The sequence below is a fragment of the Vibrio sp. V23_P3S9T160 genome, from assembly GCF_963886625.1.
Taxonomy (GTDB): domain Bacteria; phylum Pseudomonadota; class Gammaproteobacteria; order Enterobacterales; family Vibrionaceae; genus Vibrio; species Vibrio anguillarum.
In genome coordinates, this window is the sequence record NZ_CAWPDB010000104.1 from 1 (window position 1) to 48682 (window position 48682).

Consider the following 48682-nt stretch of genomic DNA (forward strand, 5'->3'; position numbering starts at 1 on the left):
CTACAACAATCTGTAAAAAAGTTTCATTTTTGAGCGATAGATGAATGAACACACCTCATTTTACGTGCTACTGAGAGTATATCGACTCTCACTTTTACCACCAGCTAGGAGCACTAATTTTATTAAAAATGTGCAGATGTTAACAGTTGAGCAAAAAACAACACCACTCACATACATTAGAAAAACAATTGTAAAACGTTTTCTTCATTGAATTAGTTTTTCTCAGCGATAAAACCCCAATCGCTTTAGTTTTTTTCATTCGTGCTATTCTTTGCTTTCGCTTACATTAACCACGTAATATTTCATCGAAATGATCCATTAGAGATAAATGCCATGCAAACCTTTGAGTTAGCCATTTTCCTGCAGTTTTTCTTAGGCCTTGTAGCCGCTGTGAACCCCGTGGGGATTATGCCAATATTTGTCTCTCTCACTGGTCATATGACGCAAGAAGAGAAACACAAAACGGCGGCTACAGCGAATATTGCTGTGGCAATAATTTTGATTACCGCACTGCTTGCTGGGCAGATGTTACTGGATATGTTTAGTATCTCTTTAGATTCGTTTCGAGTAGCTGGTGGCCTATTGCTGCTGAGCATCGCGTTTTCGATGATGAGCGGTAAATTGGGTGAAGATAAACAAAACAAACAAGAGAAATCTGAATACATTAGCCGTGAACAAATTGGGGTTGTGCCACTCGCTATGCCTTTAATGGCAGGACCGGGTGCCATCAGTTCAACCATAGTGTATGGCTCTCGCTACCCAAGCATGTTCGATACCGTGGGCATTATAATCACTGTGGTGTTATTTAGTTTAAGCTCTTGGCTGCTGTTTCGCTCAGCGCCCTATATTGTCCGCTTCTTAGGTCAAACGGGTATCAACGTGATTACGCGGATCATGGGTTTGATACTCGGCGCACTCGGTATTGAGTTTATTGCCAATGGGCTCAGAAATTTATTTCCTGGCCTTGCATAACCGCGGTTAACATCGTCACTGTTACTACAGACAAAAAGCATAAAAACATAAAAAAAGGGCGCTTTGCATAAAGCGCCCTTTTTGTATTTTTACTCAGGTAGTTTTAAACCGAGATCCATCTTTACTGTTTTTCAGCCAGAATGATCCGCAAAGTACGGCGAAGCGGCTCAGCAGCTCCCCACAATAATTGGTCACCCACCGTAAACGCATTTAAGAAATCATCACCCATAGACATTTTACGCAAACGTCCTACGGGAACTGACAAGGTACCAGTGACTTTGGCAGGGCTCAATTCACGTGCGGTAATATCGCGCTCGTTTGGAATAACTTTCACCCAATCATTGTGCGTAGCGATCATCTCTTCGATTTCATCAAGCGGAACATTTTTCTTCAGCTTGATGGTTAATGCTTGTGAGTGGCAGCGCATTGCGCCAATACGAACACAGGTTCCATCAATCGGGATCGGTGACGATTGAAGTCCCAAAATTTTATTAGCTTCAACGCCCGCTTTCCACTCTTCTTTGCTTTGACCATTGTCGCGTTTGACGTCAATCCAAGGGATTAATGAACCCGCTAGTGGTGCACCAAACTGCTCGGTAGGAAAAGAAGGTGATCGCATGGTTTCAGCCACTTTTCTGTCAATATCAAGAATTGAGCTCGATGGATTAGCCAATTCAGAGCTCACCGCATCGTTAATTACTCCCATTTGCGAGATCAACTCGCGCATATTTTGAGCGCCAGCACCCGAAGCTGCTTGGTAGGTCATTGCGCTCATCCACTCGACCAAACCTTTCTCATAAAGGCCGCCTAATGCCATAAGCATTAAACTGACTGTGCAGTTACCGCCAACAAAGGTATTGGTTCCTGAATGGATGCCGTGCTGAATTTGTGTCAAGTTAACTGGATCTAAAGTGATGATTGATTGTTTATCCATCCGTAAAGTAGATGCGGCATCAATCCAGTAACCTTTCCAGCCCACTTGACGAAGTGCTGGATACACTTTTTCAGTGTAGCTACCACCTTGACAAGTGATAATGGCATCTAATTGTTTGAGGCTATCAATATCGTAAGCATCTTGCAGTAACCCTGTATGATGATTGCCTTTCTTAGAAGGCACCGTTGGGGCAGGAATACCAATTTGAGATGTGCTAAAGAAAACCGGTTCGATCAAGTCAAAGTCATTTTCTTCAACCATACGCTGCATCAGTACAGAACCGACCATACCACGCCACCCCACTAAACCTACTCTCATCGCGCTCACTCTCCATGTATCTAAAATGAAAATTTATTGCTCCATCTATAAGTGGTTCAGCATAAAATCTCAAGACTTTCTTAGTAAAAGTGGTAACTTTTTCTTTCTGCGTAGCCTGTTTTGTAAAAAACACATTCAAGCCTAAAAATCACTCAACCGCACTATGATTCAGCATTCAATAATCAACGAAACGCTAAATAATCACGTTTCTGTTACACAAAAAGCCCACACTACAAAACATTTATAACCATTAAATTTAACGATTATCAACATTTAACATCGAAGATTAACCACTTAAACGACATAAATCACATCCGAGGTGTTTGATGTCGATATATTATGCTAACTATTGTAAAGTGCGATCGAACTCAATAAGGGCACCGTTCTGTCCTTAGATCATAAATCTGACAAGAGGCTCTTTTATGACGCAAGCCCCTCAACGCCTACCTAGCTTAATTCAAGTAATTATTGCTCTAGGCTTGTTTTTGTTACTCGCGTTTTCGTTTACAGCTCAACTCGATCTCCCTATCCAACTAGCCTTATACATTGGCTGGTTCATCATTATTGTGCTCGGTGTTCGTTTAGGTCACCAATATAAAGAATTAGAAAAAGCAGCACTGAATGGTATTTCTAATGGTTTAGGTGCCGTGTTGATACTTTTAGCTGTTGGCGCATTAGTTGGTACTTGGATCTCCGGCGGGATCGTGCCGACCATCATTTACTACGGTCTTCAAGCAATCCATCCTTCTATTTTCCTTCTTGCAACGATGATCATCTGTTCTCTCACCGCTTTAGCAACTGGAACCTCATGGGGTGCAGCTGGTACCGCGGGGATTGCCATGATGGGGATTGGTCAGGGTCTTGGCGTTCCAGCACCAATCACCGCTGGCGCAGTACTTTCAGGTTGTTACTTTGGTGACAAAATGTCGCCATTATCTGATTCCGTTATTCTGGCGTCTTCGATGTCTAACGTTGAAGTGATGGAGCACATTAAAGGTATGCTGCCGATAGCGCTTATCAGCTACGTGATCACGGGTATCATGTTTACCTTATTTGGTTTCCACTATGCGGGTAACGTAGACATGTCTCAAGTACAAAGCGTGATTGAGGCGATGGAACAGCAGTTTTACATTACCCCATACTCTTTTGTGCCAGTGCTGATTGTACTCGGCTTGCTTGCGATGAGAATGCCTTCGTTTCCTGTAATTAGCTTTGGTTCATTGCTGGGCATCATTTGGGCTGTGATGATCCAAGACGTAGACTTCTTGCAAGCTTTCAATACCGCATGGGCACCTTACAATATTGAATCTGGCGTTGGCTTCATTGACTCAATCTTAAACCGAGGCGGCATGTCCTCTATGCTTGGTTCTGTAGCCGTGATTGTCTTTGGTCTCGGGTTTGGTGGATTGCTAGATAAAGTGGGTGTGCTTGAAACCATCGCAAAACTATTTGAGCGCCGCGTGACAAGCGCAGGTTCACTGGCAACCAGTACCATTGGTACTGCATTTATGGGCAACGTTTTTGGCTCAGCTATGTATGTTTCACTCATCCTGACCCCTAAAATCTGTGCCAAAAACTATGACCGTTTAGGCTATCAGCGTAAGAACCTATCACGTAACGCTGAATTTGGTGGCACGCTCACCTCCGGTATGGTGCCATGGAGCGATAATGGCATCTACATGGCGAGCATTCTAGGCGTTACAACGCTCTCATATGCCCCCTTTATGTGGCTAAGCTTTGTCTGTATTTTGGTGACCATTTTTACCTCTTACATGGGTTGGTTTGTTGATAAATGTGAACCTACTGCACCAGCAGACAGTGATGAACAAGCACCGGTTCTCAACCAACAGTCAGCCTAGCAGAGTATTGCAAAAGTCATTGAACTAAAAAACCATTAAAAAAGAGCTCAACTGAGCTCTTTTTTACTACAAGCAGAATCACCATTTAAAGCTGACACGATAGAACTGGCTTATCGTTTTCTTTGATCAAGGTAGTGTTGCGCACTGGCTATAGCGGCCGCTAATTGCGTCGTTAATAACTCCAATTGCTTCTCCGTAGGTCGTTGCTTCTGACTAAGTCGCAACTCTATTTCTGACGCTATCTGCTTGAGAGAACGGCAACCAAGATTGCCCGCGACGCCTTTCAGGCTATGTGCTCTGCGCTGAGCAGCCTCCAAATCAGAATGCACCAATCTTTTCAATTCAGTGGCATCATGCTGATGATCTTGTATAAATACGCTCAACAGCAGAGTGACAGACTCAACATCGCCATTGAGAGTTACGAGCATGGATTCAATATCGATGGCCAAATCATCAGAAAGATCCGATGTTTCCACCTGTGGTTCTTCTGTGGACAAAACACGACTGGGATTCATCTCAGATGACGCATCCTCTTTCGCAGCACTGGGAACTTTATTAACATGAGAACGAGTTAAAACGGATGACCGAAACATCAACCAACCCAGCAATAGCATAACACCACCACTTAACCCCGTGACAAGATAAGCATAGATGTTTAAAAGACGATGGTATTGGTTTTCAACATGGATAAGCTGATTGTAAATAGAGTGATTGGTTAAATTGTCGACCAAACGTGCACCTTGGGCGTATTGATTCAGTAAATCAGACGCTTGTGCTAATGTCTGCTCTAACTCTTTTTTCTGAATGGCTGGTAAAGATTGCCCATCCACATAGAGTTTATCTAATGCTCGATAGATGCCCGGATTTTGCTCAGTGTCACTGAACATCGCTTCAAATACATAAGCGCCTAACACCACATACATTTGCTTGAGTTGTTCTGAATTAGTGGGATTATCGCGCAGCACTTGTAGGCGTTCAACCAAGGGTTGAATATTAAGCTCAATCGACAAATACGATTTGGTCAGTGTGATATAGCGATCAGTCACATGGAGCAATTGCTGAATATCTGGTCGCCATGAAAAATCTCGGTGCTCAACTTCCAGCTGTAGCCTAAGTGAATAGAGTAGCTGCACATTCAGCGCGATATCATTCGCTCGCGTCGAACGATAAGGCTCTTTAAAATAGAGTGAACTTTTAAGTTCTTCAACACTGTAATGTAACTCTTTCACCGCATGCATGGCTTGGTAGCTTAAATGGCTTTGCCAAAACACAAGACCAACGGAGATTAACCAACCAAACAGAATCACTCCATACGATCTCACGCTGAATCGTTTTGATTTCTTTTGCCCAAACACTGTGATTACCAATTTGTATTTGTAATTAATACAAGCATAAACCTAAAGTTTGGACCGTGCTGAGTTGTACATCGGGAGAAAAGACAAAAAAGAGAGCCATATCAAGCTCTCTTAGTGGTAAACGATTAACGCTGACGCGTTAACTGTTCTCTTAAATTCGGTGGCGTGCCTTTGATGGTTAACGTGTCGCTTTCAGGATCATAAAAAATACGCTCTCCCAATAACAAGCTATCAAAGCTCACATTCAAACCACCCCCTGCACCGACAAACTTGGTCAGTTTACGCACGGTAGAACGATCACCAGGAAAGCTCTCTTCCAGTTCATAGCCATGTGCCTGCGTATATTCGAAAAAACCCGTGCCGTCTTGGCTAGCAGGTAATTCACCAGACAACTCACGAATATGAACCTCTTCACCGGCTTTAATTTGCTCATTGCAGTAATCGTAAACCTGCTTCTTGTAACCGATCGCTTCATCTTTTTCTAGCTTAGAATCCGTGCAAAAATCCTGTACCGCTTGCATCAGTACTTGATTTTGCACTTTGGTATCTAACCCGACATCGGCTTGCAGAAAATCAAGAAAGAAATCCGACACTTTTCGACCAACGCGACCTTTGATATAGGCAAGGTAGCGGTTTGAGTTTTTGTCCGTTTCAAAACTTGAGAGGTCAAGACGCGCTGCGATATCCATTTTGTTGATATCAAGATAATCTGTCGCGCTAATGTCGAGCCCCTCTGTTACTTTCAAACTTTGGTTGAGAGGTAAAAGCCCAATAAATAGGTAATCGGTAGCCAATGACTGATATTCGGCCATCACTAAGATCCCTTCATCAGCAAACGGATACTTTGATAATTCATCTTTCAGCCGTTGAGCACTGATTTGTGAAAAATCGTAAAAATCACGCTCACCTTGACGAAGTTCTTGCAACCAAGTTTGAAAATCACTGTCCGACTTAAACGAACCAAAACCTTTGCTCGCTTTCGAATTAAACACGCGATGCAACTCAGCCACTAAATTTTCGGCAGACGTATCATTATCTAAAGATTGAGAGCGGTATTTAACCACCAACTCATCTTGCTCGTTTTTGCTTAATTGGTGCAAAATCACGTTGGAAAGGTGAAGACTCATAGTGAAATTATCATCGTTCTGGTTTCAGTTGTAAGGCATTGTAGGTTATCATAAGCCGCTTTTACTATCATCATTAGAGTCTTTATGCCTATTACATCTAAATACAGCGACGAAAGAATTGAAAATATCCTGACAGAAGTTGCTGCCATCCTCGCTAAACATAGTGCTTCCCCTGAGCTTACTCTCATGATTGCGGGAAACATTGCAACGAATGTCTTAAACCAAAACGTTGCCGCTTCACAGCGTAAGGCGATTGCGGAAAAATTTGCTCAGGCATTGATGTCGTCTTTAGAAACTACTACTCACTAATAGAATGCATAGATAGAAAATCACATGGCAGATAGCGAAAATACATACGGTGAACGCGTATCACGGTTGGTTGGTTGGGGGCATTGGTTTGCTTTCTTCAATATCATTGCAGCAATGCTTATTGGTACTCGATATATCGTACAATCACCATGGCCTGAAACCTTGTTGGGGCAGTTTTATTTAGCTGTGTCTTGGGTCGGCCATTTTGGATTTTTGGTCTTTGCACTCTATCTGCTGGTTTTATTCCCTCTGACATTCATCATTCCGTCGCGCAAACTATTTCGCTTCGTGGCGGTCTGTTTTGCAACGTTAGGACTCACACTCTTATTAATCGATACCCAAGCTTATCAAGCAATCAACCTGCACTTAACACCGATTGTATGGGAACTGCTTTTTAGCGATGAGACCAGCGCTATCACCGCCGACTTACAGCATCTGTTTGTGGTCATGCCGCTCATTTTCCTCTTACAACTTGGGCTTTCGGAGTGGGTTTGGCGTAAGCAGCGAAAACTATCGCATAAACACGTTGGCCGACCCATCGCGGCGGTATTTTTCATTAGTTTTATTACCAGCCACCTTATTTACGTTTGGTCTGATGCGTATTTAGAAACATCAGTGACCAGCCAAAAATCAAACTTCCCGCTCTCCTATCCAATGACGGCAAAATCGTTCATGGAAAAACACGGTCTATTTGATCGTGATGTGTACTTAAAGCGTTTGAAGGATAATGAAGAGAACCTTAACATTGTTCGTTATCCTCTTGAGCCTCTTCAATTTGGCCGCAGAGCAAATAATCTCAATATTTTGCTAGTGAGTGTCAATAATTTAAGAAGTGATGTGCTGACAGCTGAAATCATGCCCAACACTTACCAATTTGCGACAGAAAATTTGAAGTTTAATAATCATTACAGCTCGAGTAATGACATGTTTGGGATCTTTGGCTTATTTTATGGATTGCCAAGCAGTTATGCCAACGCCATTCGTTCACAAGGTACCCCTCCGATACTGATAGATGTATTGAAAAAACAGAATTATCAGTTTGGCCTCTTTAGTGGCGATAATTTTGACGACACCTTATACGAAGAGACGATTTTCCGCACTTTAACGATCTCTAAAGCTCCTTTTGATCAAGAATCGAGCACAGATAACCAAACTATACAACGCTGGCATAAATGGGTATCCGAGCAAACCGAACAACCCTGGTTCAGCTATTTGGAATTGACGACCGTTGACAACTTTAATGACTTTGACCCTCGGTCAAGTAAAGGTAGTGCCAGCGATCGCCTGCGTGCTGGTTACAATAACTCGGTCAATGCAGCCGACCAAGAAATAGGCCTGCTGCTCACTAAGATTGACGAATTACAATTGCAAGACAATACGCTGATTGTGATCACCTCAAATCATGGCGCGGAGTTTAACGAGACAAAAACCAACAGCTGGGGTGCTAACAGCAATTACAGCCGATACCAGTTACAAGTGCCGATGATCATCCATTGGCCTGGAAAAATGGCAGGGGAATACTCACACCGTTCAAGTCACTTAGATTTTTCAGTCACGCTTTTACAGGATCTGTTAGGTGCTTCATCCAACCCTATTGAATTTAGCAGTGGTAGAAACTTGTTTGATGAAAACAAAAGGAAGTGGATTTTAGCCGGTGATGCCCGTGAATTAGCCTTGATTACCGATACCCAAACGACTCTCATTGATAAATTTGGCAACTTCAAGCTGTTTGATGAAAACTATCAACGTCAGAAAGACTCTAGCCCAGCGTTACCAGTACTGATGCAAGGCTTAACTGAATTGCAGAGATTTTACGCCAAAGATAATTAAATCAGGTCGTTAGCAAGATTATCTCTTGACGCTAAAGGGATAAATGATTAGATTACGCCAATCGGACTGTAGCGCAGCTTGGTAGCGCACCGTCATGGGGTGTCGGGGGTCGGAGGTTCAAATCCTCTCAGTCCGACCATACACCTAAAAAAAGAGAGCTTCGGCTCTCTTTTTTGCTTTAGTATCTGATTTTTAGTCTGTTTGAACTAACAGTGGCGCAACTTCGGTTGGATGAATGACAACGGCAATAGATTTTGATGTCGGGGTATCACTAAAGTCGCCTTTACTGCTCAATGGAATGAGTGCATTTGCCTCAGGGAAATAGGCCGCCACATTCCCTTGAGGAATTACATAGGCGACCACCTTGAAGCCGAAAATTTCACGTTTAATACCATCATCCCACAGTGTCTCAATATCGACTCGTTCACCCGCTTTTAATTGCAGCTGCTCAATATCTTTTTCATTCATGAAAATGACATTACGTTCACCAAATACACCTCGGTAACGATCATCCAAACCGTAAACCGTGGTGTTGTACTGATCGTGCGAACGCATCGTCTGCAACACAAAAATCGGTTTCTTGGTCATCTGCTGAGTTTTGAGCGGAACGATAGATTCAGGAAGTGCATTGCTGCTTATCTGCGCTTTTCCTGTGGGCGTTTTCCAATTAAATTCACGCGCTGAATTACCAAGATAAAAACCGCCAGGCCCTTTGAGCCTCTGATTAAAATTGGCAAATCCTGGGATAATCTTTTCAATCAAATCTCGAATGTTATCGTAATTATCAGCCATCGATTGCCAATCGATTGGATTTCCCTCCCCTAAGGTCGCTTTTGCCATTCCTGCGATAATGGCCGGCTCTGAGCGCATCATCTCTCCTGTAACATCAATTCGCCCAGAAGAGGCATGAACCATGGAGAATGAGTCTTCAACGGTAATTTTCTGTGGCCCCTGAGCCTGAATATCAATATCGGTCCGACCTAAACAAGGCAGGATCAACGCATCCTTGCCCGGGTTGACATGGCTCCGATTCAGTTTAGTCGCAATGTTTACGGTCAAATTACAGTTTTTCATTGCTTGCGCGACACGCTCGGTATCGGGCGCAGCGGCAACGAGGTTTCCCCCTAAACCGATAAAGACTCTACTTTCACCCCGTAGCATCGCCTCAATAGCATTAACTACATTATGTCCATGCGCTTTTGGTGGCGTAAAGCCCAGTACTTTTTCAATATTGTCGAGTAGAAATACCGGCGGTTTTTCATTAATTCCAACCGTGCGGTCACCTTGCACATTTGAGTGGCCACGGACAGGACATACCCCAGAACCATCCTTACCAATTTGGCCAAACAGTAATTGTAGATTGACCAACTCTTGTATGGTTGCCACCGAATGCTTATGCTGAGTCACCCCCATCGCCCAAGTTACGATCACGCGTTTAGCGCCTTGATAGATATCTGCCACCAGCTCTAGCTCTTGGTGCGTAAGCCCCGATTGCTCAATAATACTTGGCCACGACGTAGCCTGCACCATGGCTAAGTAAGACTCCATCCCTTCGGTATGCTGGGCAATGAAATCAAGGTCGAATATCGATTCACCGCAGGCCTGTGCTTGCTGATGACGAGCAAGAAGAATTTTCACCAAGCCACGAACCGCCGCCATATCTCCGCCTAATTTAGGAGTGAAATAATGGCTAGTGGTCGGTGTTGAACCATTGCTTAACATTTCAAAAGGATTTTGCGGGTTAGTAAAACGCTCCAATCCTCGCTCTTTTAAATTATTAAATGCAACAACCCGAGCGCCACGCTTATAGGCTGACGCCAGTGTTTCCAACATACGAGGGTGATTCGTTCCTGGGTTTTGTCCAAATAAAAGAATCGCATCGGATTCTTCAAAATCCTCAATAGTCACAGTTCCCTTACCAATGCCAATCGAGCGAACCAAGGCGACGCTCGTAGCTTCATGGCACATGTTTGAGCAATCAGGAAAATTATTGGTACCAAACCGGCGCGCAAACAACTGGTATAGAAATGCAGCTTCATTACTCGCGCGGCCTGATGTATAAAATTCCGCCTGATTTGGACTAGCGAGTTGATTGAGGTGTTGTGCAACCAGTGCAAACGCCTCATCCCAGCTGATTGGCTCATAGTGATCCGTTTGAGCGTTGTAGCGCATTGGTTCCGCTAAACGCCCTTGAGATTCGAGAAAATAGTCACTCTGCTTATTGAGCCAAGTGACCGAATATTGCTTAAAGAAATCCGCCCCAACGCGTCGAGAAGTGGCTTCCCAGTTGACGGCCTTAGCGCCATTTTCGCAAAAACGAAAACGCCCTGGAACATGTTTTTCACCCCAAGCACAGCCCGGACAGTCAAAACCATGGTCTTGGTTGGTTTTTAAAAGATTGGAAATATTTTTGGCAACATTATGACTTTTCAATAGATGATGCGCGGTGCTTTTTAGCGCTCCCCAACCACCAGCCGAACCGGTATATTGTTTAATACTCATATTCTTCTTCTCACTCTTTCACTGACTGCAAACGTGCATGACCATGGTATATATTGAACTGATTTTTTTTGATAAAACCAATCAGTGTCATATCAAACTGACGCGCCATATCGAGCGCTAAACGTGATGGCGCACCAACAGCCACCACCACTGAAATGCCAGCAATGGCCGCTTTTTGCATTAACTCAAAACTCACTCGGCCGCTAAGAATTAATACCCCTTGCGGGTGCCAACGTTGCTCACTCAAAATTCGACCAATCAACTTATCCACTGCATTATGGCGGCCCACATCTTCCGCAACGGCAATCAACTCGCCATTCACGAAGTAACCCGCACCATGCACCGCCCCCGTTTTTGCAAACAGTGGTTGATGAACAAGAAGCAGATTAGGAAGCGCAATAACAACATCAGAAGAGAGCCATTTCGGGCTATCATCAACACGAATTTCTCGCCTCAAACTCAAGGCTCGGATGGATGTCATACCGCAAATGCCACAGCTCGACTGGCTCATATAACGACGGGCCTGATGCTGAATCACATCAGTGTATGGATGATTGAGCGTGACCAACCAGTGATTCTGGCCATGGCGTGATTCGTCGTCAACCAATTCCATATTGAGTATATGGTCATATGAATCGATCACTTGCTGCGTGTAAAGTAAGCCACCGATGAGATGAGCATCGTCACCAGGCGTTCGCATTGTCATGCTCCACTCTTCGATATGCAGCTTGTTAGTAACCGTATCATTCCATTGCAAACTGATTTGTAAAGGCTCTTCAATAGCAAGAATATCGTATTCATTTTGAAACCCTATTTTGGAATCAAAACGTTGGCGATAAATGCGTTCAGTCCCCTCAGGTTGAGCATCATGAGGGTCATTGGTTGTCGTTTCTTCTATCATGGTTCTTTTTATTGGCTGATTTCAATCATCAGCATAGGTGAGTGCAAGATAAACTCCTGCAAACACTCTGTACTTAATGATTGGAAATGGAAGCAGTGCCTTAGACACAGGAAGCTGCAAATTACTCCTCACCTTGCGCAGGGTCAAGAAAGCCATCTTTTGGCTATAGTTCAGGTTTAGTACCATTTCCCTGCCAGTTTTAGCTTGTTACCCGTCATTCGCAGAGGTTCAAGCATTATATGAACATAAAAGCATAAAAAGGAAATAACATTCCATTTATGAAACTCCGGTAGCCTGATACTACAAGAGAGCATCAGGCTCTTGGTAAACCGTTGCTAATACATAACCGATTACCCCGCTTCAATACGACTTTCTGTATAAACATCGTAAGAATTCACCGTTAAGCCAGCAACCAAATAAAAAATGCGCCATAACGAAGTACGCATTAATGTACATTTTTTCTCCAACAAGGCGCTAAGAATCAAGCTATTAGTGGAAAACTATCGTCAATTGCATACAAAACCAGCAAACGATCGGATCAAGACTTTACAAAGTAAAATTGCCTCGCTATTATGCGCACCACACGGAGAGATGGCTGAGTGGTTTAAAGCACCGGTCTTGAAAACCGGCGATGGTTAATAGCTATCCTAGGGTTCAAATCCCTATCTCTCCGCCACTTTTAAGAAAAGCCGCTGTTTTTACAGCGGCTTTTTCGTATCTGATTAACATCATTTTCTCATACTGATTTTTTATTCCACGCACCACTTGCCATTCATTAGATAAGTACCCTCTCCATTCATCACATACCAAAGGTGTATTTTTTAGAAACTGGCATCAAATATGCTTCCCATTATTCAACGGTTATGTCGTAATTAATGGCATGGTTAGAGAGGAGAAGTGTATGAGCCATCTCTATAAGATTGAATCCTACAGTGAAGAAGCGGTCAGCTCGATTGCCCAGTTTATCCGTTCTAAAGGTGGAAGATGCTGTATTGCTGGTTTTGCAGTGATAACAAGCCACCCTTTTCAAGAGCGCGAGGCGTGGTGTTTACTGCCACTTGTCGGCAAAGTGACTGATAATGTAACCGATTGGGATACCAGCCTTTTTTATCGAAAATGTGATAATTAGCTCGTCAGGTCGGTTAACATCTTACCTAATTCACTGGACTCTGCTTACTTAGCGACCGATTCTTTGATGTCATTTTATTGAGCCGAATTACGTTGATAACGCGTGGTTTTGCTGGATTTACGTGTCTTTCGTTTGAATGCAGGGCGCTCGACTTTGGGCAATGAGCGAAGCGACTCTGGCACTGCGCCCGATTTCGCCTGTTCCATGATCTGAATAATGCGCTCTTGCAGCACTTGCATAAAGGGTTGATACGCTTGCCCACGTTCAGCCATCGCTTGCAATTGATGCTCCCAATGGGCGGTCATATCAGGATAAGTTGATTCATTTGGCAGCGCATGAATTAAACCCCTTCCCGCTGGCGAGCTTAGAATCAGTTTACCTTGACGTGTTAAGAGTTGCCGCTTGAATAAAGTGTCAAGGATCCCCGCTCGCGTCGCTTCCGTACCCAAACCATCGGTTTCACGTAAGATTTTTTTCAGCTCTTTATCTTCAACATAACGAGCAATTCCCGTCATCGCTTGTAGCAAAGTCGCTTCAGTAAAATGACGAGGAGGCTCGGTTTTTCGATCGTGAATCTCCCCTTCTCGACACGTCAGCACCGTCCCTTTACTCAGTGGTGGAACGGCATCGACTCCGTTCTCTTCTTCATCGACTTTGCCTAACAAACTCTTCCAACCGGTTTCAACCAGTTGTCGCCCTGACGCAACAAAAAAGCCACCCGCAATATCAAACACCAGCTTGGCTTCCGCGTACACGGCGGCGGGATAAAATTGCATCAAGTATTGGCGCGCAATCAATTGGTATATTTTCATCTCATTTCCCGACAAGGCATTGACGGATGCCTGCTTTGGTGTGGGAATAATGGCATGGTGCGCGTCCACTTTCTTATCGTTCCATGCTTTGGATTTAAGAGCTAAGTTTGCGCCACTGACCGCCGTTAACAACTCTTTGGCGTTGCACGCGATAGCTTGAGTTACTGACGAAGCTTGAGCGTAATGTTCTTGTGGTAAGTAACGACAATCTGAGCGCGGATAGGTGATTAATTTATGCTTCTCATACAGAGATTGGCAAGTGTCTAACACTTGCTGGGCGCTCATTGCAAAGCGCTTAGCTGCATCAATTTGCAGTGCAGATAAGGAATAAGGTAACGGCGCGGCTTGCTTAGTTTGCTTTTGTTCGGCTTCAATCACTGTGGCGGGTTGCCCTGCGATGCGCTGTGCGACATTTTCCACCAACTTGCGGTTTAAGACTCGCCCTTCTTCATCTTGCCACGGCTGGCAAGCATCGCTGGGTTTCCAGCGCGCACGGATATCAAACGCCACTTGATCAGTTTGATAAGGGATTAACGCATGTAATGTAAAATAGTCTCGCGGGATGAAGTTTTCTATCTCCTCATCCCGACGTACCACAAGCCCTAGAATAGGAGTTTGTACCCGTCCAACCGACAAGACACCTTGATAGCCCGCTTTCTGCCCCAGCAAAGTATAAGCCCGTGACATATTCATGCCATACAACCAATCGGCTCTTGAACGCGCGAGCGCTGAAACCGATAAAGGGATGAATTCGCGGTTACTGCGCATCTGTTTCAGTGCACGCTGCACGGCTGGAAGGTTTAAATCGCTGATCAGTAGCCGCAATGCTTGCTCTTTTTTACTTTGGCTTACTTTGCAATAATCAATCACTTCATCAACCAGTAGTTGCCCTTCGCGATCCGGGTCTCCTGCATGGATAATTTGCGATGCTTCTTTCAAAAGCTGACGAATCACAGTCAACTGTTTGCTCGATGTTTTGCGCGGTCTAAGCTGCCACTGTGAAGGAATGATAGGTAAGTCGAGTAAATTCCACTTTTTATAGCGTTCATCATAAACATCCGGCTCAACTTGCTCGAGTAAATGCCCAATACACCAAGTAACGATGTCGCCATTCGCACAACGAATGAAACCTTGATCTTTCTTGTGTGGTTTCGGCAAAGCATCGGCTATAGCGCGCCCTAAGCTGGGCTTTTCAGCAATGAATAAACGGGTCATAAACTCAAATCAACGCAAAAAAATAAGGCCACATTAACCAATGTGACCTTAATAAATCAAGAAAAACTGTTATTTTATACAGTATTACTCTTCATTGCCTGCACGTGCAGCGGCTTCTTTCACTAAAGGTTGCAGTTCGCCTTTTTGGAACATTTCGATAATGATGTCACAACCACCAATCAACTCACCTTCAATCCACAATTGTGGAAAAGTAGGCCACTGTGCGTATACAGGCAGCTCAGCGCGGATATCTGGGTTTTGCAGAATATCCACATAAGCAAATTTCTCACCGCAAGCCATCAAAGCCTGCGCAGCTTGAGAAGAGAATCCGCAACTTGGTAGCTTAGGAGAGCCTTTCATGTATAGCAGAATGGCATTTTCTTCAAGTTGCTGTTTAATTTTATCAATAGTTTCCATTGCTTCCTCTTAATGGGATAGTGCGGTTTGTTACTGACATTCTAAATCATTAATAGAGAATAAAAAGCACATATTATTTATGGATATCCTGCCTATACAACAATTTTCAATATTAGGACTTTTAATAAAGTAAAAACTTGCTAAAATACCTTCAAGTCAGTCGTATCGACGAATATCATTATAATATCTGGAAGCTACTGAAAGAGACTTTCACTCTTTCTACACAACGGAGAATCGAGCAATGTCATTCGAATTACCAGCTTTGCCTTACGCTAAAGACGCTCTAGAACCACACATTTCAGCCGAAACACTAGATTTCCACCACGGTAAGCACCACAACACTTACGTTGTGAAGCTTAACGGCCTTATTCCTGGCACTGAATTTGAAGGTAAATCTCTCGAAGAGATCATCAAAACTTCAACTGGTGGCGTGTTTAATAACGCCGCTCAAATTTGGAACCACACCTTCTATTGGCACTGCCTTGCACCAAATGCAGGTGGCGAACCAACAGGTGCCGTTGCAGACGCAATTAACGCCGCATTTGGTTCTTTTGAAGCTTTTAAAGCAAAATTCACTGACTCAGCGATCAATAACTTTGGTTCATCTTGGACTTGGTTGGTGAAAAATGCGGATGGTTCTTTAGAGATCATCAACACTTCAAATGCAGCCACACCACTGACTCACGAAGGTGTGACTCCGCTACTGACGGTTGATCTGTGGGAACACGCTTACTACATCGATTACCGTAACCTACGCCCTGACTACATGAATGGTTTCTGGGCACTGGTTAACTGGGCATTCGTTGCAGAAAACCTAGCAAAATAACCTTTTCCCCTTGGATTGGTATTTAGTCATATGAAAAGCCTGCTTTATCGCAGGCTTTTTTGTTATTTTATCTAAAGTTATCTGCTTTCTCGCCGCTAAAAGTGCATCGGTTGGAGAGGCAAATGCAAGTACATACATTAGATAAAGCCAGTATTATAAACGAGCTTCAATTTGGCTCGGGGCTAAGCCATGCTGTCCAGCAAGGACGCCGTGCGGACTTTGCACTCATACTGTCGATGTTTTCTAACGATGTACGCGACAACACTCCTGTTGAACGTATTGAAAACCCACCCACTAGCGATGAATTGTTACGTAAGCGATTTGAGCTTACGGAGCCTCAAGCACTGCGTTCCGACCAAAGCTCTTACGCTGTTTCAGCAAAACAGGCCGAGCTTTTCCATCACGGAGGACTCGCCAGTGCGAAACTCAGTCACTACTTGACTCCTGAAGTACTCGCCTATTTGCCTGAAGATACGCATGATTTACCCGAAGAGGTATATCTTAATCTGTCAGGACATGAGCGAAGGCATCTTGCCTCCCCCTCAAACGTTGAGCTCTTAGTTGCCGATCTGTCGGTTCAACTCACCGTTGCCCACCGGCGAGATCAGATCCGCACCCAAGTTTGATGTCTTGTATGTAACACAAAACGACATTCTCTAGATCAGAATGTGAGTATGACCAAAAAAAACACATACCACGCTCGCTTAGGCTGAGTAATTTGATGTTATTCACACCCTACCCACAGTTAATCAACCATCCTATTGAGACTAAATCCCGCTACAACAATAAAACAAACAATAGGGTGAGGCACCCAATGGATATAAAAAGTGCAATAATATTAATCACTTCAGCAAGTTCGATGCTTGGTAGCACGCTGGCCGTTCATTTCGCACATTTAGGTGCAAAAATTATTTTGTGTGACCAAGACAAATTTGGGTTAATGGAAACCTTTGCTCGTTGCAAAGCGATCTCTCAGGATGTTCATTATTACCACACACCAGATTACTCTTTAGAAACGATCCATCGGCTGTTCGATTTTATTGATCAAACCTATCATGGGGCACCGGATGTGCTGGTCAATAATTGGCCAAATGCATCCCTCCCCCCCTTGATAGGTGAACAACGAGCTGAAGTCTTTCTTCAGAAGCTCGCCATGATGGCCTCAACTTTATTCACTTTTGGTCAAGCCAGTGCTGAGCGAATGCGTATTAACAACAAACCAGGTGTGATTGTGAACGTCATTTCTCAAAATGATGAGTATGACCTAGCGGGAATTGAAAATGCGAATTCTATGGTTTCTGGTTTCACGCAGAGTTGGGCAAAAGAACTAACCCCTTTCAACATAAGGGTCGGAGGCGTAGTGCCTAGCGCAAAAGGTGATGTAGATGAGAAGCCCCATTGGGCTGAGCTGCAAGATGAATTGATCCGCAATACGGAATACATCGTCGCTAACGAATACTTTAGCGGACGTGTGATGTCGGCCTAGCTAGCAGTACAAGGCCGACCTACATGGGTATGATTAAAACCCTTCTTCCAGATAATCGTCGAGATACTCTTCTTCCGATTCATCGTACGTTTGGGTATCAATTTCTGCTTTAAAATCTTGGCGTTGTAAATAAACATCGCGAGTTAATGAATATGGATCTGGGGAGTTTTCCAACGTCACTTCTTGAGGAACGAGCCTTGCTCGGGTCTCCAATCCTTCCAGAGCCCATTTGCCTAGGCCAGCCCAGACATTGAGATAAGAAAGTGGTACATACAAGCCATCCACAACATCTGTGGTTTCTCGAATCGTGTAGGGCCCGTATCCAGGAATCATTAAATATGGACCATTACCAACACCATAATGACCTACCGCATCACTAAACGCTTTTTCATTGTGTTTGGTGATGCCCGCTTCTGACGCAATATCAATCATCCCAAACAGGCCTAAGGTGCTATTAATCCAAAAGCGGTTAAAGTGGTCAACGGCTTTCGTGCCATTACCCATCAGTATGTTGTTGATAATGCTTGAAGGTTCATCAAGGTTTGACAGAACATTGGCGATCGTTTTTCTAATTGGGTGTGGAATGTAATCCACGTAGGCAATCGCAACAGGGCGAACCAAGTATGGATCGATATAATCGTAGTTGATTGTCCACATTGATCGGTTAAAAACCTCAAAAGGATCGCCCGACTGCGTTTGATTTGATTCGGCTGACGTTGAATCCGGAGCGCTTGCACACCCTGATAATACGAAAAGGAACAGCATAGGGCATATCAGTCGGGATAGGCGGCTTATCATTATTTATTTCCATGTATAAAGGCCGATGAGACATCGGCCTATCAATACGTTAATTGTATATAAGTGCTATTAATACTGCTTATTGATCACAACTTCAACAGGTTGACCGAGGCTCATGGGAGCACTTTCACCAAACCAATCACCTTGTTTGGTTGAAACATTGCCATCCGTATCCAAGCGTACTCGAACAATAAGCTGTGCAAGGTCGGATAACTTCCGCCCCTGAACCATGCTATTGCTATCATCTAACACAACCTTAATAGGGAATTGAGTCAGTGGATAACGCGCTGCGGCAACAGGCATAGGTGCACCATCAGAACTGTGCACAGAGACTATGAGTACTGCATTTTGTTCAAGAGTCACACCATCACCGAGTGAGATGGTGACAGGAACCATTTTCCCATCGATAGCTTTAGGCTGCATTTTGCTTTGTGCTCTTTCAATACTGCGCGAAAGCATCTCATAACGGCTATCTTCAGGGCCAATCATCTGCTGCATTAATCGCCAATACTTCATCGCCGCTGGGTAATCCTGGCGTTCAAACGCATCAAACGCAAGTAGTGAAAACACGCGTAGATCAACATAATCTTGTTGTACTAATGCCGTTAAAATTTCACGTGCTTGATTTTGGTCAAGCTCATCTTGTGACAACATTAATGCTTGCGCATAGCCCAACTTCACATCTGCATCTTTTGGATCTAACGCATACGCTTTCTTCATTGAGCCAATCGATGTTTCTATATCTCTGTTAGCAAGTCCAATACGTCCAAGCAGCAACCACCCGGTCGCATCTTGAGGCTGATAATGCAGACGAGTGCGCAGCGCCAGTGTGAGATCATTCATCTCATCATCACTTAAGGCAGCACCTTCTGGTGACATCATTTTTTTTGAGAGTGCAGGTAAGTTAGCGTTCACTTGCTGCCACTGCTCTACTTGACTAGCCGCGCCAAATTTTAGGTAAAAGCCATAGCTTAAGATGACGACCAATAAAATCGAGGGGATCAAAACAACCATCGGTGACACATGTGAAGAATTTCCTTGCACCGATTGCGCAGGAATATCATCCAATAGCGACTGTTTCAGATCAGCAATCAGCTCTTGTTCGCTGTCAACCAACCCTTCTTGCGTCTCTTCGTGTAACTCTGCAAGGCGGTTTTTAAAGATCGCTTTGTTCAATTCGTCACGCAGCGCTGCATCGTTGTTCGCTCTGTTTTTGAGGATCGGCAGTGCAATGAAGACACAACCAAAGAAGGTCAGAATGAGGGTAGATAACCAAAAAAACGTCATTATTGTTTGTCTCCATGCTTCTCATCATCAACCGCGTCTTCGGCGAGCAACTGATTTAATCGCTCTTCCTTTTCGGCATCCCAAACTTCACCATTTTGAGCGGTTGATGCTTTACGACGTTTGCTGCGTAATACAATAAAACCAAAACCCAGAAACACCACACTCAAAGGACCTAGCCATAAGATAGAAGTCGCCAAAGTCAACGGTGGATTATAGGTCACAAAGTTGCCGTAACGTGCAATCATGTAGTCAACAATGTCTTGTTCAGACTTACCTTGCTTGGTCATTTCATAGACTTTATTACGTAAGTCCTGTGCTAATGCTGCATTTGAGTCGGCAATAGTATTGTTTTGACACTTTGGACAACGCAATGTATTGCTCAACTCTTTGAATTGCTGCTCTTGCTGTGGATTATCAAACTCGTACACTTCAATTGCAGATTGCACAGAAAATACCAAAGCAAAGCTAGCAATGATCGACAATATAAAACGCTTCATTACTTCGCTTCCTCTAGAAGTTTCTGATACATAGGTTGCAAAGTTGTTTGCCAATTGGTTGGATTAACATCCCCCACATGGCGGTAACGAATAACGCCGTTGGCATCAATGAGAAAGGTTTCCGGCGCACCGTAAACGCCGAGATCTAACCCTAACATACCATTACCATCGAACAGGCTGATCAAGTAAGGATTACCTAGCTCATTTAACCATTGAACCGCTTTATCTCTTTGATCTTTATAATTTAAGCCTATAATTTTTACACCATCACCCGCCAACCGATTGAGATATTGATGTTCGGCATAGCAGGTCGGGCACCAAGTTGCCCAGACGTTCAGCAGCAAAGGCTCGCCTTTAAATATCGCTTGGCCATACAGCTTGCCGGGTTCGGCTAAATCTTCCAAACGAAATTCAGGCACAGACTTACCAATCAGAACCGACTCCAATTTTGTGGGATCATCACCTTCGGTATTTTTGACCAACTGAGTAACAAACACGGCAACTAGACCAAGAAAAGCCACCAATGGAATAAATAGAATTTTCTTGTTCATCTACGCCTCCTGTTGGGAGCTTTTTCTAAAGCGGTAGCGTTTGTCACTGATGGCTAACGCACCACCTAATGACATCAATAAAGCACCAGCCCAGATCCAACGTACAAATGGTTTGTAATAAATTCGGATCGCCCATGAATGACCATCTTCTAATCGCTCACCCATTGCAATGTACAAATCGCGAGTGATGCCACGATCGATGGCCGCTTCAGTCATCATTGACTTGGCAGTACGATAAAAGCGTTTTTCCGCATGGAGTGTATTCACGTATTGCCCATCCTGCGTAATTTCAAAATCGGCAATATAACCATCATAGTTCGGGCCATCTTTACCTCTTAACCCTTTGAAATAAAAGTTATATTGTTGGATTTCAAAAGATTCCCCAGGTGCTAGACGAACATCACGCTCGATACTGTAGTTTTGCACCATCGCAATACCAATCACAGTAACGGCAAGACCAACATGGCCTAACATCATGGCCCAGTGGCTACGTTGTAGTTTAGTCACCCCTATCATAAAGCTATGACGATGTGTCGCACGTTGGTGCAACTCGACAACGTGTAGCAAGATGATCCAAAACGCCATGACCCAGCCGATAAATGCCATCAAGCTAAAGCGTTCAGCTAGCAGGTACACCATAACCGCCGAAAAAATCAACGCCATCAGGCCACAAATCAACATCGGTTTCAAAAGCTTGGAAAAATTATCGCGCTTCCAACGGATCAGTGGACCGATCCCTAGCAAAAATGCAAATGGCACCATTAGCCATGCAAACAGCATGTTGAAGAAAGGTGCTCCTATTGATACGGAACCAAGGCCAATCTGCTTGTGGATTAAAGGTAACAAGGTGCCAACCAATACCACCACCAATGCAGCGATTAATAAGATGTTGTTGGAGAGCAGCGCATTTTCACGCGAGATCAATTCAGCATTGCCACGGACGCGCACTGCCGCACCTTTAACGGCAAACAATAGCAGTGAGCCACCGATGACAAACACCAAAAACCCAAGGATAAACAGGCCACGAGCGGGATCGGATGCAAATGCGTGTACCGAAACCAAAATACCAGATCGCACTAAGAATGTGCCCAGTAAACTGAGCGAAAATGCTGAAATTGCCAGTAACACTGTCCAAGCTTTGAATGTGCCACGTTTTTCTGTCACAGCAAGTGAGTGCATCAATGCCGTTCCCGCAAGCCATGGCATAAACGACGCGTTTTCTACTGGATCCCAGAACCACCAGCCACCCCAGCCAAGTTCGTAGTAAGCCCACCACGAACCTAGCGCGATACCTAACGTCAAAAATAACCACGCCGCAGTTGTCCAAGGACGAGACCAACGGGCCCATGCAGTATCCAAACGCCCAGTCATCAAAGAGGCTATCGCAAATGAGAATGCGACTGAAAAACCAACATATCCCATGTATAACATGGGTGGGTGAATGATTAGCCCAGGATCTTGTAGCAGCGGGTTTAAGTCACGACCATCAATTGGGAAATAGGGTAAGGTGCGTAAAAATGGATTCGAAGTCACGATGACAAACAGCAAGAATCCAACGCTGATCAGCCCCATAACGGATAAGACTCGCGCCACAGATTCTTGAGGCATACCACGGCTAAAGGTAGCCACCGCCACAGTCCATCCCGCTTGAATTAAAACCCACAGCAATAATGAACCTTCATGCGCCCCCCACACCGCTGTTAGACGGTAATACCAGGGTAATTGACTATTCGAATTACTCGCCACGTATTGTACCGTGAAGTCATTGACATAAAATGCCCACAACAAAATGCTAAATGATACCAATAGCAATGAAAACATTCCCCATGCTAATGGCCGCGCAGTATTCATCAGCATGGTATTGTTTTTAGAAGCACCAACAAGTGGAAGTAAGCTGAGTAATATGGCAAGCCCAAGTGAAACAATAAGGGCAAAATGTCCTATTTCAACAATCATTGAGCACTTCCTTGTTTTTGTTCCGAGCTATAGGTTAACGGCTCATGCGTTTTCTTCATTGCTTCAGCAATTTCCGGTGGCATATAGTTTTCATCATGCTTGGCTAGCACTTCAAACGCTTCTACTGTGGTGGCATCTTTCAATACGCCTTGCGCAACAATACCCTGACCTTCTCTAAACAAGTCGGGTAAGATGCCTTCATATTCGACCGTCACATTTGGACCAACATCGTGGAGCTGAAATCTTACTTTTAGTGAACCCGGATCTCTTTTCACAGAGCCCACCACCACCATGCCGCCAATGCGTAGCCGTTGACCCACTTCTGGCTTTGTCCCATCGGGTTTACCGTGTACAAGCTCGGTCGGCGTATAGAAAAGGTCCATATTTTGATTGAGTGCATACAACATCAAACCAATGGTGGCACCAGCCCCAATAATCAATGCCAAAATAATGGTGAGTCTTTTTTTACGTCTTGGGGTCATAAGGTGTTCTCCATATGCTTTGCAGCATCAATTCTGGCTTGGCGTGCAACCTTTGCTTGCACATCTTGCAACAAGTTTTTGCCACGCTTGATGCTGAGCATCAGTAAAATAAACATGGATAAAAAGGTAATGCCAAATGCACTCCATACATAGGCGGAGTAACCGCCCATCGCCAAGAAATCACTCAAAGAGTCAAAATGCATGATCAGTTACCTTTCTGTGTTTGAAGGGTTGCCAATTCGATAACCCAAGGGCGATGGCTCTCTTTACTGATAATTTCATTGCGTAAGCGGATCATAGTGACCGCAGCAAAAAAGAAAGCAAAACCAAAAATATTGAGCAGCAGTGGCCACAACATGTCACTGGATATGGAAGGCTTTTCAAATTTAGTAATCGTGGCACCTTGGTGCAGGGTATTCCACCACTCAACGGAGAAATGAATGATAGGTAGATTGATCACACCAACGATGGCCAGCAGACCTGCGGCTTTTGCGGCTGTTTTTTGATCATCGAAAGCGTGGTAAAGCGCAATCACTCCCAAATAGAGAAACAGTAAAATGAGCTCAGACGTCAGACGAGCATCCCATACCCACCAAGTTCCCCACATCGGTTTACCCCAAATGGCTCCAGTAATTAACGCAATAAACGTAAATACCGCACCGATGGGCGCCATTGCAGCAGCGGCCATGTCTGACAGTTTTAATTGCCAAACTAGACCAATGAAAGCCGCAATCGCCATCGACATATAAATGCCCATTGACCAAATGGCGGAAGGGACATGAATGTAAATGATTCTGAAGCTGTCGCCTTGTTGATAGTCTGCCGGAGCATAAGCTAAACCAAGGATATTACCGACTACCAGACATAAGATAGCGAGCCCTGCAAACCAAGGCAGGAACTTTCCACATAGCCGATAGGCGGATTCAGGCTTTGCATAGGGATGGAGCCATTTCCACATTGTATTGTCTCACTCTTACTTCATTGCTTCTGAGCATGTGTCTGCTCAGTTTATTGTGTTGTTGATACGCAACGCTCAAATGCATTGCTGAAAATATCGTTCGTACTTAATTTAGTTAACGCTGACTCTCAATGCTGCGCTAATAGCAAATGGAGTTAATGTTATCGCGCCCATAAACATTGCCCCCAAAACAGCCAATTGACCGTTGTAGAGCATGCCAAGCGATGCTGCATCAATAGCTGATGTAGCGAAGATTAAAATCGGGATATACAAGGGTAAGACCAGTAGGCTCAGCAACACGCCACCTTTTTGCAAGCCGACGGTCAATGCAACACCAATAGCACCGATAAAACTCAACGTTGGCGTGCCAATGAACAAAGTCAATACAACTGCAAGCCACGTATTAAAATCTAATGACAATAATACGGCTAACAATGGGCTAATTAAAATTAAAGGCAGTCCAGTCAATAACCAATGAGCCACGACTTTTGAAATAACGACTATGGGTAATGGCACTGGGATCAGCATCATTTGTTCAAGCGACCCGTCTTGAAAATCATCGCGAAACAGACGCTCAAGTGATAGTAGCGCCGACAGTAACGCCGCAACCCAAACAATACCAGCAGCGATACGGGCGAGCAAAGCAGGCTCTGGGCCGATACTCAGCGGGAATAGGGTGATCACTATGATAAAAAACCACAGTGGATTAAAAATATCGGCTTGACGTCGAAAGGCGATCAATAATTCACGACGGATAATCATCCCCATGGTCACGATCATGACTCATGCCCCAATTTAATTTTTCGCAATTGCGGATAGTTAGCAAACATATCTTGGTGTGTGGTCAATACAACGATGCCACCTTGTTGCGCATGCGCTAGAAATAAGGCTTCCAACACTTTGACACCTTGCTTATCAATCGCAGTTAACGGTTCATCTAAAATCCACAACTTTTGTTGACTGAGCCACAAACGAGCCAGCGCAACTCGGCGCTGTTGTCCGGCAGAAAGCTGGCCTGCAGCCACGTCTTCTCGGCCAGCTAAACCTACTTTAGCCAAGGCTTGATATATCTCTTGAGAAGACGATTCTGCATTATGCACTGATTGATAAAAATGAAGATTCTCGAATGCCGTCAAATCGCGCTTAACCCCAGTTTGATGACCAAGAAACAGTAAATCTTGGTGGTAATCATCACGATTAGACTCAATATTCATGCCATTCCACAAAATAGAACCACCCTCTCTATCACCTAACCCGGTAATAATTCGTAGTAAGGTCGTTTTACCTGTGCCGTTCCGTCCTTCAATCTGCACCAGTTCGCCAGCATGAATCACAAAGCTAAGTGCTTCAAACAGAACTCTTTCATCACGAATTGCAGTCAGGTTATTTACTTCAAGCATGTGCATCTAAATCGAGAAATTTGAGCCGCTATATTAGCACACCACACCTAAGACAAAACATAATAAGACTATTACCAGTCACGAAACTAGGTAAGAAACTGTTAATTTTTAATTATTTTCTGTCTCATTTACTACTTTATGGCTACATTTAACCACATTCAAAACTAGAGAGGGAAGCCATTGGCTTCCCTCTCTAGTTTCGCTCTTTCGACTATTTTTTTGCAGGTCGCCTCGTACTTTGCACCGGCTCGCGACCTTCCGGGTGACTACTCAGTGGCGGGATGCTTTCATGCCCTGCAATTTTCTTCTGCAAGGACATCATCAACTCAGCTTCAGCTTTAGGTAGCTCACACTCTTTAATAAGCTCATTGATGTCAGCACCGAGTTGGACCATTTTTGTCGCTCGGCTGTATAAACGCCCATCCGTATCAACATGTTCCAATTCAGTAATTCGCTCGTTTAAATGCTGGATGAGATCCTGCTGATCCGTCACTTTTTGGCCAAGACCAATAGCAACTGAGCGTATTTCCAACAGCTGTCTATTCGCCTTTTGCAACTCCTTATCTAACGATCGGGCTTGTTGTCTTTGGTGATCAATCTGTTGGGCAAGTCCCTGACGTACACGAAGTAACACCAGCAACAAAAATACAACAACAAAAACCGCGCTCCCTATAAGAATAACAGGAGCACTGAACAACATAGCTTCGCTCATTATAGGTGGACCATCTCGTCCCACTCGTCTTCAGTTAGCAGTTTATTCAGGTCAACAAGGATCAATAGCTTACCGTCACGGTTGCTCACGCCTTGGATAAACTTAGCGCTCTCATCGGTACCAACACTTGGTGTAGTATCGATTTCAGAAGAACGTAGGTAAACTACTTCCGCAACGCTATCGACTAAAATACCAATCACTTGGCGCTCAGATTCAATCACAATAATGCGTGTATTATCCGTAATTTCACCTTGCATTAAGCCAAAACGAGATCGTGTATCAATGACGGTCACAACATTACCACGTAGGTTAATGATGCCAAGAACATAATCAGGAGCACCTGGTACCGGTGCAATTTCTGTATAGCGGAGTACTTCACGTACCTGCATTACATTAATTCCGTATGTTTCTTCTTCTAGTTGGAACGTCACCCACTGAAGCACTTCGTCGTTAGACTTGTCTTTTCTTACTTCTACTTCGTTAGTCTGAGACATACCTTTTCCTCTCTAAGTCGATTCCGACATCAATGTATTATTATTTCTCTAGTGCTTTTACATCAAGCCCTGCATTAAGCATAGCTATCAATGCTTCAACATGGATCAAAGCACACATTTTTTCTTTTACCATTCCAGCAAGCCACGGCCTTTTGCCTGCCTGTTCTCGCCAGCGGACCTTCTCTGAGCTTAGCAATTCTGTACCCATAAGCTGAGTACTTGCTAACCCCCACATACTGTCACCAAGCATGACGATGTATTGATAACCTTCTTTGTAGCTATCATCATGGAGCTTTTCTGCCATTACCCATTTTGCCGTATCGACAACATCTAGCTGATTATCTTTATTCGTTTGCAGTCCAAGGTACCAAGCAGGTCGACCGATTAAATGATTGAGCGTTGCCATACGGTGGATCCCCCCAAGTTCATCAAGAGGCACCGCAAACGTCACGCCATTCACTTCAAAATAGAGCACTTGAAAATCTAGTGTTCTCGCAGTGCTTTGCCATGTACCAATTCCAGAGTAGCCCGCTTGCGTTTCAAGTTCGACTTCAGCCGTCGGTTGCTCAACCACTTCCACGTCAACAGCAAATTCTTCAACAGTGTCTGCCGCAGTCAGAATTTCAACTTCAGGTTCTGTTTCCAAGGTATCGGCGGGAATATCCCATTCTTGGATCTCTTCAACAATTTCAGTCACTGGTTGAGTTTTTAAAGCGATCTGAACGGTGTTTTGCTCCATGATCTCTTCCAGCTCTAACTCTGCCACTGGATTACTTGATTCTAGCTGGCTTAATAAGCGCTGCACATCATCTAAATTCGGCAGCTCAAACTCAACCACTTCAGCATGGTAATAACTTTTTTCCGGTACAGATTGCACCGATGTCGAAAGCGCTAACTCAGGTTCAGCAAGGGACAATTCTTTTTGCTCTTCCGCTTTCAGCTCAAGTTCAATCGCTTCTTCATCTAGTAACGCTGTAAAGTAGTCATCGAGTGCTTGTTCACTGGATAAAAATGGCCCACTACTCATCAATAGCTAGCCTCTCTAAATAAATCAGCAACTGTTTATAAGCAAAAACACCACGGCTACCTTCAGCAAAATGAGAAGCAGGCAAGCGCTTTAAACTCGCATCACGAAACTTGGTGTCTATAGGTACAGCAGAGCTCCAAACTTGCTCTGGGTAATCTTTTTTAAGTTGATTCAGCGTTTGCAAAGAAGCCCGGGTTCGCTTGTCGTACATAGTCGGTACGATAGTCACTTTAAACGATCGACTACGAGATTTTTGCATGATGGCTAAGGTGCGAATCATCCTTTCGAGCCCTTTCATAGCCAGAAACTCAGTCTGCACTGGAATTAAGATACGATCGCTGGCGGCCAATGCATTAACCATCATTACCCCTAAGATTGGAGGACAGTCGATCAATACGTAGTCATAATTATGGCGCAATGCAAGAAGCGCACGTTTCAAAATCAGCCCCATTCCACTGCGGTTGCCCATGACTCTATCTAAAGTGGCTAGAGACATATGGGCAGGGATGAGATCAATGCCTTCAACATCGGTTTTTAGGATAAGAGGGGTAACGCTTTGCTCTGTTAACTCACGTTGCTGAAATAGGTCAAACAGGCTGACGGGCACGCCATCAGAATCATAACCTAAGTATGTAGTAAGCGAGGCGTGAGGGTCAGTATCGACCAACAGCACTCTTTTGCCTTGCTGACTTAGCAAACCGGCAAGCGTAATCGTTGTGGTTGTTTTACCCACACCGCCTTTTTGGTTTGCAATACTCCATACAATCATTGAACTTCCTTTATGCGAGGCCAACTTCAACTAACATTCGTTCTGATATACGCTCTAACGGTAAATCTTCAGACGAGATCCCCGCTTTTGCGACAGCTTGCGGCATACCATACACCACGCAACTTTCTTCATCCTGAGCCCAAATGGTTGCCCCTGCGGCTTGTAACATTCGAGCCCCTTCACGACCATCGGCTCCCATACCAGTCAATATCATTGACAGCACTTTATCTGCATAGATCTTCGCCGCAGAACCGAATGTTATATCAACACACGGCTTATAGTTCATACGTTCGCCACCATCGATAATGCGCAATTTAGCACTACCCGGACGGCCCTCAATCATCATCTGTTTACCACCCGGAGCCAAGTAAGCAACGCCTGGGCGCAATGCATCGCCATCTTCTGCTTCTTTCACTTCAATTTTACACAGTGAGTTGAGCCGGTTTGCAAATGCAGCAGTGAAGGTAGCTGGCATGTGTTGAATGAGTACGATCGGATGCGGATAATTCGCAGGTAACTTCGTCAATATTTTTTGTAACGCAACCGGGCCCCCTGTAGAGGTACCGATAGCGGTCAACTGATATTTTTTACCTGTAGCTTTAAAGCGAGCCAATGTGCCCATTGATTTCGGCGCAGGGGAACTCGCCGTTGTAGCCGCTGTTCTATTGGCAAACGGCGACGATGTGCTCGGCACTGGGCGTGAAACCAAAGGTCTTCTCAGCATCCCTTTTTTGGACGCGATTTGAATAACCCGTTGTTGTAATAAAGCGACAGCCTCATCACGGTTACGGGCAATATCTTCAAACTTTTTCGGTAAGAAATCTAACGCTCCAGCATCTAAAGCATCTAGCGTTGCTTTGGCACCATCATGAGTCAGCGATGAGAACATCAAGATTGGGATCGGGTTCGCAGCCATAATTTCACGGACAGCAGTAATGCCATCCATAACTGGCATCTCAATATCCATTGTGATGACATCAGGCTTTAAGATTCTCGCTTTTTCTACGGCTTCTTTACCGTTAGTTGCAACATCAATCACTTCTAGACGGGTGTCAGAGTTAATAATTTCACTCACACGCCGTCTAAAAAAGCTCGAATCATCAACGACTAATACTCTAATCGCCATGGGTGTCCTTATATTGTGTGCTCATTTAAATGCGGGAAGCAGCAGCATACTGCTTAAGCAAATCTGGCACATCTAGTATTAGTGCAATATGTCCATCGCTGGTAATCGTTGCCCCAGCCATACCCGGTGTTTTTTGAAGAAGCTTATCTAGTGGTTTGATTACCACTTCTTCTTGGCCAATTAAGGTATCAACCACAAAACCAACTCGCTGGCTACCAATCTGAACAATAACAACATGTCCATGACCTTTACGCAGTTCTATTTTACCCGCTTTAGGTGCTAGCCAATTCTGTAAGTAGAAGAGTGGTATCGATTTTTTACGTACTATGATGGTCAATTGTCCATCAACGACGTTCGTCCGGCTAAGATCAAGGTGGAAGATTTCATTCACGCTCGCAAGCGGTAGAGCAAATGGATGCCCTGCGACCCCAACCATCAATGTCGGTAAGATAGCGAGTGTTAGCGGCACTTTGATCGTAATCTTAGTCCCTTTGCCCATCTCAGAATCGATGTCAATTGAACCATTGAGTGTATTGATGGCCGTTTTTACAACATCCATCCCAACACCACGACCAGAAATGTCTGAAATTTGCTCTTTACTGGAGAATCCCGCCATAAAGATTAGGTTAAAACACTCTTTATTGGAGAGACGCGACGCCGCATCTTCATCCATCATGCCTCGTTTAACCGCAATACTACGCAGCTTATCTGGGTCCATACCGCCGCCATCATCGACGATAGCTAGCTCAATATGATCACCTTCTTGCGAAGCTGAGAGTATGATTTTACCCGTGCTTGGCTTTCCAGATTTGCTACGCACATCAGGCATTTCAATGCCGTGGTCAACTGAGTTGCGCACTAAGTGGATCAATGGGTCTGCAAGCGCTTCGACCAAGTTTTTATCAAGGTCTGTTTCTTCGCCGCGCATTTCAAGCACGATATCTTTTTTCAGGGTACGTGCAAGGTCTCGAACCACGCGAGGGAAGCGGCCGAACACTTTCTTAATCGGTTGCATGCGCGTTTTCATGACAGCGCCTTGCAAATCCGCGGTAACTACATCAAGGTTAGCCACCGCTTTTGCCATCTCTTCGTCGTTGCTATTAAGCCCTAAACTCAGCAAGCGGTTACGCACTAGCACCAATTCGCCAATCATGTTCATAATGATGTCGAGCGTTGATGTATCAACACGGACTGTTGTTTCCGGCTGAGTTTGCGCTTTTTTAGCCACAGCAGGTGCTGATACTTCTTTTTTCTCAGCCACTGCAACCGGAGCTTTCGCCGGGGAAGAGGTGGCTGGAGCCGTTACTTTAGGCTGAGGAGCAGGTGTAGGTTTCGCCGCTTCAGCTTTCGGTTTTGCGGTCTCTGTTGGTTTTACAGGCTCTGCTGGCTTCACATTTTCAGAAGCAGGTCTGGTTGCCATTTCCAACTCTTCTGGCAATGGCCCTTTTCCTGAGCCATGCAGCTCGTCAAGAAGCTTTTCAAACTCCTCGTCCGTCATCAAATCATCGCCACCACCAGCAGAAGCTTTAGGTGCCGCTGTTGATTTAGGCGGAGTAGTTGGTTTCGCTGTAACCTCAGGAGCGGGTTCAACGGTTGGAGCTTTGCCTACGCCGTGCAGTTCATCAAGCAGCTTTTCAAATTCGTCATCCGTAATGTCACCACTAGCAGCCACTGATGCACTTGGGGCTTTAGGCGCTGGGGCCGCCGGTGCGGCATTTTCAGAATGAGCATTAGGCGCGGTGCCCTTACCATGTAATTCGTCTAACAGTTTTTCAAATTCATCTTGCGTGATTTCATCGATAGAATTTGACGCGACAGCCTTTGAGACCACTGGTTGAATGACTTCCGGTTCAGGCGCTTCGATAGCGGCCTCTTCCTCGACTTCAACTTCAGCAATAACAGGCTCCACTTCGTCAATTTCATCTTCAGAAGCAGGACGACACAATTTATGAAGTTCATCGAGTAGAGCGGGATCTGCAGGCTCTAAGGGTTCTTGATCTTGAACAGCGCGAAACTGTGCGTTAACGGTGTCTAAAGCTCGTAACATCGTATCCATCAAGCTCGATGTTACACTTCTTTGGCCATTGCGTAAGATATCAAATACGTTCTCGGCACCGTGGCACGTCTCAACCAGCTCGGTGAGGGCAAGAAACCCGGCCCCACCTTTAACGGTATGGAAACCGCGGAAAATCGCATTTAATAACTCCCTGTCTTCGGGGTTGTTCTCAAGTTCAACCAATTGCTCTGAGAGCAATTCGAGAATTTCACCTGCTTCAACCAAAAAGTCCTGAAGAATGTCGTCGTCTAATTCGTAGCTCATACGTTACCCCTAAAAACCAAGACTCGATAACAAATCATCGACTTCGTCTTGAGATGAAACCGCATCGGCTCTTTCATGAGGGTTCAAAATAGGACCTTCAGGTTCGATAGATGGGTTCTTCTTGTCTGTTTTTTGTTCTATTTGGTTAGCCCCAAAGGCAGTGAGAATCTCAACTAGGCGTTTCTCAACTTCATTAACCAGCGTAATAACACGCCGAATTATTTGGCCAGTGAGATCTTGAAAGTCTTGAGCCATCAATATCTCAGTTAGCTGACCTCGCAATTCGCTGCTGTTGCCTTCAACTTGTGATAGTAGATCATCAATACGGTGACAAAGTGCTTTAAACTCAATGAGATCAATACGTCCATGCATCAACTCATTCCATTGTGGACGCACTTTTAACAGACCTTCGTGAAGGCTGTCAGCGATCGGCATACATCGATCCACTGCATCCATTGTTTTATTCGCAGCCACTTCCGTTTTATCAATTACGTATTGAAGACGATCCCTTGCATCTGGAATTTCGTCATTTGCAATCTCAGCCATCCGTTCATCAAGGTTGAACTGTTTGAGCGATTCATGCAGTTCCCTTGTCAAAGTGCCTATTTCTTGCAGCATTGGATTGCTTGCTTTGTCGTAGGTCTCTTTAAAGAGTTGATTCGCCTGATCTTGCTGTCCCTTTTCCAGTAGCTGAACGAGTTCTTTTGCTTGTTCTAATGAAATCATCGATTAGCCTTTTCGCGCATAAATGAATAGAGCACCTTTTGTCTGTGACCACACGCTTTATAAACGCTCGAAAATTTTATCCAGTTTTTCTTTAAGCGTAGCAGCAGTAAAAGGTTTTACGATATAACCATTCACACCTGCTTGAGCAGCCTCGATGATTTGTTCGCGTTTTGCTTCTGCGGTGATCATCAGAACAGGCAGATGCTTAAGTTCTGCGTCTGCTCGGATATTTTTCAACAAATCGATGCCTTGCATGCCCGGCATATTCCAGTCTGTAACCACAAACTCAAAATCACCTTTCTTTAGCATAGGCAACGCTGTCAGGCCATCATCTGCTTCTTGGGTATTATTGAAGCCCAAATCACGAAGTAGATTCTTAACAATACGGCGCATTGTTGAAAAGTCGTCAACAATAAGGATCTTCATGTTTTTATTCAAAATTGCCTCCACTGAGCTCGAAATCAGTGATATTAGTCATTTTGCGTCCAAGAACTTAACTTTGTTCTTAGTCGCTGCATAGATTGGCTTAGTATCTGGCTAACGCGGGATTCGCTAACACCTAGAACTTCACCAATTTCTTTTAAGTTTAGCTCTTCATCATAATAGAGCGAAAGTACCAAAGCTTCACGTTCTGGAAGTGATTTTATTGATTCAACCAATGCTTTACGAAACGATTCATCGGCGACTCCCTTAAATGGCGAGTTGTCTTCATCGTCATCCAGAGGAGAAATTGCATCATCAGAAATACCTAAATCTTCGATTCCGACAATCCGTGAGCAATTAATGTCAGTTAATACAGTATGGTACTGATCCAGCGACATGCCTAAATACTTCGCAACTTCTGTATCAGTTGGGTTTCGGTTTAGCTCACCTTCTAGAACTGAAATTGCATGGGTTATCTCTCGGTTGTGTTTATGAACCGAGCGTGGAACCCAATCACCACGCCGAATATCGTCGAGCATAGCTCCACGAATTCGAATTCCTGCGTAGGTTTCAAAGCTTGCACCTTTACTCCCATCATAATTTTTTTGTGCTTCAAGTAGGCCTATCATACCGGCTTGTATTAGATCTTCGACCAATACGTTTGGTGGCAGGCGACCTGCTAAATGGTGTGCAATACGCTTAACCAATACAGAGTATTTTTCTAAAAATGCTTGTTGGCTCTTTAGGTTTCCGTGTTGGTCATAAGTAAGCGCTTTATTCACCGAATGGTTCCCCTACACTTTCTGTTCTATTTAGCAAACGCTCGACAAAAAATTCCAGATGGCCTGTCGGCGTTCTTGGAATTGGCCACGTTAACGCTTTACTTGCCAACGAGCTGATTGCCAGTGCCGCAGGTGACCGTGGAAACGCATCGACCACTATTTTTTGTTTTTTTACTGCTTGTCGCACTTTATCATCCAAAGGTATGCAAGCAACAAGTTCAAGGCTCACATTTAGGAATCTTTCTGTCACTAAAGTTAATTTAGCAAATAATTCCCGTCCTTCACGATAACTTCTCACCATATTGGCCACAATTTTAAAACGTTGCACTTGGTGTTCACGACTTAAGAGCTTGATCAGCGCGTAAGCGTCGGTGATGGATGTCGGTTCGTCACATACTACGATCACTACATCTTGTGCGGCGCGACAGAAGCTCACGACCATATCAGAAATACCTGCGGCTGTATCGATGAGCAGAATATCCATCTCATCTTCTAAACTGCCAAAGGCGCGTATTAAACCAACATGTTGGGCGTGTGACAACTCTGTCATCGACTGTGTGCCCGAGGTCGCTGGAATTATTCGTATCCCAAAGGGCCCCTCGACGATGGCATCTTTGAGTTCACACTCGCCAGCCAGTACATGCCCTAAGTTTCGCTTCGGGCGTATGCCAAGCATCACATCCACGTTAGCTAAACCTAAGTCTGCATCCAACACCATGACTTTTTTGCCTTGACGAGCCATGCAGATCGCCATGCCGAGTGTCACGTGAGATTTACCCACACCACCTTTACCACCAGTCACAGATATGACTTTGGTCAGTGACGGTTGAGTTAAGCGGCGTAAACCGCTCGCTTGGTCATATATCATATTATTCGCCATATTTGTCCGCCGCCTAGAATCTCTCGGAGTCGCTGCTCCAATAGTGAGGTTCATTCTCTGTCGACTTCTCTAGCAATTCGTTTGCCTTTGCAACCATGTACTTCGGCTGGGCAATCACAATATCTTCTGGTACACGCTGGCCATTCGCGATGTAAGCAACGGGCAGTGCGTTTTGAACCACGACACTCACAAATTCCCCTAAGCTCAATGACTCATCAAGCTTAGTCATAATGCACCCTGAAAGAGGGATCCTTCTAAAGTGCTCGATTGTTTCTTGTAATACTTTTCTTTGTGCCGTTGCAGGCAGAACAAGGTAACTGTGGATGATTTCGCCACTCTCTTGCATCAGGGTATCGAGCTGCTCTGATAACCGAACATCACGCTGCCCCATCCCCGCGGTATCAACTAAAATTAAACGCCGATTTCTTAGCTGATATATTACATCGGCTAACTCACTGGAATCTTTAGCAACTCTTACTGGACAACCCATGATTCGGCCATAAATAGAGAGCTGTTCATGAGCACCAATACGGTAGGTATCTGTGGTGACTAGAGCGACGTTATCAGCGCCATACTCCATAGCGGCGCGAGCGGCTAGTTTAGCAATGGTGGTGGTTTTACCAACCCCTGTTGGGCCTAATAGCGCAACCACACCACCACGTTTCAGAATATCTTGTTTGGAAACAGGGACTTGATCAGCCACTAAGCCAAGCAGTGCCTTCCAAGCTTTAGTTGGAGCAGTATCTTCTGGGATATAGCACGCAAGCTGGTCAGCCAGTTCTTGTGAAACCCCCATGCGCTCAAGTCTTTTAATGAGCATGGCACGCAAAGGCTCTCGACGCTCAACTTCTTGCCACATTAATCCTGAAACTTGATGTTCTAACAGGCGGCGTATTGAGGTCATCTCTTCACGCATGTTTTCCAGCTCTGGGTTCGAAACACTCGCCTCTTGCGTTGGGTAACGATCATAACGCGACGGATCTAGCTTCGGCGTTTGACGGGTGGACGCTCTTCTATCCTCTGCAATTAACTTCGCTAATGGCGAATCGGCTCGTAACTCTGCACTACCGTGTCCTGAGTTGGTGTTAGATGAACCTGATTGACGTTGCAATAATGCAGAGAGCGAATCTTCATTTTCGGCGTGATAGTCCGAATCTGAGCCACTTGGTGCGCTGTACTGCTTTAACATATTTGCGAAACGTTTGGTCATTGAACGCCCAGTGTCTGCGCTGTTTTGCAGGCTGACTCGATCATCATCCAACTCACGAGAGGATTTGTTCAAAGACGGGGTGACTTGGGTGTAACCTTGTTGTCTAGGCTGCGAATTATAGCGCTTGGCACTGTTTTGCTGGGTGGGCTGTTCACCATCCACAGCGGCAACGATTTCCACACCACCCGCGACTTTTTTATTCGACATGATCACCGCTTCCGCACCAAGCTCTTCTTTCACTTGCAGCAGCGCTGTTCGCATATCTTTGGCAAAAAATCGTTTTATTTTCAAAGCAGATATCCGTGTTTAAATGGCTAAAGCCCGATTAGGTAACAGCAGTTTCGTTAGTTACCAACGGCTTGAACAATCCGAATTTGTTTCTCGTCAGGTATTTCTTGATAAGAGAGCACACGCAAATTAGGTATCGTGTTTTTCACAAACTTCGCTAAAGTTGAACGAAGTACACCAGACGTGAGTAACACGGCGGGCTCACCTTTCAATTCTTGTTCTTGCGTTGCATGGCTCAGTGCAGCTTGTAGACGCTCTGCTAAGCCTGGCTCAATACCTGCCGATTCTCCTCCTGACGCCTGCATGGTTTGATGCAATATTTGTTCCAGCTCAGGAATCAGTGTTATCACTGGTAGTTCAGGTTCTATACCATTGATTTCTTGGACGATTAAACGCTTCAATGAGATTCGAACGGCCGCCGTTAGGATGTCAGGTTCTTGACTTCGCCCAGAATACTCCGCCAAGGTTTGTATTATGGTTCGAATATCTCGGATTGGAATCGCTTCATTGAGTAGGTTTTGCAGTACCTTGACGACTGTACCCAACGGCAGTTGATCTGGAACGAAGTTTTCAACTAGCCTTGGCGCTGAGCGACCCAGCATTTCAATTAAGTTTTGCACCTCTTCATGACCAATCAGTTGCGAGGCGTTATTAGTGAGAAGCTGACTCAAATGAGTGGCGAGTACGGTCGATGAGTCTACGACTGTGTAACCCAGAGCTTGTGCGTGTTCACGTTGTTCTTCACGGATCCAAACCGCTTCAAGGCCGAATGCAGGGTCGAGTGTGCGTTCACCGTCAATAACACCATAGACTTGACCAGGGTTAATCGCCAGTTCTTGATCTGGGCGGATCTCTGCTTCACCAACAGCAACCCCCATTAAGGTAATGCGATAACTATTGGGTGTTAATTCTAAATTGTCGCGAATATGTACTGCGGGGATGAGAAAGCCAAAGTCTTGCGACAGTTTTTTCCGAACACCCTTTACGCGTTCGAGCAGCTCTCCACCTTGATCTCGGTCCACCAGCGGTATCAATCGATAGCCCACTTCTAAGCCAATCACATCAACGGGTTGAACATCATCCCAAGAGAGCTCTTTTTGAGTGGGTGCTTCGTTGTCCACTTTTGCAGGCAGTTTCTTTTCATCGGCGGTTTTTTTCTGCTTGCGTATCATCCAATACGCGCAACCACCCGCTAACGCGGCTAGCAGTAAAAAAGCAAAGTGAGGCATACCCGGTACAATGCCCATGATGCCGAGAATACAAGCGGTAATCATCAATGCTTTAGGGTTGTCAAACAGTTGGAAGACGACTTGCTCTCCCATATCTTCATCGGTATTTTGACGGGTAACCATCATGGCAGCACCAATCGAAAGCAGTAATGAGGGGATCTGAGCCACTAAGCCGTCACCAATGGTCAGCAGTGTGTAGATTTGGATCGCTTCTTTAAAACCCAACCCATATTGCGCCATACCAATCGATAAGCCGCCAATAATGTTGATGAACAAAATTAAGATCCCGGCAATCGCATCCCCTTTAACAAATTTTGACGCACCGTCCATTGAACCGTAGAAATCCGCTTCTTTGGTTACTTCGAAACGTCGTAGCCGCGCTTGGTCTTGATCGATTAAACCCGCATTTAAGTCCGCATCTATAGCCATTTGCTTACCCGGCAAGGCATCTAGGGTAAAGCGAGCACTCACCTCAGAAATACGTCCCGCACCTTTGGTTACTACCATGAAGTTGATGATCATCAAGATCAAAAACACCACTAAACCAACGGCGTAGTTACCACCGATCACCACACTACCAAACGCTTCAATGACGTTACCAGCCGCCCCAGGGCCTTCATGACCATACAATAAAACCACACGGGTTGAAGCGACGTTCAAGGCTAGTCGAAGTAAGGTTGCAATAAGCAAAACCGTAGGAAAAGCAGCAAAATCAAGCGGTCTACGGGTATAGACAGTGACGAGTAACACCACCATCGATAAGGCAATGTTAAAAGTGAAAAACAGATCCAATAGGAAGGCTGGGATCGGTAAAACGACCATAGCCAACGTGGCCAATACCATAACCGGCGCACCGATTGCTGGCATACTTCGCTGCGGTATTGATGGCAATTTATCTGCAAATGGGAGAGTAAATTTCATAGGTTAGCAAGCAATCTGTTGATAAATATCTATAAATGCGACAATGCGTTAACTCGGCGATGCAATTTTTAGTCCAGTAAAACAGTCAAAATAATGGCTACATTGGTAAAGGCAATAACCCTTCACTTAACGTAGCCTAGTTATTCAAATTACGTGAACTTCTTTTACTTTGAATGGTGGTTTAAGGATTAATACTCCAGATCTGCTGTCCTTTACGCAACTCTCTATCATATTCGATACCAATCAGACCGGATGTGGGGAACATTGGTGGTACTAAATCGGTAACAAATTCAGCCGCGAGATAGCCAACTAACGGTAAATGAGACACCAGCAGCACTGATTCGATTTGTTCCACATCGGCCAAGGCAGAGACATACTCAAATACCACTTCCGCTTTCCCATAAGGTGTGATGTCATCACAGGTAACAACATCATCGGCATTAAAATAAGAGGCTATCGCAGCCCAAGTTTGCTGCGCCCGTAAGTAAGGGCTTACCAATACTTTATCTACATGGCGAAGATCTTGCTTTTCACAAGCACGAGCCACAGCAACAGACTCACGAAGACCTCTTTCGGTTAAGGCCCTTTGTGCATCACTCGCTGCATAATGTTCAGCTTCTCCGTGACGCATAATAAAAATCTTCATTACTCATTCCTAGTGGTTATTATCTATGCCGTCTAGGCGGCTTTATTCTCGATTATATCAGGCAACCAAGCAAAGACTTCGACGCTGTTAACAGTCTATTAAAAAGTCTCCTGAAGGACTAAAATGGCACTTTGCTCATAAAATCATTGCTTGAAATTTGCACCTAACCGTTTCAACGCCATAATTAAAAAAGCCTTTTCTGTGGAGAGTCACTGTGCATTTAAGCCCTAACGACACCAACCAATACCGCTACATTACGTTAACTAATGGTCTGAGAACATTACTTATTCAAGCGGATGATGCACAAAAGTCAGCCGCTGCTTTAGCGATTAATGTAGGGCATTTCGATGATCCTGAAGACAGAGAAGGTCTTGCCCACTATCTGGAACACATGCTGTTTTTAGGCACAGAAAAGTACCCGAAAATTGGTGAGTTTCAAAGTTTTATTAATCAACATGGTGGCAGCAATAACGCATGGACTGGTACAGAGCACACCTGTTTTTTCTTTGATGTAAGCCCAAATCATTTTGAAAAAGCCTTGGACCGATTCAGCCAATTCTTTTGTGCCCCCTTATTTAATCAAGAAGCTCTGGATAAAGAACGCCAAGCGGTGGATTCTGAATTTAAACTCAAACAGAATGATGATTCGAGAAGGCTCTATCAGGTTCAAAAAGAAACCATCAATCCGCAACACCCGTTTGCTAAATTTTCAGTGGGTAATTTGGAAACGTTGTGTGATAGAAATGGTGTCTCTATCCGCGAAGAAATTGTCAGTTTTCACCATGAAAACTACTCAGCTGATTTGATGACGCTCTCGCTAGCAGGCCCACAGACACTTGATGAGTTAGAGCAGTGGGCAAGAGATGAATTTTCCTCCATCCCAAATAAACAGCTCGGCCCGAAAAAAATCGAGGTGCCTTTTGTTTTAGACGCGCACCGCGGCGTCTTGATTCAAATCGAGCCACGAAAAGAGATCCGCAAACTAACTTTAAGCTTCCCAGCCCCAAGCATGGATGACTTTTATCATGTCAAACCTCTCTCTTATTTCGCCCATCTCATCGGTTACGAAGGTGAAGGCAGTTTAATGTTGGCATTAAAAGAGAAAGGTTGGATCACGTCCTTATCGGCTGGAGGCGGCGCGAGTGGCAGCAATTATCGTGAGTTTTCGATAAGTTTTAGCCTAACACATGAAGGCGTAAAACAGGTCGATAACATCATCCAGTCACTCTTTACTCAGATTAAATTAATCGCAGAGCAGGGGCTGAACGAATGGCGTTACCTTGAAAAAAGAGCGGTGCTTGAATCGGCTTTTCGCTTTCAAGAAACGACAAGGCCATTAGACATGGTCAGCCATTTAGTGGTTAATATGCAGCACTATCAGCCGCAAGACACCATCTATGGCGATTATATGATGGCGGGCTACAACGAATCGCTACTTAAGCAAGCACTTCATTATTTGACTCCTGAAAATCTACGCGCCACGTTAATTGCTAAAGATGGGTATTACGATAAGAAAGCGAAATGGTATTTTACACCTTATTCAATTACTCCATTATCGGCGTCACAACTTGCAACATTCGCAACCCCTTGCGACATTGAAACAAACTTACCGCCACTCAATCCTTTTATCTGTTACGACTTAGACCCAAAACCGTTAGAGCCTTCAACGTCTTTACACCCGGAAATCATTGAAGAGTTACCAGGCTTTCGTTTATGGCATCTACAAGACCATGAATTTAGAGTGCCTAAAGGGGTAATTTACATCGCGATTGATAGCCCCATCTCGGTAGCCACTGCTCGAAATATTGTTAAAACACGTCTCTGTGTGGAAATGTTTTTAGACTCGCTGGCCACGGAAACTTATCAAGCAGAAATTGCTGGGATGAGTTACAACATGTACGCTCATCAAGGCGGCGTCACCCTGATGCTTTCTGGTTTTAGCAAAAAACAACCACAGTTAATGGAGATGATTCTCGCACGCTTTGCTAAACGTGATTTTAGCCTAAAACGCTTTAACACCATCAAGCAACAACTGCTTCGTAACTGGCAAAACACCACTAAAGATCGTCCAATTTCGCAGCTTTTCAATGCAATGACGGGTATTTTACAACCCAACAACCCTCCTTATGAAACGCTACTTGGTGCCTTAAAACAGATAGAAGTCGATGAGCTCAGTGATTTCGTAGAACAAATATTAGCGCAACTTCATGTTGAGATGTTTGTCTATGGCGACTGGTTAAGAAATGATGCGCAAGCGATGGCAGATACGCTTAAAAATGCATTACGAGTCAAAGATCAACAGTACGAGGAATCATTAAGACCACTCGTCATGCTCGGAGAGAGTGGGACTTTTCAAAAAGAGGTTCACTGCGATCAAGAAGATTCTGCTGTGGTGGTCTATTATCAGTGCAATGATGCCGCACCGCGCAGCATCGCCTTATATTCATTAGCTAATCACTTGATGTCCGCTACATTTTTTCATGAAATTCGTACTAAGCAGCAACTTGGTTATATGGTCGGAACGGGCAACATGCCATTAAACCGTCACCCAGGCATCGTACTCTACGTCCAGTCACCGAATGCTGCGCCTTATGAGCTGATTAGCGCTGTAGATGAATTTTTAAATGCTTTTTACATGGTGCTGCTGGAGCTCAACGAATACCAGTGGCACAGCAGTAAACGTGGTTTATGGAATCAAATTTCAACCCCCGACCCCACCCTTCGCAGCCGTGCGCAAAGACTTTGGGTTGCTATCGGCAATAAAGATGCGGGCTTTGATCAAAGAGAGCAGGTTTTGAGTGAACTGAAATCACTCAGCCGCAGTGATATGATTCGCTTTGTGGTCAATGAGCTAAAACCAAGGACCGCCAATCGACTGATCATGCACAGCCAAGGAAACGCACATCAAACGGTTCAAAAACTCAGTTTAGGGCAAGAAATTGGCTCAATTGAAGCGTTCCAGCTTCGGCCTAAAAGCTATAACTTAGGATAACAGTACTTCATCGCCATCAGAGCAATTTATCTTTGCTCTGATTTTACGATCTCTTTTAAAGAGTGGGGATGCAGTTTAATACACACGCCTTGCCACTTAAATGCAACCGTCGGGTTATGTAATCGCTCTCCTTCCCCTTTTGGACTGGACAATTTAACTTGAACACCTTGAGTGTCTAATGTTGTCCAGCATTCTTTTAATCGTGGGTAAACCGACAGTATATCCTGCAAATAGGCTTTCGCGGTTTTTGCCTCAGATGGCACCACAAATTCCACATGCTCCCAGCTCTGCTCTGGATAAATTTTTCCCTCGGCAGGGTAAGGCAATTCCAAACATTCTATAGACCAACTATTAGCCGATAGCGGCACCGTAAATTCAATCACAATGATAGGACGGCCATTTATCTGAGCACTCGATATTTCTCGCCCTTCCTCCAGCCATGCCGCATGTGCTAATGACGCTAATTTACGATCATTAATGCGCAGTGCAATGTGGTCAGCTTGATTTGTGGATAAATCAATATGCAAAATTTTGGTTAATTCTTGAATTTTATGCATAAATTTATCTAAATTCTGCTTAAGCTGTTCAGGATGAAGCGCTGCATTCTTTAATGGTTCAAGCATTTAAATGGTCCAAAATGATGATTATCGTCTAATAGTACCAACAACTCTTCGAAAAGTAGAAAATTTCCTAATTTAGTCCCTATAAGCGCCTCAATAAAATTGGTATTATGTGCGCCAAATGATGAACAAAATTAAGATATGTATTGGCACTAAATGGTGAATAAAATGCATACCTTTGCAATTCCAAGAATTAAAGGAAACGCGTGTGAATATCCAAGCACTGATTAATGACAAAGTATCTCAGGCTCTTGAAGCCGCAGGCGCACCAGCTGGCAGTCCTGCTGCTGTTCGCCAATCGGCCAAAGCGCAATTTGGTGACTATCAAGCCAATGGCATTATGGGCGTAGCTAAGCAACTGGGTACCAACCCGCGAGAATTTGCTCAAAAAGTATTGGATGTTCTGGACCTCGATGGCATTGCGAGCAAAACGGAAATTGCAGGCCCAGGTTTTATCAACATTTTCCTCAGTGAAGCGTTTCTTGCTAAACAAGCGGATATCGCCCTAGCAGATGAGCACCTTGGTGTAACCAAAGAAGCGCAGAAGACGATCGTCGCAGACTACTCAGCGCCTAACGTTGCCAAAGAGATGCATGTAGGCCACTTACGCTCAACCATCATTGGTGACGCCGTTGTACGTACCTTGGAATTTTTAGGCCATAAAGTGATCCGCGCCAACCACATCGGTGACTGGGGCACGCAATTTGGTATGTTGATAGCCAACCTTGAACGTGTGCAACAAGAGTCTGGTAACGAAGTTTCAATGGAACTTTCCGATCTTGAAGCTTTTTATCGTGAGTCAAAAAAACTCTACGACGAAGATGAAGTGTTTGCTGCTAAAGCACGAAATTATGTGGTCAAACTACAAAGCGGTGACGAATTCTGCGCTCAAATGTGGAAAAAATTGGTGGACATCACCATGATCCAAAACCAGCGTAACTATGATCGTTTGAATGTTTCGCTCACGCGCGATGATGTGATGGGCGAAAGCATGTACAACGACATGTTGCCCGGCATCGTAGCCGATTTAAAAGAAAAAGGTTTGGCGCAAGAAGATGATGGCGCACAAGTCGTTTTTCTTGAAGAATACAAAAATAAAGATGGCGAGCCAATGGGCGTTATCATCCAAAAACGTGATGGCGGCTTCTTATACACCACAACCGATATCGCGTGTGCAAAATACCGTTATGAAACCTTAGGTGCGGACCGTGTGTTGTACTTTATCGACTCGCGTCAACATCAGCACCTAATGCAAGCATGGACGATTGTCCGCAAAGCGGGCTATGTACCTGAAGAAGTGACTCTTGAACACCACGCCTTTGGTATGATGCTAGGCAAAGATGGCCGCCCGTTCAAAACTCGTGCTGGCGGTACTGTTCGTCTGGCCGATCTTCTCGATGAAGCGCAAGAGCGTGCCGCTAAATTAATTGAATCCAAAAACCCTGATTTAGACGCCGAAGAAAAAGCGAACATTGCCAATACTGTCGCGATGGCCGCAGTGAAATATGCTGATCTTTCTAAGCACCGTACTACCGATTACGTGTTTGACTGGGACAACATGTTGGCATTTGAAGGTAACACTGCGCCTTACATGCAGTATGCCTACACACGTGTCGCGTCAATTTTTGCTAAAGCAGGCGTATCGATGGATAACCTGACGGGTGAAATTAAAGTCACACAAGAGAAAGAAAAAGCTTTGATTGCGAAACTTCTGCAGTTTGAAGAAGCGGTACAAGCTGTTGCCCGCGAAGGCCAACCTCACATTATGTGTAGCTACCTATTTGAATTAGCTGGCCAATTCTCTAGCTTCTATGAAGCATGCCCAATCTTAGTCGCTGAAGATGAAAGTGTGAAACAAAGCCGTCTAAAACTGGCTGCATTGACAGCAAAAACCATCAAGCAAGGTTTGTCGCTACTCGGTATTGATACATTAGAACGTATGTAACGACAGCTATGAGTGAATGAAAGGGTTGACCATGGTCAGCCTTTTCTTTTATCGGTGATAACATCCGTGCAAGTGAGATTGACATGAATTTTGAACTCCACCCGCAACTGGCCAAAGACACTTCCGTCATTGGCGAATTTCCTCTTTGCTTAGCCTTACTCCATAAAGATAATGCCGTGCCTTGGATTATTCTGGTGCCTAAACGTGCCAATTTGAAAGAGCTGCATCATCTACCAATGCAGGAACAGCAACAATTTTTATGCGAATCTCAAGCCGTTAGCCAAGCTCTTGAAGCCACGTTTTGTCCAGATAAACTCAATTTAGGTGCGCTGGGTAACATGGTGCCTCAGCTCCATATTCACCATGTTGCTCGATTTAAAAATGATGTAGCATGGCCTGGGCCTATCTGGGGCAATACTCAAGGGATAGTGAGAGCCGAGCAAGAACAACAAGCGATCTTAACCAGAATCCAAAATGTGCTATCACTGAGTTCTATTTTTAGAAAAGGATAAACGTCGTCTCTCACACCATATATTAGGTAAAAGATAGATTGGGTAAAAGTTTGAAAGCCGCTGACATTAGCGGCTTTCGTTTATCAGACAGAATGCCCGGCATCGATTATGACTAAAGTAAGACAGTCAAAGACAGCCCGTTATTTCGGTTAAGCCCATAACGCACTCTTGTTACGTGGTGAGCCTTGTTGGTATCGATGGTACGCGACAACACACCTTTTCTTATCCACACGGCTAACATAGCGTCAACGCCGTCCTCACTGAGCGAAAACTTTTTCGCAATCGCCGAGCGGCTAACGATTCCATTCTCTTCAATGTAGCGCTTTAACTCATTTAATATCATGCCACTTGTACCTCAAGCACCGTTTTCTGCTGGAGTCCTTTTCGTTTAAGCATTTTAAAGGTCAACAAGCTCACCATAATAATGGCAATAATCCACGTTAAACTTTCGACAGGGGTTTCGGTGATCCTAGTCGCTTGGTAATAAAGCGCGGCGCCACCATACGCAAGCCCCATCGTCCATACTGCGATAAAACGAGCGTAATTCGCACCAAACTCACGAACATAAGCCCCCATTGCTGCAACACAAGGCGTGTAAAGCAAAATGAAGATAAGGTAGGCAAATGCGGCATGACCAGTGACAAAGTGCTGTTTCAAATTACCAAAGATTGAGGCATCTACGGCTTGCTCTTCAGCCACTGCGCTACTGTCTGTCAAGTCTCCGACTTCGATACCGAGCGGATCAGAGAAGCTTAATCCCGTTAGGTTTTCTGGAATAGACATAACCGCTTCTTGTAGGCTCGCCATTAGGTCATATTCACTTTCATCACCTTCAGCAGAGGTATATAAATTGTTTAATGTTCCGACTACCGCTTCTTTTGCAAAAATACCCGTGATGATACCCACTGTCGCTGGCCAGTTATCTTGATTGATACCAATAGGAGCAAATACCGGAGTAACCACTTGAGCCACTTTTGATAACACGGAGTTGTCACTATCTTCATTACCAAAGCTGCCATCAGTGCCAACTGAATTGAGGAAGCTTAAGATCATAACAACGATGACAATCGTTTTCCCTGCACCGAGAACAAAACGTTTTAATTTCTGCCATGTTTTGATCATGATGTTTTGTAGCGTTGGGATCTCGTAATCTGGCATCTCCATCACTAGGCTGTCGCTTGAACCCGGATAGAGCGTATGCTTCAAAACCAAACCAGTGAACACTGCGGCTAAAATGCCCAATAAATAAAGAGCAAAAACTACATTTTGACCGCTTTCAGGGAAAAATGCCGCAGCAAATAGCGCATACACTGGCAAACGTGCACCACATGACATAAAGGGTGCCATCGATGCCGCTAATTTACGTTCACGTTCTTGATCTAGAGTTCGGGTCGCCATAATCGCGGGAACGTTACAACCAAATCCTAAAACAAGCGGAACAAACGCTTTACCCGGTAGGCCTATCTTCTGCATCACTTTATCTAAAACAAAAGCCGCGCGAGACATATAACCTGAACTTTCGAGTACAGCTAAAAATAAGTACAAACAAGCGATAACTGGGATAAATGTGGCGACGGTTTGAATACCTCCGCCAAGGCCATCTGCTAATAATGTCACTAGCCAAATAGGCAAATGATCATCCAGTAAGTGGTGCCCACCATCAACCAATAACGCCCCGACGCCAATGTCGAAGAAATCAATGAAAGCGCTCCCAATATTGATCGAGAACATAAACATTAAGTACATAACCACAAAGAAAAACGGTACACCCACCCATTTATTTAAAATCAGCTTATCTGCTTTTTGTGTAAAACTGTGGCTTAGTTTCCCTTCGGTTTTGCGGATCTGCTGGCACTGTTCATGCAAAAATGTGTATTTGGTATCAGCGACATGCAGATCAATATCCAAACCACTTTGCAATTGCTCTTTCTGAATAAGCTCACGCTGCACTTCTGGTAATCCATTAATCACCAAAAGATCATTTTCTAAGGCACGAATAGCCAATGCGCGAGGTGCCACTTGCTTATGTTGAAAAATAGTGGCTAATTTTCCGATCGATTGTTCAAATGCACTACCGTAATCCAATAGCAGTTCTTTAAGAGCTACGCCTTGCAGCAGTACTTTATGCAGCTTTTCTTTGAATCGACTCACCTGCTCTTTACTGGTAGCAGAAAGCATAAAAACGGGGCAACCTAGAACTTTCTCAAGTTGTTGAATGTCTAGACCTTGACGCTCTCTTTTTAAAGCGTCCATTTTATTCAAAACCACAATCATTGGACGACCGAGCTCTCTCAATTGAAGCGTCATATAGAGACTGCGCTCCAAACACGTCACGTCCACAACGTTAATGATTAAATCGGCAGGATGTGTAAGAACCGCTCTAGAGGCAATGGATTCGTCAATACTGTTACTGTCATTCCCGCTGTCAAGTGCGTAGATGCCCGGCAAATCCGTTAGTATGAATTCATCTCCAGAATGAGTGTAGCGACCCGTTTTTTTCTCAACTGTAACACCAGCCCAGTTACCGACTTGCTGCTTAGAACCAGTCAGCCCATTAAATAACGTTGTTTTGCCACTATTAGGGTTACCAACGGTTAGAATTTGATATCGCACTACGCTCTCTCCACTTCAATACAAGCGGCTATATTTTCACGTACCGCTAAAGAGACGCCTCTCACTTCAAGTTGAAGTGGATCTCCCATAGGAGCTCTTCTGATTAACGTAACAGTAGTTAGAGGCAGCAAGCCCATCACCATCAATTTTTTACGAATGTCATTTGGAAGTTGATTGAACGCGACGATGCTCGCGCTATCTCCTTCATTTAATTGAGATAATTTCATCTATCTTGCTCTCAATGGTAGTGGTAATGAGAAATATTTTTATTAACAGGCGAATAATACACGCGCTAACCCTCTATTTTATTGCGTGAAATCAAAGATTGCATAAATCCATCACGTTGTTTTCGGTAAATAAACTGACGTTAAAAACGTTAAAAAATTATCAGGTACAAATGAGCTCAACATAAAAAAATAAACAAAAACAGATAAAATAAAAATAAACCATTAAAATCAATCAGTTATGGTTAATTATATATTTTGTCGTTTTTCTTATACTAGGTTGTCGTTAATTTTATAAATGA

The 48682-nt window shown here is 44.4% G+C and carries 45 protein-coding genes and 2 tRNA genes; 13 read left to right on the forward strand and 34 right to left on the reverse strand.

Going from position 1 to position 48682, the window contains the following annotated elements; genetic code table 11:
* The first annotated feature begins 333 nt into the window (after nt 1-333).
* The gene (locus AACU59_RS05235; RefSeq protein WP_010318853.1) at nt 334-972 is read left to right on the forward strand and encodes a YchE family NAAT transporter; all 639 of its coding nucleotides are present in this window, start codon (nt 334-336) and stop codon (nt 970-972) included.
* A 121-nt stretch (nt 973-1093) separates the two neighbouring features.
* Here AACU59_RS05235 and asd read toward each other — a convergent pair whose 3' ends face one another.
* On the reverse strand, nt 1094-2224 hold the full coding sequence (gene asd, locus AACU59_RS05240) for an aspartate-semialdehyde dehydrogenase (RefSeq protein WP_029189775.1): 1131 nt from the start codon (nt 2222-2224) through the stop codon (nt 1094-1096).
* A 422-nt stretch (nt 2225-2646) separates the two neighbouring features.
* On the opposite strand from asd, the gene nhaC reads away from it, so the two are divergent.
* Complete coding sequence (gene nhaC / locus AACU59_RS05245; RefSeq protein ID WP_094145730.1) at nt 2647-4083, forward strand: Na+/H+ antiporter NhaC; 1437 nt, start codon at nt 2647-2649, stop codon at nt 4081-4083.
* A 110-nt stretch (nt 4084-4193) separates the two neighbouring features.
* Here nhaC and AACU59_RS05250 read toward each other — a convergent pair whose 3' ends face one another.
* Nucleotides 4194-5390 (reverse strand): Hpt domain-containing protein, encoded by a 1197-nt coding sequence (locus AACU59_RS05250; protein WP_094145729.1) that lies wholly within the window; start codon nt 5388-5390, stop codon nt 4194-4196.
* Between the two features lie 173 nt (nt 5391-5563).
* Nucleotides 5564-6565, reverse strand: a complete 1002-nt coding sequence (gene yejK, locus AACU59_RS05255; protein ID WP_017042553.1) for a nucleoid-associated protein YejK — start codon at nt 6563-6565, stop codon at nt 5564-5566.
* A gap of 84 nt (nt 6566-6649) precedes the next feature.
* Here yejK and AACU59_RS05260 point away from each other — a divergent pair, with 84 nt between their 5' ends.
* From AACU59_RS05260 to AACU59_RS05270, 3 genes are all read left to right on the forward strand, one after another.
* The gene (locus AACU59_RS05260; protein WP_013856392.1) at nt 6650-6874 is read left to right on the forward strand and encodes a YejL family protein; all 225 of its coding nucleotides are present in this window, start codon (nt 6650-6652) and stop codon (nt 6872-6874) included.
* Nucleotides 6875-6898: 24 nt separating this feature from the next.
* A complete protein-coding gene (locus AACU59_RS05265; RefSeq protein ID WP_094145728.1) occupies nt 6899-8704 on the forward strand; it encodes a DUF3413 domain-containing protein in 1806 nt (601 codons plus the stop codon).
* A 62-nt stretch (nt 8705-8766) separates the two neighbouring features.
* Nucleotides 8767-8843 (forward strand) — tRNA-Pro (locus AACU59_RS05270).
* Between the two features lie 53 nt (nt 8844-8896).
* On the opposite strand, the gene AACU59_RS05275 is transcribed toward AACU59_RS05270, so the two are convergent.
* Nucleotides 8897-11206 (reverse strand): FdhF/YdeP family oxidoreductase, encoded by a 2310-nt coding sequence (locus tag AACU59_RS05275; protein ID WP_094145727.1) that lies wholly within the window; start codon nt 11204-11206, stop codon nt 8897-8899.
* A gap of 10 nt (nt 11207-11216) precedes the next feature.
* Nucleotides 11217-12107, reverse strand: coding sequence for a formate dehydrogenase accessory sulfurtransferase FdhD (locus AACU59_RS05280; protein ID WP_094145726.1), 891 nt, complete (start codon nt 12105-12107; stop codon nt 11217-11219).
* Nucleotides 12108-12692: 585 nt separating this feature from the next.
* Between AACU59_RS05280 and AACU59_RS05285 the strand changes: the two genes are divergently transcribed.
* Nucleotides 12693-12783 (forward strand) — tRNA-Ser (locus AACU59_RS05285).
* Between the two features lie 225 nt (nt 12784-13008).
* Complete coding sequence (locus AACU59_RS05290; protein ID WP_026027246.1) at nt 13009-13236, forward strand: hypothetical protein; 228 nt, start codon at nt 13009-13011, stop codon at nt 13234-13236.
* Between the two features lie 74 nt (nt 13237-13310).
* Here AACU59_RS05290 and AACU59_RS05295 read toward each other — a convergent pair whose 3' ends face one another.
* Both AACU59_RS05295 and AACU59_RS05300 read right to left on the reverse strand, forming a co-directional pair.
* Entirely contained in the window at nt 13311-15263 is a 1953-nt protein-coding gene (locus tag AACU59_RS05295; RefSeq protein WP_094144594.1) for a DNA topoisomerase III, read from the reverse strand.
* An 84-nt stretch (nt 15264-15347) separates the two neighbouring features.
* Nucleotides 15348-15680, reverse strand: coding sequence for a Grx4 family monothiol glutaredoxin (locus AACU59_RS05300; protein WP_010318865.1), 333 nt, complete (start codon nt 15678-15680; stop codon nt 15348-15350).
* Between the two features lie 241 nt (nt 15681-15921).
* Here AACU59_RS05300 and sodB point away from each other — a divergent pair, with 241 nt between their 5' ends.
* From sodB to AACU59_RS05315, 3 genes are all read left to right on the forward strand, one after another.
* On the forward strand, nt 15922-16506 hold the full coding sequence (gene sodB, locus AACU59_RS05305; protein ID WP_010318866.1) for a superoxide dismutase [Fe]: 585 nt from the start codon (nt 15922-15924) through the stop codon (nt 16504-16506).
* Nucleotides 16507-16628: 122 nt separating this feature from the next.
* Entirely contained in the window at nt 16629-17132 is a 504-nt protein-coding gene (locus AACU59_RS05310; RefSeq protein ID WP_026028396.1) for a VC2046/SO_2500 family protein, read from the forward strand.
* Between the two features lie 233 nt (nt 17133-17365).
* On the forward strand, nt 17366-17992 hold the full coding sequence (locus tag AACU59_RS05315; RefSeq protein WP_370685854.1) for an SDR family oxidoreductase: 627 nt from the start codon (nt 17366-17368) through the stop codon (nt 17990-17992).
* Between the two features lie 33 nt (nt 17993-18025).
* Here the strand turns inward: AACU59_RS05315 and AACU59_RS05320 are convergent, their stop codons facing one another.
* From AACU59_RS05320 to sixA, 23 genes are all read right to left on the reverse strand, one after another.
* The gene (locus tag AACU59_RS05320) at nt 18026-18790 is read right to left on the reverse strand and encodes an MlaA family lipoprotein (protein ID WP_094145357.1); all 765 of its coding nucleotides are present in this window, start codon (nt 18788-18790) and stop codon (nt 18026-18028) included.
* Between the two features lie 69 nt (nt 18791-18859).
* Nucleotides 18860-20077: a c-type cytochrome biogenesis protein CcmI gene (gene ccmI / locus AACU59_RS05325; protein ID WP_013856382.1), complete on the reverse strand. Its 1218-nt coding sequence runs from the start codon at nt 20075-20077 to the stop codon at nt 18860-18862.
* Complete coding sequence (locus tag AACU59_RS05330; protein ID WP_017042542.1) at nt 20077-20574, reverse strand: cytochrome c-type biogenesis protein; 498 nt, start codon at nt 20572-20574, stop codon at nt 20077-20079. The genes ccmI and AACU59_RS05330 overlap by 1 nt, the downstream gene beginning before the upstream one ends.
* Entirely contained in the window at nt 20574-21125 is a 552-nt protein-coding gene (locus tag AACU59_RS05335) for a DsbE family thiol:disulfide interchange protein (RefSeq protein ID WP_161437791.1), read from the reverse strand. Before AACU59_RS05335 ends, AACU59_RS05330 begins: the two co-directional genes overlap by 1 nt.
* On the reverse strand, nt 21126-23081 hold the full coding sequence (locus AACU59_RS05340; RefSeq protein WP_094145199.1) for a heme lyase CcmF/NrfE family subunit: 1956 nt from the start codon (nt 23079-23081) through the stop codon (nt 21126-21128).
* Nucleotides 23078-23563: a cytochrome c maturation protein CcmE gene (gene ccmE / locus AACU59_RS05345; RefSeq protein ID WP_013856378.1), complete on the reverse strand. Its 486-nt coding sequence runs from the start codon at nt 23561-23563 to the stop codon at nt 23078-23080. The genes AACU59_RS05340 and ccmE overlap by 4 nt, the downstream gene beginning before the upstream one ends.
* Nucleotides 23560-23766 carry a heme exporter protein CcmD gene (gene ccmD / locus AACU59_RS05350; RefSeq protein ID WP_094145200.1) on the reverse strand — a complete coding sequence of 69 codons (207 nt, stop codon included), beginning with the start codon at nt 23764-23766 and terminating at the stop codon, nt 23560-23562. Before ccmD ends, ccmE begins: the two co-directional genes overlap by 4 nt.
* Nucleotides 23767-23768: 2 nt before the next feature.
* Nucleotides 23769-24521 (reverse strand): heme ABC transporter permease, encoded by a 753-nt coding sequence (locus AACU59_RS05355; RefSeq protein WP_013856376.1) that lies wholly within the window; start codon nt 24519-24521, stop codon nt 23769-23771.
* Nucleotides 24522-24632: 111 nt separating this feature from the next.
* Nucleotides 24633-25301 (reverse strand): heme exporter protein CcmB, encoded by a 669-nt coding sequence (ccmB, locus tag AACU59_RS05360; RefSeq protein WP_013856375.1) that lies wholly within the window; start codon nt 25299-25301, stop codon nt 24633-24635.
* Nucleotides 25298-25921 (reverse strand): cytochrome c biogenesis heme-transporting ATPase CcmA, encoded by a 624-nt coding sequence (ccmA, locus tag AACU59_RS05365; protein WP_094145201.1) that lies wholly within the window; start codon nt 25919-25921, stop codon nt 25298-25300. The genes ccmB and ccmA overlap by 4 nt, the downstream gene beginning before the upstream one ends.
* Before the next feature lie 211 nt (nt 25922-26132).
* A complete protein-coding gene (locus AACU59_RS05370) occupies nt 26133-26633 on the reverse strand; it encodes a DUF2802 domain-containing protein (RefSeq protein ID WP_202598892.1) in 501 nt (166 codons plus the stop codon).
* On the reverse strand, nt 26633-27127 hold the full coding sequence (locus AACU59_RS05375) for a chemotaxis protein CheW (protein WP_013856372.1): 495 nt from the start codon (nt 27125-27127) through the stop codon (nt 26633-26635). Before AACU59_RS05375 ends, AACU59_RS05370 begins: the two co-directional genes overlap by 1 nt.
* Before the next feature lie 40 nt (nt 27128-27167).
* Nucleotides 27168-28157: a chemotaxis protein CheW gene (locus AACU59_RS05380; protein ID WP_094128997.1), complete on the reverse strand. Its 990-nt coding sequence runs from the start codon at nt 28155-28157 to the stop codon at nt 27168-27170.
* Nucleotides 28147-28923, reverse strand: a complete 777-nt coding sequence (locus AACU59_RS05385) for a ParA family protein (protein WP_026027244.1) — start codon at nt 28921-28923, stop codon at nt 28147-28149. Before AACU59_RS05385 ends, AACU59_RS05380 begins: the two co-directional genes overlap by 11 nt.
* A 10-nt stretch (nt 28924-28933) precedes the next feature.
* Complete coding sequence (locus AACU59_RS05390; protein WP_017045237.1) at nt 28934-30049, reverse strand: protein-glutamate methylesterase/protein-glutamine glutaminase; 1116 nt, start codon at nt 30047-30049, stop codon at nt 28934-28936.
* A gap of 25 nt (nt 30050-30074) precedes the next feature.
* Nucleotides 30075-32369, reverse strand: coding sequence for a chemotaxis protein CheA (locus AACU59_RS05395; RefSeq protein ID WP_094145202.1), 2295 nt, complete (start codon nt 32367-32369; stop codon nt 30075-30077).
* Between the two features lie 9 nt (nt 32370-32378).
* Nucleotides 32379-33095 (reverse strand): protein phosphatase CheZ, encoded by a 717-nt coding sequence (locus tag AACU59_RS05400; RefSeq protein ID WP_094145203.1) that lies wholly within the window; start codon nt 33093-33095, stop codon nt 32379-32381.
* A gap of 57 nt (nt 33096-33152) precedes the next feature.
* Nucleotides 33153-33521 (reverse strand): chemotaxis response regulator CheY, encoded by a 369-nt coding sequence (gene cheY, locus AACU59_RS05405; RefSeq protein WP_033197405.1) that lies wholly within the window; start codon nt 33519-33521, stop codon nt 33153-33155.
* A gap of 44 nt (nt 33522-33565) precedes the next feature.
* Nucleotides 33566-34300 carry an RNA polymerase sigma factor FliA gene (locus tag AACU59_RS05410; RefSeq protein WP_010318887.1) on the reverse strand — a complete coding sequence of 245 codons (735 nt, stop codon included), beginning with the start codon at nt 34298-34300 and terminating at the stop codon, nt 33566-33568.
* Nucleotides 34293-35180, reverse strand: coding sequence for a MinD/ParA family protein (locus AACU59_RS05415; protein ID WP_010318888.1), 888 nt, complete (start codon nt 35178-35180; stop codon nt 34293-34295). The genes AACU59_RS05410 and AACU59_RS05415 overlap by 8 nt, the downstream gene beginning before the upstream one ends.
* Before the next feature lie 13 nt (nt 35181-35193).
* A complete protein-coding gene (flhF, locus tag AACU59_RS05420) occupies nt 35194-36681 on the reverse strand; it encodes a flagellar biosynthesis protein FlhF (RefSeq protein ID WP_088732741.1) in 1488 nt (495 codons plus the stop codon).
* 53 nt (nt 36682-36734) lie between these two features.
* Nucleotides 36735-38828, reverse strand: a complete 2094-nt coding sequence (gene flhA / locus AACU59_RS05425) for a flagellar biosynthesis protein FlhA (protein ID WP_013856364.1) — start codon at nt 38826-38828, stop codon at nt 36735-36737.
* 181 nt (nt 38829-39009) lie between these two features.
* Nucleotides 39010-39474 carry a phosphohistidine phosphatase SixA gene (sixA, locus tag AACU59_RS05430; RefSeq protein WP_017042529.1) on the reverse strand — a complete coding sequence of 155 codons (465 nt, stop codon included), beginning with the start codon at nt 39472-39474 and terminating at the stop codon, nt 39010-39012.
* A 214-nt stretch (nt 39475-39688) separates the two neighbouring features.
* On the opposite strand from sixA, the gene AACU59_RS05435 reads away from it, so the two are divergent.
* On the forward strand, nt 39689-42466 hold the full coding sequence (locus AACU59_RS05435; RefSeq protein WP_094145204.1) for an insulinase family protein: 2778 nt from the start codon (nt 39689-39691) through the stop codon (nt 42464-42466).
* A 26-nt stretch (nt 42467-42492) separates the two neighbouring features.
* Here AACU59_RS05435 and AACU59_RS05440 read toward each other — a convergent pair whose 3' ends face one another.
* Nucleotides 42493-43089, reverse strand: a complete 597-nt coding sequence (locus AACU59_RS05440; protein ID WP_161437792.1) for a VOC family protein — start codon at nt 43087-43089, stop codon at nt 42493-42495.
* A 205-nt stretch (nt 43090-43294) separates the two neighbouring features.
* Between AACU59_RS05440 and argS the strand changes: the two genes are divergently transcribed.
* Nucleotides 43295-45031 carry an arginine--tRNA ligase gene (argS, locus tag AACU59_RS05445; RefSeq protein ID WP_026027243.1) on the forward strand — a complete coding sequence of 579 codons (1737 nt, stop codon included), beginning with the start codon at nt 43295-43297 and terminating at the stop codon, nt 45029-45031.
* An 83-nt stretch (nt 45032-45114) separates the two neighbouring features.
* Nucleotides 45115-45543, forward strand: a complete 429-nt coding sequence (locus tag AACU59_RS05450) for an HIT family protein (RefSeq protein ID WP_017042525.1) — start codon at nt 45115-45117, stop codon at nt 45541-45543.
* A 112-nt stretch (nt 45544-45655) separates the two neighbouring features.
* Here the strand turns inward: AACU59_RS05450 and AACU59_RS05455 are convergent, their stop codons facing one another.
* Genes AACU59_RS05455 through AACU59_RS05465 form a run of 3 tightly spaced genes read right to left on the reverse strand, consistent with a single transcriptional unit; the run spans nt 45656 to nt 48383 of the window.
* Nucleotides 45656-45886 carry a FeoC-like transcriptional regulator gene (locus tag AACU59_RS05455; protein WP_094124994.1) on the reverse strand — a complete coding sequence of 77 codons (231 nt, stop codon included), beginning with the start codon at nt 45884-45886 and terminating at the stop codon, nt 45656-45658.
* Nucleotides 45883-48156, reverse strand: a complete 2274-nt coding sequence (gene feoB, locus AACU59_RS05460) for a Fe(2+) transporter permease subunit FeoB (protein WP_094145148.1) — start codon at nt 48154-48156, stop codon at nt 45883-45885. The genes AACU59_RS05455 and feoB overlap by 4 nt, the downstream gene beginning before the upstream one ends.
* Nucleotides 48156-48383 (reverse strand): FeoA family protein, encoded by a 228-nt coding sequence (locus AACU59_RS05465; RefSeq protein WP_013856356.1) that lies wholly within the window; start codon nt 48381-48383, stop codon nt 48156-48158. The genes feoB and AACU59_RS05465 overlap by 1 nt, the downstream gene beginning before the upstream one ends.
* Nucleotides 48384-48682 lie beyond the last annotated feature (299 nt).

Excerpts from the sequence above, each read along its gene's own strand:
- AACU59_RS05235 (WP_010318853.1), top strand. The coding sequence starts at position 334 with ATGCAAACCTTTGAGTTAGCCATTTTCCTGCAGTTTTTCTTAGGCCTT.
- asd (WP_029189775.1), bottom strand. The coding sequence starts at position 2,224 with ATGAGAGTAGGTTTAGTGGGGTGGCGTGGTATGGTCGGTTCTGTACTG.
- nhaC (WP_094145730.1), top strand. The coding sequence starts at position 2,647 with ATGACGCAAGCCCCTCAACGCCTACCTAGCTTAATTCAAGTAATTATT.
- yejK (WP_017042553.1), bottom strand. The coding sequence starts at position 6,565 with ATGAGTCTTCACCTTTCCAACGTGATTTTGCACCAATTAAGCAAAAAC.
- AACU59_RS05260 (WP_013856392.1), top strand. The coding sequence starts at position 6,650 with ATGCCTATTACATCTAAATACAGCGACGAAAGAATTGAAAATATCCTG.
- AACU59_RS05265 (WP_094145728.1), top strand. The coding sequence starts at position 6,899 with ATGGCAGATAGCGAAAATACATACGGTGAACGCGTATCACGGTTGGTT.
- AACU59_RS05275 (WP_094145727.1), bottom strand. The coding sequence starts at position 11,206 with ATGAGTATTAAACAATATACCGGTTCGGCTGGTGGTTGGGGAGCGCTA.
- AACU59_RS05280 (WP_094145726.1), bottom strand. The coding sequence starts at position 12,107 with ATGATAGAAGAAACGACAACCAATGACCCTCATGATGCTCAACCTGAG.
- AACU59_RS05290 (WP_026027246.1), top strand. The coding sequence starts at position 13,009 with ATGAGCCATCTCTATAAGATTGAATCCTACAGTGAAGAAGCGGTCAGC.
- AACU59_RS05295 (WP_094144594.1), bottom strand. The coding sequence starts at position 15,263 with ATGACCCGTTTATTCATTGCTGAAAAGCCCAGCTTAGGGCGCGCTATA.
- AACU59_RS05300 (WP_010318865.1), bottom strand. The coding sequence starts at position 15,680 with ATGGAAACTATTGATAAAATTAAACAGCAACTTGAAGAAAATGCCATT.
- sodB (WP_010318866.1), top strand. The coding sequence starts at position 15,922 with ATGTCATTCGAATTACCAGCTTTGCCTTACGCTAAAGACGCTCTAGAA.
- AACU59_RS05310 (WP_026028396.1), top strand. The coding sequence starts at position 16,629 with ATGCAAGTACATACATTAGATAAAGCCAGTATTATAAACGAGCTTCAA.
- AACU59_RS05315 (WP_370685854.1), top strand. The coding sequence starts at position 17,366 with ATGCTTGGTAGCACGCTGGCCGTTCATTTCGCACATTTAGGTGCAAAA.
- AACU59_RS05320 (WP_094145357.1), bottom strand. The coding sequence starts at position 18,790 with ATGATAAGCCGCCTATCCCGACTGATATGCCCTATGCTGTTCCTTTTC.
- ccmI (WP_013856382.1), bottom strand. The coding sequence starts at position 20,077 with ATGACGTTTTTTTGGTTATCTACCCTCATTCTGACCTTCTTTGGTTGT.
- AACU59_RS05330 (WP_017042542.1), bottom strand. The coding sequence starts at position 20,574 with ATGAAGCGTTTTATATTGTCGATCATTGCTAGCTTTGCTTTGGTATTT.
- AACU59_RS05335 (WP_161437791.1), bottom strand. The coding sequence starts at position 21,125 with ATGAACAAGAAAATTCTATTTATTCCATTGGTGGCTTTTCTTGGTCTA.
- AACU59_RS05340 (WP_094145199.1), bottom strand. The coding sequence starts at position 23,081 with ATGATTGTTGAAATAGGACATTTTGCCCTTATTGTTTCACTTGGGCTT.
- ccmE (WP_013856378.1), bottom strand. The coding sequence starts at position 23,563 with ATGACCCCAAGACGTAAAAAAAGACTCACCATTATTTTGGCATTGATT.
- ccmD (WP_094145200.1), bottom strand. The coding sequence starts at position 23,766 with ATGCATTTTGACTCTTTGAGTGATTTCTTGGCGATGGGCGGTTACTCC.
- AACU59_RS05355 (WP_013856376.1), bottom strand. The coding sequence starts at position 24,521 with ATGTGGAAATGGCTCCATCCCTATGCAAAGCCTGAATCCGCCTATCGG.
- ccmB (WP_013856375.1), bottom strand. The coding sequence starts at position 25,301 with ATGATCGTGACCATGGGGATGATTATCCGTCGTGAATTATTGATCGCC.
- ccmA (WP_094145201.1), bottom strand. The coding sequence starts at position 25,921 with ATGCTTGAAGTAAATAACCTGACTGCAATTCGTGATGAAAGAGTTCTG.
- AACU59_RS05370 (WP_202598892.1), bottom strand. The coding sequence starts at position 26,633 with ATGAGCGAAGCTATGTTGTTCAGTGCTCCTGTTATTCTTATAGGGAGC.
- AACU59_RS05375 (WP_013856372.1), bottom strand. The coding sequence starts at position 27,127 with ATGTCTCAGACTAACGAAGTAGAAGTAAGAAAAGACAAGTCTAACGAC.
- AACU59_RS05385 (WP_026027244.1), bottom strand. The coding sequence starts at position 28,923 with ATGATTGTATGGAGTATTGCAAACCAAAAAGGCGGTGTGGGTAAAACA.
- AACU59_RS05390 (WP_017045237.1), bottom strand. The coding sequence starts at position 30,049 with ATGGCGATTAGAGTATTAGTCGTTGATGATTCGAGCTTTTTTAGACGG.
- AACU59_RS05395 (WP_094145202.1), bottom strand. The coding sequence starts at position 32,369 with ATGAGCTACGAATTAGACGACGACATTCTTCAGGACTTTTTGGTTGAA.
- AACU59_RS05400 (WP_094145203.1), bottom strand. The coding sequence starts at position 33,095 with ATGATTTCATTAGAACAAGCAAAAGAACTCGTTCAGCTACTGGAAAAG.
- cheY (WP_033197405.1), bottom strand. The coding sequence starts at position 33,521 with ATGAAGATCCTTATTGTTGACGACTTTTCAACAATGCGCCGTATTGTT.
- AACU59_RS05415 (WP_010318888.1), bottom strand. The coding sequence starts at position 35,180 with ATGGCGAATAATATGATATATGACCAAGCGAGCGGTTTACGCCGCTTA.
- flhA (WP_013856364.1), bottom strand. The coding sequence starts at position 38,828 with ATGAAATTTACTCTCCCATTTGCAGATAAATTGCCATCAATACCGCAG.
- sixA (WP_017042529.1), bottom strand. The coding sequence starts at position 39,474 with ATGAAGATTTTTATTATGCGTCACGGAGAAGCTGAACATTATGCAGCG.
- AACU59_RS05440 (WP_161437792.1), bottom strand. The coding sequence starts at position 43,089 with ATGCTTGAACCATTAAAGAATGCAGCGCTTCATCCTGAACAGCTTAAG.
- AACU59_RS05450 (WP_017042525.1), top strand. The coding sequence starts at position 45,115 with ATGAATTTTGAACTCCACCCGCAACTGGCCAAAGACACTTCCGTCATT.
- AACU59_RS05455 (WP_094124994.1), bottom strand. The coding sequence starts at position 45,886 with ATGATATTAAATGAGTTAAAGCGCTACATTGAAGAGAATGGAATCGTT.
- AACU59_RS05465 (WP_013856356.1), bottom strand. The coding sequence starts at position 48,383 with ATGAAATTATCTCAATTAAATGAAGGAGATAGCGCGAGCATCGTCGCG.